Genomic DNA, 47,989 nt, shown 5'->3' with positions numbered 1-47,989 from the left:
GGGTGTGGGAGAGTAAGACGCCGCCGGCATTAAACTTTCATAGTGGTGGTGCGACGTGTTGTTGGTTGTTCCCGTTTTCTACGGGTGATGATCGACAACCCGTCGCACCACCACTTTTTTTATTTCCCTATAGCCCCCAAACCAACGGGGGCTTTTGGTGTCTCGACCCTAGATACCCGAACCGGAGTGAATTCGAAGAAGCTGGACGGCGCACAAAATGAACGAAATCGCCAAGGACCCACGCCGCTGGTTCCTCCTCGCCACCGTCGGCATGGGAGTGTTCCTCGTCTGCCTGGACAACACAGTCCTCTACACCGCCCTCCCAACCATCGTCGCGGAACTCGATGCCACCGCACCGCAAATGCTGTGGATCATCAACGCCTACCCGATCGTCATCTGTGGGCTTCTCCTGGGCACCGGCACCCTCGGCGACAAAGTCGGCCACCGGCGCCTGTTCATCATCGGCCTCAGCATCTTCGGTCTCGCGTCCGTGCTCGGCGGTTATAGCCCCAATGTCGCCACCCTTATCACCGCTCGGGGCCTGCTGGCCATCGGCGCTGCCACCATGATGCCCGCCACTCTCGCCCTCATCAGGCACACCTTCGAAGAACCAGCCGAGATGAACCTCGCGATCGGCATCTGGTCGGCCCTCGCCACCCTCGCCGCCGCGTTCGGCCCGGTGGTCGGTGGACTCCTCCTCGAATACTTCCGTTGGGGTTCCGTCTTCCTCATGAACGTCCCCATCGTCCTAGCTGCGCTCATCGCGTTGCCCTTCGTCTCCAAACGCGACGAACCCAACCCGGACCAGGCTTGGGACTTCCGTTCAGTCCTGCAGGCAATGATCCTGCTGGTCTCCTTTGTGCTCTTCATCAAGCAGCTCGCGCACCGACCCGTCGACTGGACGGTCGTCGCCATCGCCATTGCGGTGGCGCTGATCTTCGGCTTTCGGTTTACGAAGCGTCAGGGCAAATTGCAAGAGCCGCTCCTGGACTTCGGCATCTTCCGCTCCCCGCCATTCCTCTCCGGCGTCTTCGGCGCAGGACTAGCGATGTTCGCGGTCGCAGGCTTCGACTTCCTCACCACCCAGCGCCTCCAGCTGATTGACGGCTTCAGCCCACTGCACGCAGGCGTGTACGTCACCATCGTCGCTGTTGGATCCCTGATCAGTTCCCTCACTGCCGGCCGGCTGTACACCGTTCATGGCGCGAGGCCGTTCATCGCCGGGGGCATGGCAGTGGGAGCCCTTGGTGCGATCATCGTTGCCGTTGGCTCCAAGGTTAATTCCAACGCAGTGATCCTCACCGGGCTCGGGATTCTTGGGGTTGGGCTCGGTGCGTCCATGGCCGTGTCATCGATCGCGATGATTGGAGGGGCACCACCGAACCGTGCAGGTATGGCCTCCTCCATCGAGGAGGTCTCCTACGAGCTCGGTGCTCTGATGTCCGTCGCCATCCTCGGCAGTGCGATTACCCTCGTCTACTCCATCTTTTATGACGTCAACGCGCCCGCGCTCGCAGGCTCACACGGATCTGCGGGGCACGAGCCGAATGTCAGCCTCCAGGACGCCGTCCAATTCGCCGCCGGTCTTCCCGACGGTTCCGTGAAGGCAACGGTTCTCCAGCATGCGCACGACTCCTACCTCAGCGCATATACCCTGACAGCCCTCATTGTTGTCCTCGTGTTGGCCGCAGGCGCGCTGTACACCAACCGGTTGCTGCGCCACCGCGAGCCCGGCGAATCGGAAATTGTCTAAAACAGCGCCGCCAAGCTGTGCTGATGCCGTTAGCCGACCACGGGGGTCCTTGTCCCGAGACGTCCCGGGACGGCCTGAGACAGCGACCGCCTAGATCGTCGAGAACTCGCGTAGCTCACCCGTCAATGGATCCTCGAAACGCAAACGCTGAGCCGTGAGCTCCATTGGGCGGCCGAAATCCTCCTCGCCAGCAAATGGTGGGCTCGGCAGCGGCGCGCTCGGGTCGTGCAGCGCCGCATCCGAAAGCTCCTCGTAGAGAGGGTCGTTGAGGATCGGCAGCCCTAGGGTTCTCAGGGCGACGCGCAGCTGGTGAGTCTTGCCCGTCTCCGGCACCAGTTCCCAGACCAGCACCTCCCGCTCCCGAGGGGTGGGGTCCGTGGCGGTTGCGAGCATGCGGCGCTCAGCTCGCAACCCCACCACCTTGGTGAGCGCATTCGGTGGTGTGGGAAACATATCGTGACCAGGGGAGGCGTCCGCCGAGCCGGACTCTTGAGCGGCGCAAACCTCGATCACCGCAGCCTCTGTTTCGACAAGATAAGTGGCCAGCCGGCCCCGTTCCTTCACCATGTGGTGGCGCAGGAGCCACGGCTGTTCCGGCGTCGGCGCGGGCCACTCCCGCCATCCCCGGAATCGTGGGAGAGGAGAGAAGGGCGCCTGATCAGCCGGCAGAGTCACGGCCTCGTAGGTTTTCTCCGGAACCCGCTCGTCGAAGAGGCGCTGGTACGGGCCCCGAACCTCGGGCCGCACCGTGAACATCAATACGCCACGGGTCAGCCGGTCCAGCCGGTGGGCCGGGCTCAGCTCGGGGATTCCGAATTGTCGGCGTGCTCGGACCAGGGCGGTCTCCACGATGTGCTGACCCCGCGGCAAAGTGGCCATGAAAGGCGGCTTATCAACCACCAGCAGGTTGGCGTCCTGAAAAAGGAGGCGCAATTGACCAGGGACCGGGCGCTCGGGGGCGGGTCGGCGGTAGAAGTTGATGTAGCGACCGGGGCGGATGACGTCGCTGGGGGAGAGGGGGCGACCGGCGTCGTCGACGACCTCCCCGGCGGCAAAGCGTTCCAGCAGGGCGGCCTCGTCGTCCTCGGGGTGGCGGTGGCGCTGGGCAGAGATGAGCTCGCGGAGGAAGTCGAGGGCCGTGGTGGGCTCCGCCGTATGCGGCAAGGCCACCCGGGAGGGATTGAGGCCATCCTTAATTGCGAGGGGAACCATTAGGGTGCTAAAACTTTCTTCATGGATCTCAACGTGATTATGAACTCGCTCGCCAGCTTCTTCGCTACCGACTTCGGCCGTGTGGTCAAGGGCTTCCTCCAGGTGCTTTGGGAGCTGATCTCTCCATCCAACGCACCGGGCGCCCACGACGTCCCGCTGCCGGAGCCTAAGAAGCCTTAATTCACCACAAGACCCCTCCAAAAAAGGGGTCTTTTTCGTCTGATTCCTCCGGTTATTGGAAATCAATTCATTGCGGTAGCGAGCGCAATGAAAAGCCAGGATAATGGGGGTAGGACAAAAGTTCTATTGGGAAGGACACAGTCGCGATGAGCGATCAGCCACAGAATACCAACTCCGGACGCGAGATTATCGTCGCAGTGGACGGCTCCGAGGCCAGCAACACCGCTGTTCTCTGGGCAGCCAACGCCGCGCTGAAGCGCAACCAGCCGCTGAAGCTCGTCTCTGCGTACACCATGCCGCAGTTCATGTACGCCGACGGCATGGTTCCGCCGCAGGAGCTTTACGACGACCTCGAGGGTGAGGCTAACGATCGCATTGAGACCGCCCACGAGCTGGTTCGCAACTTCAACGCGGATATTAAGGTCTCCCACGCGGTGAAGGAGGGCTCCCCAGTGGACATCCTCCTGAACTTCTCCCGCGACGCCGAGATGATCGTCATGGGCTCCCGCGGCCTGGGTGGGCTTTCTGGCCTGGTGATGGGCTCCGTCTCCTCCGCGGTCGTCTCCCACGCCGACTGCCCGGTCGTGGTCGTGCGCAAGGATAGCGACGTCAGCGAGGAGTCCAAGTACGGCCCGGTCGTCGTCGGTGTCGACGGCTCCGAGGTGTCCCGCCAGGCGATGGAGCAGGCCTTCCGCGAGGCATCTGCCCGCGGCGCTAGCCTCACCGCCGTGCACGCCTGGAATGACTCCCAGTTCTACGCCTCCTACGCCGGCCTCAACGCCGGCGAGCAGGAGAAGGCCGAGCACATCGCTCTGCTGAAGCAGGAGATCGCTCCGTTCGCGGAGCGTTACCCGGACGTGAAGGTCACCGAGATCATTGCTCGTGATCGTCCGGTCGGCGCCCTGCAGGACGAGGCTGAGGGCGCGCAGCTGCTCGTCCTGGGTTCCCACGGTCGTGGTGGCTTCCGCGGCATGCTGCTGGGCTCCACCTCCCGCGCACTGCTGCAGTACGCGCCGTGCCCGATGATGGTCGTGCGTCCACGCAACAAGTAGGATGCTTGACTGAGTTCTTTTCCCCTGGCCTGACTACCCATGGCCGGGGGAGAACTTTATTGACTGAAAAGAAGAGGAAGTGACCGAGGGATGGGGCCCGCCAAAAAGGCCACGGCGAAGAAAGCTGCGGTGAAGAAAACCACCGCCAAGAAGGCCACGAAGAAGGCCACCTCCAGGCGGCGTAACCGCCCGGGACCTCGGCAGCGCCTGCTGGCCAGCGCCACGAACCTCTTCACCACCGAAGGCATCCGCGTGATCGGAATCGACCGCATCCTCCGGGACGCGGACGTCGCCAAGGCCAGCCTCTACTCCCTCTTCGGCTCCAAGGACAACCTCGTGGTCGCCTACCTCGAGGCGCTCGACCAGAAGTGGCGCGAGGACTGGGAGGAGCTCGCCAAGGATCGCGAGAAGCCGGAAGAGCGCATCATCGCCTTCTTCGACCTGTGCATCAAGACCGAGCCGGAGAATAACTACCGCGGCTCTCACTTCCAGAACGCCGCCAGCGAATACCCGCGCCCGGAGGTGGAATCCGAGGTGCGCATCCGTCAGGCCGCAATGGCTCACCGCACCTGGGTCCGCGAGACCATGGCCGACCTACTCACCGAACGCTTCGGCTACACCTCCCGCTCGCTGGCAGACCAGCTGATGATCTTCCTCGACGGTGGCCTCGTGGGCTCGAAGATGAGCCGTCACGTCGGCCCGCTGGAGACCGCCCGGGACATGGCCAAACAGCTGCTGCTCACCGTCCCGATGAGCTACCACATCTAGTCTGGCTAGGAGCCTGAGCCCGCCCGTGCGGTTGCGTCGACTCTAACTCTCCGCAGCGCGGGGGATTGGGCGCTCGCTGTGGCTAGCGGCGGTGCCGGCCGGTCCGCCGCTTCTGTCTCTTAGCGACTCTCTTCTCTTCTTTCTTCTCCATGCGGCGTTGTCGCTGCAGCTCATTGTGGGCGTGGAACTCCTCCGTATACGGGTGGGTCTTATCGCTCCACATGTGAATGCCCTGCGTGATCGTCAGGGTGCACAGGTTATTCGTCAGCCAATACACGAAGACCATCACCGGCAGCGGTCCGAGCAGCCCAAACAGGATCGGCATGAAGAAGACGATCGGCAGCATCACCTTCAGCAGACCCAGAGCGAAATAGCTGAAACCCTGGTCCGGGTCCATCGTCGCCTTCGTCCGCCGGATCGAGAAGAACAGGTTCGTCGCCGTGAAGGTGCTGGCCAGCAACACCATCGGCAATGCCACCCGAAACACGCTCGCTTGGTCTGTGCCCAGGTTTGCCAGGGACTGCGCCGGCATCTGGACGTAGGTGATCAGGGGAACGCCGAAGATGCGGGCATGCATGAAGGTGTAGACGTCCTGGTCGGAAAGAGGCCCGAAACCCTGCAAATTATCCGGATCCACCACGCCGTTCGGACGCGCCACCCGCAGCAGCATGCGGTACAGGCCGACGAACACGGGGATCTGGATCAGCGCCGGCAGGCAGCCGTCCCGCATCCGGTAGCCACCCTCGAGCTGCATCTTCTTACGCCGCTGGTTGAGCTCTTTTCGCGACTCCGCGTCCGTACGCCCGACATACTCCTGGCTCAGCTGGTACAACTGCGGCCGTAGATTGGAGAGGTTACGGGAGGACCGGATCTGGCGCAGCGTGAGCGGCGCGAGCAGGCTGCGCACCGTCAGCACGAGGAAAATCACCGCGACGATCCAGGCGACGCTGGGGGCAATGCCGAAGACCTTGGTGAAAAGCACGTGCCAGAGCTTGAGCACCAGCGCAACCGGGTATTCGACGATAATCATGAAAAGAACCTTAGCGTGTAACGTAATGCGCATGAGCGACGGTAAGCACCGCCGGAAGCTGGACCCGATCAGCGTCCTTGGCGAAATCTTCGTAACCTTCGGGGTGATCGCCCTGCTCTTCGCATTCTACGAGGTGTACTGGACTGATATCTCCTCGGGACGCGAGCAGGCCATCGTGGCAGGAGACCTCGATAGCCAGTGGGATTCCCGAAACCCGCGACCACTCACGGAGCTCACCGAAGGCGCGGCTTTTGCGCGACTGCACATCCCCGCCTTCGGCAGCGACTTTAACTTCGCGGTGGTCAAGGGCACGAACGATGGTGACCTGACGAAGGGGCCGGGCCACTACCTCGATAGCCAGGGGCCCGGTGAGCGGGGCAACTTCGCGATGGCCGGCCACCGCGTCGGCCGCGGTTCCCCGTTCAACGACCTGGGCCTGCTGAAGACCTGCGACGCCGTCGTCGTCGAGACCGCCGGATCGTGGAACATCTATCGGGTGCTGCCGATCGACGTCCCCGCCGATCAGCGCAAGGCCGCAGCGGCGAAGTGCCTGCCCGAGAAGGTTGCGGAACAGATGTCCAGCGGGCCGTATGCGGGCGTCCAGGGGCGCCACATCACCCTGCCCAGCGACATCAACGTTATCAACCCGATCCCCGGAGCCCCCGGGGTGGAGGTTGGGCCTGAGGACGCAGCCCTGCTGACGATGACCACCTGCCACCCGCAGTTCTCTGATGCGGAGCGCATGATCGTCCACGCTGTTCTCGAGAAGAAGGAACCCAAGTCCCCCGGCTTCGTGCCGGCAGAGCTCACGGAGGTCTAGACCATGTACGCCGCACTCTGGAGAATGCTGCCTGGCCCGTGGTGGGTGAAGCTAATCATCACGATCGTGGTGCTGGTCGCTATCTTCCTCCTGCTGATGGAGGTAGTTTTCCCGTATATCGGCCCGATGATGCCGTGGACGAGCGTGGCCGTGGACTAAGCCGGCCACTGGCCGAAAAGCGCATGGCCGCCCGCGGGCCCAGCCGGGGCCGGGGTTCGAGGATGGTGGGCGCGCCGGCTTAGAGCTTGAGGTTCTTGATCGTCTCCGTGGCGATCTGCTCCGCCTTGAGGGACTGTTCCTGGGCGGTGAAGACGACGACCGCGGTCTGGTCCTTCCACACAGCGTAGACGGCCCCCTCGCCGTCCTTGCCACCGCTGCGGCCACCGCTCCAGCCCTCGGGCTTCAGCGCTTTCAGGGTGGAGTCCACGGGGGCGGCGTGGTCCACGACGGCGACGGCATCCTTGTTGCTGGTCATGTGGCGCACCATCACCTGCGCCTGGGGGACGTCCTCGTAGGACCAGAAGACGCACGCTGGCGGATCGAAGCGCCCGTCGAGGCCCGTGGCGGTCCACCGCTGGCCCGTGGTTGTCTGCAGCCACTCCCCGTCGAGATACGGGCAGCGGGTTTCGGAGTCCGACTGGCCCACCGGTGCAGGCAGCGTATCGACCGGCAGCTCGGTGCCTTTCACACCCGGGACCGGTTCGCCGGGCAGGAGACCGTCCTTCGACTGCTGGGCTTCCGTGTTCTGCTCTGGCTTATCGTCGCCAATTACAGAACAGCCCGCCATCGCGAGGGAGCCGATGAGCACAATAGCTGCGCTGGCTCGCGCGACGGGGCGGGCAGGAGAAATGCGAAAGGTAGAAAGCGCCATGGTCGAAATACTAGTGCGCGCAGCGAGTTTTCACGAAGTGTGTTTTAGGAGTGTGCTGCGTCGTACTTATCGACAATATCCTGCGGAATGCGGCCTCGGTCGGAAACCTGAAGGCCATTAGCCTGTGCCCATTCGCGGATAGCGCGGCTGCGCTCTGGGCTATTGGTGCTCTGTGGCGCGCGGCGGGCGCTGGTGCGCTGAACGCGGCGAGCGACTGCGATATAGGGGGCGAGAGCTTCCTCGAACTTCTCCCGGTTAGCGGTCGAAACGTCCATAGAGTAGGTCACGCCATCGACGGCGAACTCCACGACGTTAACGTCCTCCGCGGCGAGCGGCGCGTTGTCGATATCGTCGAAATACTGGGTGATTTCTTTGCGTGCCATTGTGTGCAGCAACTCCTGAATCGATGATTTAGGGATTTGAGAGAAATGCTACCCAATATTCGATTAGAAAGAAATGGCCATAAAAGAATGCCAGAAGATATCGGCTAGAAAGTAGCCAAGATCACTTGATTATTAACCGCGCTTGGTGGCGATCTGTGCCTCGACGAGATCGAGCTCTTTAGATACAGATTCCAAAATCCGCTGACGCTGATCTTCACCCATCGATCCAGCATTATCGATCGCCTCAATCAGAACATCCATGCGATCATTGACGTCCTTAGCGAAGCCGGAAGGCACGCCCTTGTCCACGGACTTCTGGATCTGCTTAATGCGGGCACGCTGTGGGGCGCCGTCCGCCGGGAAGGAGCGCAGCGCAGACGCAGCAGCACCGCGATCCTGCGTGGTGACGGTGCCCTTGCTCTGCAGCTGGGTTAGCGCGCGATACACCAGCGGAACCACCACCGGGGCGGCGACCCGCGAGGCGCCAATGAAACGCAGCACGTTGCGGGAGTTGAATCGGCCAGCCTTGAGCTGCTCGATGGAGGCCTTTGCCATCTGCTCTTCGTGCTTGCGGCGGTTCTTCAGCTCCTTAGCGTCGAGCTTGCGGACCTGCTTGGCGGTCTTGCGGAGGTACTTCTCCTTAGCCTTCTCCAGCTTCGCAGCCTCCTTGGCATCCACCTTGGCCCGAGTCTTTGCAGCCTTAAACGCAGCCTTGCGTTCGATACGGCGCTTCCGCAGATTCTTGAATAGACCCATGATTCTCCTCATTAATGCGATTAGTCGCGGTACACACACGCCAAGCCTTCGGCAGGCTTGGAAAAAATGGCTAACTCCCCACCACTTTAGCGAACGCGGGGTGGCCCGCGGGGCAATACCGGGGTGGGGCGGCTGCTGCCGGATACTGGGGGCTTTCCACGCTTCGGCCGCCGGGGTGCTCCCCGGCTAAGCTAGGGCACTTGTGAGTTACTTCGTGTCCAATCAGGCGGGGCTCAGCCCCTCCGACGTGGTTGGTTGCCGCCACCGTGCGCTGCTGCGCCGGGCGTTGGGCGGCCAGACCGCCCGCCTGTACTTGGATAGCGATTGGGAGCACCTTGCCGAGCGCGTCGCGAGTCGGATTTCAGCGTGGCGCCGGCGCTCCTTCGTCTTTGCCCAGCTACCCACCGCGCCACGGATCGGCGATAAGCTTCGCCCCACCCGCAGCGAGATCGCCGACGGGGAGAACGCGGTCGAGGAGACCCTGGAGGCGCTAGCGCGCGGGGATCGTTTGATCCTCAACCCCGTCCTCGAACACGATGGGCTCGAAGCCCGGGTGGACCTGCTCGTGCGCATGGATCCCGGGGTGGCGCTCGAGACCGCGGCCTACGCGCCAGTCATCATCACCGGACATAACGCGACCCGCCCTGCGAAGAACCGCCACCGCGCGGATTGCCGCGTCGTCTCCGTCGATGCACTCGGGTTGGGGAAGCCCGCCGCAACGACGCTGCGCCACCGCACCGTGGCCAGCGATGCCCAGCGCCTAGGGATGGCGAATATGATCCTGCTGAGCTGGGGTTTCGCCAGCTCCGACGTGGGCATCATCGGCCGCAGTTCGGGCGCGGAGCCCGATGGTTCCCGCTGCTACTTCTTCGACGCCCAGCGCCTGTACCCCGGGTTATTCGCGGCTTTCTCCGAGCCCATCCCAACAGCGCCCTCCCGGGTCAAGGAGTGCCAGACCTGCGAGTTCCATAATCACTGCCGTGCTCAGTTGCTCCAGACGCAGGACATTTCGCTGCTGCTGCCGGGGGACCGCAACCGGCCGTGGCGGGATAAGGGCATCAACACGCTGCCTGCGCTCGCGGCTGCCGGGGCGGGGGAGGCCAGCGCTCTGGCTGCGGCCTGGATGCGAGCTGAGGTGGCCATCCGACGGCCGGTGCAGCAGTGGTACCGCGGGCCGCTGGTCCTCCCACAGGACCAGGATCCAGTGGAGATCGACGTGGACATGGAGGCCCACCCGAGCCGTGGAACCTTCCTCTGGGGCACCTTCGACGGCCACCAATACGTGGCCTTCTCCGATTTCAGCCGGACGGGGGATGAGGGCCGCCACGTCGCAGAGATGTGGGACTGGCTCATGTGGCGCCGGGAACGCGCACACGCCGAGGGCCGGGGATTCCTGATGTGGGTCTACGCCAAACAGGGCGAGCTCTACTGGCTGCGCCACTACGCCCGGCTCTACGGTGGCCAGGAGTACGGTAGCCCCAGCGCCGACGGCGGGCAGCGCCAGGTACGGATGCCGACCCTGGCAGAGGTCAACGAATTCATCCAGTCCCCGGAGTTCGGGGACGTCTTCGAGTACGTCTCCCGCGGGCTGCTGGGGACCGGTTCGCTGGGGCTGAAGACGATCGCCCCACTGGCGGGTTTCCACTTTAGCCAGGAGGGCGTGGACGGGAAGGCGGCGGTGGACCTCTTCGAGGTGGCCGTCGCTACCGGCGGGCGCACCGCCGACATCTCCCGGCGGACCCTGGAGCGCTATAACGCGGACGACTGCGTGGCCACCCGCACCGTGCGCGGCTGGTTGCGCCGTGGCGCGCCGGGCATCAGCCTGGTGGAATAGGCAGTAAACAAGCCCCATGAGCACGAGGAGCACGCTGAAGTGGATCTTTTCGAAAGAATGAAGGCCCTCAACACGGCCGGCGCGTACCGGGCGCCGCGGGTCACCGCGGAGACGGCGCTGGCAGGCGGAAGGCACCCGGTGCTACCGGATCCGAAGCCACACGTGGTGCTCGGCACGCCGCTCACCGGTCCCTGGCGGGAGGGGCAGGCGGAGATCGTGGTCGGTATGGGCTGCTACTGGGGAGCCGAGCGCCTGTTCTGGGCTACGGAGGGTGTGGAATCCACCGCCGTGGGCTTCGCCGGCGGATATACCTCGAATCCGACCTACCGCGAAACCTGCACCGGGCGTACTGGCCACACCGAGGCCGTGCGCATCGTCTACGACCCGCAGCGGGTGAGTGCCGCCGAGCTGCTGCGGATCATGTTCGAAAACCACGACCCCACCCAGGGCGACCGGCAGGGCAATGACGTCGGCTCGCAGTACCGCAGTGCGGTGTATGCCCTGGATGCGGAGCAGCTCGCCCAGGCGGAGCAGGCTATCGAGGCGTGGCAGCTGGCCTTCACCGAGCGCGGTTTTGGCCCCATCACCACGGAGGTCGCGCTGCTAGCGGATACCCCGGCTGGTGAGTTCTACCTCGCGGAGGATGAGCACCAGCAGTACCTGGCGAAGAACCCGGACGGCTACTGCAACCACGGGCCGAACGGCGTGAGCTGCCAGACGGGTGTGCTCGGCTAAGCGTTCCGGCCGCCGGGCCCAGCCCCGGCACGTAGCAAGTCCGTTGGCGAAAGCGCAGCTGGTGGCGGAACCACCAGCGCAAAGAAAAAACCGGGCGGGCCACGGTCTCCCGTGACCCACCCGGTCAAAGCCCGCAGGCTTTAAGGGCTAAGTCTGTGAGTCAGACTTAGTTCTTCGCTGCAGCGAAACGCTCGGCGACGTCCTCCCAGTTGAAGACGTTCCAGACTGCCTTCACGTAGTCAGCCTTGACGTTCTTGTACTGCAGGTAGAAGGCGTGCTCCCACATGTCCAGCATCAGCAGCGGGGTCAGGTTGATGGAGGTCTGGCCCTGCTGGTCGGTCAGCTGCTGGATGACCAGCTGCTCGCTGATGTGGTCGTAACCCAGGACAGCCCAGCCGGAGCCCTGCAGGCCCAGCGCTGCGGAGGAGAACTGGTCCTTGAACTTCTCGAAGGAGCCGAAGTCGCGGTTGATAGCCTCAGCCAGCTCGCCGGTCGGCTCGCCGCCACCGTTCGGGGAGAGGTTCTTCCAGAAGATGGAGTGGTTGGTGTGGCCACCAAGGTTGAACGCAAGGTTCTTGGACAGTGCGCGGATCTGATCCGGGTTGGTGCCCTCCTCGCGTGCCTTCTCCATAGCCTCAAGAGCAGCGTTAGCACCCTGCACGTAGGTGTTGTGGTGCTTGGAGTGGTGCAGCTCCATGATCTCGGCCGAGATGTGTGGCTCCAGTGCGTCGTATGCGTATGGGAGCTCAGGCAGCGTGTACTTAGCCATTGTTCAATCAGTCCTTCCGAATTCTTTTGAAAAGGTTCTAATTATTACGAACGGCCGAACCAGTACTTTTATTCCCGCCTGGCCGTTAGTAACCAATTGTGGCGAAAAACCCGGGGCCTCGCAAGGGTGAGACGTCATTAAAGAAAAGAGGCAAACAGCGGCGCCACGGGAAGGGCTCTAGGAAAGGCCGAGGAATTCCTTGATGGCCGGCATCTCGCGTCGTGCCTGCTCAAGGCCTTCTTGGTAGGCCAGGGAAAGCTTCACCGGATTGCGATCCTGATTGCTGATATTCATGATTTCAGGGATAAAAAGATACGCCTTACCCTGCTTCTCCAGCTCGAAAAGGTAATCCCGAGTCTCGTTATAACGCACGTGACGGTCGGCGATGGAGTCCAGCAGCGCCGGGTACTGCCCGTGCGTGCGACGCAGCAGCCACAGCGCGCGCCCCGCCGCGGACTTCCGGTACATCCGGGTGCGGGTCATGATCACGAGGAAGCGGTCGTAACCGTCCTGCATCGCGGCGTCGATGGGGATGCCACCGGTGGGGCCGAACGCACCGTCGAACCACGGCTGCCCGTCGACCTCGGTGGCTGGCATGAAGACCGGGAGGGAAGAAGACGCGCGGGCTCGGAGCAGGAAGTCCTCCGGGCTGTGAATCGACTCCCGGCCCCAGTGCTTCGTTTCGCCCGTCAGCGCGTTGAAGCCGGAGATGCGGTACTGCACCGGTGAGCTATCGAAGATCTCCCAGTCCATGCCCATCGGCTGGCCCGGCATGCCGGCCTCGCCGTAGATATAGCCCGCGTTGAAGAAGCCATCCCCGCGCAGCCAGGCCCGCCAACCGCCGAAATTCGGGTCGGAGGGGAAGGTGGTGAAGGTCTTGCGCATCCGGTCGGTGGTGCGGGAGACGTAATTAGCCACGTGAGAGGTCGCCGCGGAATTGCCCGTGACGTGGGCGAAGTTCACATTCGATTCCAGCAAGGCCTCCACGAGCGCGGCGGAAAAGACCACGCGCATGGCTCCGCCTTCGAACACCAGCGAGGTGTCCGTGACATTCGGGGTAGGGGCTGCTTCGTGCACGTACCCAAGATTACCCGGCGGCTTCGTGGGGTCGAGAGCGCGGGTGCGGTGCGCGCGGTGGGAGGTCGAGGGGACGACGCGGTTTCAGCGTGGGGCAGGGCGCGGAACACGCGTGGAGCAAGCGCGGAACAATCGCGAGACAAAACGCGGCGCACAATCCGGTAGAAAAGGAGGCGTGCAGCACGAGGTGAAAATCATTGCCCACCGTGGTGCGTCCAAGCACCGCCCGGAACACACGATCGGCGCTTACGAGCTCGCGGCCGCCCAGGGCGCGGATGGATACGAGTGCGATATTCGGCTCACCCGCGACGGCCACGCGGTCTGCATTCATGACCGCACCGTGGACCGCGTCTCTGACGGGACGGGGGCGGTGTCCCGCATGACGTTGGCGGAACTCAAGGCCCTTAATTTTGGGACGTCAACCCGGCCGGCCGGTGTGCTGGAGCTGCGAGAGTTGCTGGAATTTCTGCAGGATATGCGGCACAGCGCGGAGGCTGGCCAACCCGAACTATTCATCGAGACCAAGCACCCGCATGTCCGGAGCCTGCAGGTGGAGGCGGAGATGCACCGCCAGTTGGCGGCTGCGGGGCTGGCTGGTGGGGAGGGGATCTACCTGATCAGCTTCGACAGCTGGTCGCTGTGGCGCTCCCGGCAGATCAACCCGCAGGTAGAGCGCATCCAGCTGCGCCGGAAGTACCACCCGCCCGCGCGGCCGCTGCTGCGGGGATCGGGGATCGCGAGGCACGCGGGGTGGTCGATCGAGCAGGCGATGGCGAGCCTTCGGGGCGAGGGGGGTAGTGCTCCGGCGGATTACATCTGGACGGTCGACCAGGCGGAGCAGCTGCGGTGGATCGCCCAGCGAGGGGCCCGATGGGTGGCGACAAACTACCCCGGGGAGGCTGCGGGCTGGCTGCAAAACTCGGCCGGCGGAGGCGCGGGTCAGCCCTAGTTTTGCGGTGGGGTAGGGGCTTGTCCGCAGGGCAGGTTAGAATCAGCAGCGTGGCTAAGAAAAATAAGAAGAATCAAGACCTGCCCGAGGGCATGAGCCGCCGCCAGGCGAAGCTCGCTGCCCGTGCCGCGGAGCGCGCGAAGCTGCAGCGGGACGCCCGTCCGTACGCGGGCTTCACGATGGAGTCCGACCTCATCGCGCTGCAGGAGTTCGTACCTTCCGCCCGCGTGAAGATCGAGGTCGAGGGGATCGACTTCCCGGTGTCTCTCGTGACCGTCCTGCCGGGCGCGGTGGCGGCGATGCGCCGTGCTGCCGAAGACGGTGGCGAGGGCTTCGTCGCGCTGCAGACGCAGCGCCCGGGCGATAACCCGAACCGTGACCTCGCGTACGCGCTGAACTGGATGAAGACCGCCGAGCCGGGCGCGGCACTCGAGGTCGGCGTGGCCGATGGCAACGAGCCGGAGCTGACCGACCTGCTGGACCCGAAGGCCGACGAGGAGATCGTCGTCGAGCAGGACTTCAACTGGTGGCTGACCGAGGAGCACCAGGACAACCCGCAGGTCGCGGCGACGCTGCGCCGCGCCAACGATTCCGTCCTTCCTTCTGAGAAGGTGCGCGCGGACATCAAGGGCGCTGCCTGGTGGATTGATCCGGGCGAGCGCGCCCACATCCGTTGGGTTCGCCCGGAGGATGAGAACGAGCTGCTCAATGCGCTGGCTCGCGTCCACGCTGCTGGCGAGCTGAACCTCGGCGAGGGCTCCAAGTTCGCGGGCGTGTTCCGCACCCACGGCGTGATGGTTCCGGTGTGGGACCTCGATAACTCCTGGGAGCCGCAGGTCTGGCAGAAGGGCCTGGAGGCGCTCGATAAGAAGATCGCCGAGGCTCTGGCTAATGACTCGGGCCGCTTCACCCCGGAGGAGCAGAAGGCGAAGCAGACGATCGTGTCCCGCGAGGTCACGATTCGCTAAGCCCCTGCTGGGGCTGGGGTCGGGGAGTCCGCTGACGGGGCTCCCCGGCCCCGCTTTTTACCCATGCTGGCCCTCGCGGTGGATGCGCACCGCGGGTGCGGCGCGCTGCGGGCGCGGGGACTTAGCCTGGCTTAGCGCAGGCTGCTGAACAGCTGCTCGGCGGCGGCCTGGTCCCAGAGTAGGACGCTGCCCGCGTAGTTATCCGCGCTGCCCGAGGTCGGAACGACCTCCTGCTTCGCGCCGCGCATCTTCACCCCGAGGCGGGCGAGGTGCCACATGTGATCGCTCTTGTCCACGGTGAGGGATGAGGCGACGCCGCTGACCGTGGGGAAGAGGCGGAAGGGGTTGAAGAGCGTGCCGGGGGAGAGCATCTTCTTGCTCAGCGCGGAGAGCAGCTGACGCTGGCGGCCCGCGCGGTCCAGGTCGCCGCCCGCCGAGGCGTAGCGGGACCGCACATAGCCCAGGGCATTCGGCCCATCCAGCTCCTGGCAGCCGGCGGGCAGGTTGATGCCCGCCATCGGGTCATCGAGAGGCTCCTCGAGGCACATCTCGACCCCGCCCACGCCGTCCACGGCGTTGGCGAAGCCAGCGAAGCCGACCTCCGCGTAGTGGTCGATCCGCAGCCCCGTGGCCTCCTCGACCGTGCGCTGCAGGAGCGCGGGGCCGCCGAGGGCGAAGGCGGCATTGATCTTATTTTCCCCGTAGCCGGGGATGTTGACGAAGCTATCGCGCGGCAGGCTGATCATCGTGGCCTTCCCCACGAGCGGCAGGTGCACCAGGATGATCGAGTCCGTGCGGCCCTCCGATTCATCGAGCATGCCCGCGGAGAGCCGGTCGGCGGTCTCCTGGTCCAGTCCGGCGCGGGAGTCTGAGCCGACGAGCAGCCAGTTGGTGCCCGCGGTTCCGCCCACGCGGCCCTCGTAGTTTTGGAGCGCTTCTGTGCGCTGCAGCTGGGAATCTGCCCACAGCAGCGTGCCGCCGCCAATCACCAGGAAGAGCGCGAGCAGGAGCAGCAGGGCCCGGCGGATGCCGAGGCGGCGCCGTGGTCGGCGGGGGCTGCCCGCGCGACGGGGGCGACCGCGGCCCGGGTCCATGCGTTGCGGTTGGCGGCCGGGGCCACCCCAGTCTGCGCCCCGGCCCGCCCCGCCCGCGGGCTGCGGGTACTGGCGGTAACCCTCGGGTCGGGCTGTGGCCGGGCGTGGGGGCTGCTGATATGCACCACGCGGCTGTGCCTCTGGGCGCGCCGGACGGTACGCGCCTTGCTGGGGAGCTGCGGCCGGGCGCGGGGCGTAGCCCTCCCGGCGATGGCCTGGCTGCGGCGTTTCAGCCGATGGGGCCTGTCGATAGCGCGGTGGCTCGGGACGCTGGGTTCTCTCTGGACGATGGAGCCCCTCTGCGCGCTCGCTCCTCTCTGGGCGCTGGAGCCTTTCGTGGCGCCCGCGTTCGGGTCCCGGCGCCGGGGACGGGCGCTGGCCGGCGGCGTCCGGAATATTCGAGCGGACATAGCGCGGCGGGGCAGGTGTCGGCCCTGGTCCGGGAGTGCTGGACGTCGCGTTCGACGCGGGACCAGGCGCGGGGCGACGACGCACCGGGCGGCCGAAACGGTCGGTCAGGATCCTGCCATCCCGGTCGCGGGCGTATTCATCGCGTGAGTTCATGGGGACATCTTAGCGGGAGCGGTGCCACGCGGTCACGCGCACCGTCAGTAACACTGGTAACTACAGCCCCAGCCATTCCAGGTTGAGGTGGCCGTCGGCGAGGGCATAGCCCGCGAAGGCCACCGTGTCGATGAGCCCGTGGGCGACAACCAGCGGCCAGATCCGGCCAGATCCGGGCAGTGCGGCGAGTTACGCCGCAGTCTCCGACACCAGCTGCGCGAAGCGCTGCACGTAGCCTGCCACGAAATCACGGGTGGCTTCGTTATTGAAGCTTCCGTCTTCGTTGAGCAGGGTGGGGGACTGGCCAAGGAAGACTTCCGGTTGCCCCGGGGTCGGCATGTCGAAATAGGAGAGCGCGAGGCGTAAGTTCTTCTGAGAGCTATAGCCACCCATGCGTCCCACGGAGTGGCTGATGATGCCGGCAGGCTTGTTCTTCCATGCGACGTCCCCATTTGGCTTGGAGCCGATGTCTACCGCATTCTTCAGACAGGCGGGGATGGTGCGGTTGTTCTCCGGGGTGACGAAGAGGATGCCGTCGGAGTTCTTGATGATTTCTCGGAACTCGCGGTATGCCTCGGGAACGGGCAGGTCGGTGACGGCGGGGTCGTCGTAGTCGAAGTTATAGAGTGGCAGGTGGCCGATTTCTACGATCTTGACGTCCCAGCTTTTGGGGAAGAAGGTGATGGCTTGCTTCGCGATTTTTCGAGCGAAGGAGCCTGCGCGCAAGCTCCCGACCAGGACACTGACGGTGTGCTGAGAGGACATTTGTGTCTCCCTTTCTGTTCTTGGGGTGTTCTTCTTTTTCTTGGGGGCGTCGGGGGCGGGGCGCGTTCTCCGCTTGGGTGGCGGATGCCGCGCCTAGAACTGCCAGTCGGCATCCTCGGTCTCCTCGGCGATACCGATGATGTAGGAGGATCCGGAACCGGAGAAGAAATCGTGATTCTCATCCGCGCCCGGGGTTAGCGCCGAGAGGATTTCAGGGCTGACGTTCGTTTCCGAGCCGGGATAGATTGGGGCATAGCCCAGGTTCATCAGCGCTTTATTTGCGTTGTATTTCACGAAGCGTTCTACATCCGCCATGAGGCCGAAGGGTTCGTAGAGCTCCGTGGAGTACTCCAACTCCAGCTGGTAGAGCTCCTCAAGGAGCTCGTGCGTGAAATCGGAGAGTTCCGCCGCCCGCTCCGGGTGGCGTTCGATGCCGCGCTGGAATTTATAGCCGGAGTAGTAGCCGTGGACGGCCTTGTCTCGCAGGATGAGGCGGATCATATCCGCGGTATTGCTCAGCACCCCGCGGGTGGAGAAGTGCAGCGGCAGGTAAAAGCCGGCGTAGAGCAGCACGGAGGACAGCAGCGTGGCCGAGACTTTCCGCTTCAGCGGATCCTCGCCGAAGTAGTGCACCAGCACCTTGCGGCAGCGGGTCTGCAGAACCTCGTTCTTGACCGCCCAGTCGTAGGCGTCGTTAATTGCGGGCGTGCTGGACAGGGTGGAGAAAACGCTGGAGTAGGAGCGGGCGTGGACTGCCTGCATGAAGGCGATATTGGTGTAGACGGCCTCCTCGTGTTCGGTGAGGGCATCCTGAATCTGGCTGATTTCGCCGACCGTGGCCTGCATGGTGTCCAGTAGGGTCAATCCGGTGAAGACCCGCATAGTGAGGGTTCGTTCCAGGTCAGAGAGTCTGTTCCAATCCGGCAGATCATTGGAGAGGGGTACCTTTTCAGGCAGCCAAAAGTTCGCGGTGAGTCGGAGCCAGACTTCGAGGTCTTTTTCGTCCTGCACTCGGTTCCAGTTGATGGGGCGGATAGGGGTGTGCAGGTCGGTTTTACTCTTGGGCGGGGTGATTGAGCTTTCTAGGATTTTCTTCATTGAACTCCTTGTAGCTGGTCGGGGTGGGTTTAATCGTTTCTGTCGTTTCTGGGGGGTTGCATGTATTAGGCGTTTTCTTTGCCCTGCTGTGCCCAGAAGGCGTCCAGTCCATTGCGAACCTTCTCGACGTCCTCGTCGGTGCCGAGGAGCTCGAAACGGTAGAGCTCCGGTACTCCGCATTTGCGGGAAATTACAGGACCAGCGATGCAGTAATGCTCCCCAAAGTTCGTATTCCCACTGGTGATTACTCCCCTGATTAGGGCACGGTTTTCTGGGATGTTGAGGAACTGGATCACCTGCTTGGGTACGGCCCCATTGAGCGCTCCGCCGCCATAGGAGGGCAGCAGAAGAACGTAGGGGGCGTTGACTCGGATCATGCCTTCGAGCCTGGGTCTCAAGGGGATGCGCAGTGCGGGGCGTTCCAGGCGTTGAATGAAGCGGTGGGTGTTTTCGGAAGCGCTGGAAAAGTACAGAAGATCTGGGGTTTCTTCTTCTGCTCCAGGTGTGGACGTCGATGTCATGGCGCCATAATACATGACGACGTAACAAATAGATACCACGCGACCAAGTTGTAACTACGGTGCGTCGAACTTATGCTTGTGGCGTGGAGATACCCCGTCGAAGGGGAGCACTTCGTTCAATCCTCACCCGGGGATTGCGGCACTCTGGAGTGGGGTTTCTACCGCATTTTCAGTGCCAGCACCGCCGAAAAAGAAGGTGAAACTAATGAGAGAACATCCATCTGTACAACGCCACGGTTCCTGGATTGAGAGCATCGCCGTCACAGAACTTCTTCACGACGGCAATCACGCTGAGGCCAAGGAGTTGATTGATAGCTCTGCCTCTCCCGATGAGGTGGTGGGAGATGTTCTGCATTTGTTCTCTCTCTTTTTAAGGCTGCAGAGTGGGGCTCACCCCGAGGAAGTTTCCAGCTTCTTCGAGGCCAGCATGGCTGTTGGTCCGCCACCGATCTTCGGTACCCGCCCCCGCCTGACCTAAGATCCCCGCGCGGTCGTTAGTTCCTGGTTGGGCGCAACACCCAAATTGCCCCCAGAGCGTCTTCGCTGAGGGGAAAGCTTTTTTTACCCGTCACCTGGACCAACACTGAGCCGCTAAAGGGGGCGCCCTGATCCCAGCTGACCTGCATTCCCACCCCCAGGTCCTGGGACTCAAAGAACCGCAGCAGTTCCGAGTTATCGTCGGCAATCCGCACCACCTGGCCCAGCTCGCCCGGAGCTAAGGCGGTCAACGGGGTGGCGTCCGGCATCGCGACCTGACCATCGGCGGAAGGAATCGGATCCCCGTGCGGATCGGTAGCTGGATTGCCCAGCACGTCAGCGAGGCGTTCCACCAGGAAATCGGAGACCGCGTGCTCGAGGTTCTCCGCCTCCGCGTGGACCTGATCCCAGCGGTAACCGAGCGTGTTGAACAGGAAGGTTTCCAGCAGGCGGTGGCGTCGCACCATTGTGAGAGCGACCCGGCGCCCCACGTCGGTGAGGGTAACCTCCCCGTAGGGGGCATGATCCACGAATCCCTGCTCGCGGAGCTTCTTGATCGCATCCGAGGCCGTGGACAGGCGCACCCCGACTTGGGAGGACAGGGCTTTGGCGGTCACGGGGTTCGCACTCCACTCCCGGAGATTCCAAATAGCTTTCAGATAGTCCTGGCTGCTCGTGGAGAGTGAGGCGATGATGGAGGCAAGTGCCTCCGGGTTTAGCGACTGGTTCTGAGTGAAGGGGTCAGCCTGATCAGGAAGGGGATTTTCGGCCTTCTGGCCTGCAGTATTCTCCGGGTGCATGGCCCTTAAGCCTAGCAGCCCGGTTCCAACCTAGCCGACGCCCACGAGGCCACCGCCGCCCAGGGCATAGCCCGCGAAAGCCACCGTGTCGATGAGCCCATGGGCGATGACGAGAGGCCAGACCCGGCCGGTGCGGCGGAAGTACTCGATGAAGATGAGCCCCATCACCGCATTACCCAGGCCCGCGGATAGGCCCTGATAGAGGTGGTAGCTGGCCCGCAGCAGGGCCGAGGCCGCGAAGATGGCGGGCCAGCGCACGTTCAGCTGCCGCAGCCGGGTTGCCAGCCAGGCGACGACGATCAGCTCCTCGGCGACTCCGTTGGCCCAGGCGTTGAGCAGCAGGGAGGGCAGCGTCCACCAGTGCTCGCCCAACCCGGAGGGCACCACGACCTTTGAGGCGCCCAGGTGCACCGCCAGCGCATAGAACGCCAGGCCCGGCAGTCCGATGAGTGCGGCCAGCCCCGCGCCGTGGGGCCAATCTTTGGCGCGGATCCGCAGGCGCAGGGCAGGTCGGGACGTCAGGTGTTCAGCCGGTTGGGGCGGCAGGTGCCTCAGCAGGAGGAAAGCCGCCAGCCCGCCCCATGCCAGGAGCACACCGGAGGTGATCAGCTGAAAAGCCGGATCCAGCCACGCAAGGTGGGACTGGGACTGGTTGAGCAAAGCCTCTTGCTCATTGAGCGGGGTGGGGTCCGTGAGGGCCTCGACCAGCCGGAGTATCGCGCGCAGACCGGAGGCGCCGAAGGTGACCGCCAGCAGGAGGGCGAGCTCGACGCGCAGGGCTCGCCGGTCGCGGGGGAGGAGCTCGGCACTCATGGCTGCCGTTGCTCGCAGGGCTCGTGGCTGTGCTCCGCTGTGCAGTCGCACCCAGCGCTGTGGTTGCCCGCGCCGGGGCGGGGCTCGTAGTTCAGGGAACCCAGGTCACCGGGCTCGGCCAGTGAAAGGCCCTCCACCGGAAGCACCGCTGCGGCGGCCTGCACCTGCTCGCCCAAAGCCAAAAGGTCTGACGCGCTCACACGGTCGCCCACCGCGCCGAGTTGCAGCGCGATCGGCCACCGGCCCGGCACTCGAGACGGGTCAACCAGCGGTACCGTCACCGAGGCCCAACCGCAGAGATTCCACAGTGTGCCCCACGGCGTCCAGGCCGTCTGCGCCCAGAAGTTCAGTCGCGGGCTCAGCCGCGAGAACGCGCCCGGTGCCGGGGGAGCGCACGCCAGCATCGGGGTGGCGACCACGTCCAAACCCGCTGATGACCAGCGGTGAAGCGCTGTCTGACGCATCCGGTGGATGCTGCGCTCCATCTCCTCGCGGCGCCAGCGGGGCACACCCGCGCCCTGCCGCTTGAGCCAGCTCGTGAGCTCCGAGAGTGGCTCTGGCAGCTCCGCGCAGCGGGTGGAGAGCACGGTCGCGAAAAGCTCGAAATTCGCCGGGTCATAAGGCTGTGGTGCTTGGCGGACCTCTGCCACGGATTCCCCGTTGGTCAACAGCGCCGTGGCCCCTGCGGTGGCCGCGGCGATCGCCGGATCGACCCGGGAGTGGTGGTGGAAAGGCTGATTCGTATAGCCCACCCGCAGGCCCCACGGTCGGGTATCGGTCAGCCGATAGGCCCTGCGCGTGTTCGCGAAGGAGTCCGCAAGGTAGCCGTGGGCGGAAGGATTGAAGCCACCCACTGAGGTATCGTGCGCCGGCTTGAGCCCCACCAGCCCACAGCAGGCCGCGGGTACTCGGATGGAGCCACCGCCGTCTGTTGCGTGCGCGATCCGCGCCACCCCGTGGCCCATCGCCGCCGCAGCCCCGCCCGAGGAACCGCCAGTCATCATCGACGCGCTGATCGGGTTGACTGGCTGCTCCTGCCCGACGGGTTCGGTATAGGCGCTGGTCCCGTACTCTGCGCTCGCGCTCGCCCCAACCAGTTGCGCGCCCGTCGCGAGCAGCTTCTCCACCGCGGTATCGCTGTGGGTGGCGCGGAAGCCCTGACCCGCGTTGCCCATCGTTACCCACTCGCCCGCGACCTGCTGGGTGTCCTTCACCAGCAGCTCTTCCCCGGCGAGATGGGAGGTACGACGCGCGGGATCGACGTGCGGCCGGTCATAGACCCGCGCCACCCCCAGCTGCGCAGGTGAAAGTCCGGTCTTTCGGCTCACCGCTGCGAGCCGCTGGGCGAAAGTATCGGGGGCGGGGCTGAGCTGTGTCACACCGGCTAGGTTACCCGCCGGCCCTGCCCACTCCCGTGATGCAGCCCACTAGTATCGGGGCCATGAGCAACACTCCCACCATCGCTTTCCTGGGCCCGCGGGGCACGTTCACCGAGCAAGCTGCGCTCGAGTTCCTGCGCGCAGGCCAGGTGCCCGGCGTGCCCGCCAGCTCGGTCGGCACCGACCCCGAGAGCGCCGCCACACTGGAGCCTCGCACCAGCCCGGCCGAGGCGCTCGGTGCGCTACGTGAAGGCCAAGCCGACTACGCCGTCATCGCGTTGGAAAGCTCCGTGGATGGTCCCGTCGCCCAGGCCGAGGACGCGCTGGTCACCGGCGATCGCGTGCAGATCCTCGCTGAACTGTTGGTTCCCATCCGCTTCGCCATCGGGGTGCGCGCCGGGGAAGCTGAACGGCTCCAGGGCTCGGGCGCCGCTGCAGTCGGTGCGGAGGCCCCAGTGTTCAGCACCCACCCCGTCGCCGAGGCACAGGTGCGCGGTTGGGTGGCCGAGAACCTGCCCGAGGTGCAGTTCAGCCCAGCGCCCTCCAACGCCGCTGCGGCCCAGGCCGTCGCCGAGGGGCGCGCCGATATCTGCGCGGCCCCGCTGCGCGCCCTCGAGATCTACGGGCTGGAAGCGATAGCCACGGACGTCGCCGACGTCGCCGAGGCCTTCACACGATTCGCCCTGGTCTCCCGTCCCGTCCCACCTGCCCCGCGCACCGGCCACGACCGCACCGGTGTGGCCTTCACCGCCCAGCACGACCGCCCCGGCAGCCTGATCTACGCGCTGCAGCAGCTCTCCCTGCGCGGGGTGAACCTCACCCGAATCAGCTCCCGGCCCACCCGCGAACTGCTGGGAACCTACGTCTTCCACATCGAGATGATCGGCCATATCGAGGACTCTGCCGTCGCCGCTGCTCTGCAGGGGCTGCAGCGGGAGAGCTCCTGGATCCGCTACCTCGGCTCCTGGCCGCTAGCCACCGCCCCGCGCGGCGTGGACGAGGAACATCTGGTGAAGATCCTGGGCAACGTCACGTCCGAAACCCCGGATGAAGGCCCCTCCGAGCGGTGGCTGGCCGATATGATGAACCCCGCAGAAGACCACCGGGCTTGAGGGAAGGAAGCGAGAACATGACCCGCTTGTTTCTGGTCCGCCACGGCCAGACCACGTCCAACGAGATCCACGCGCTAGATACCGCGCTGCCAGGCGCGAGCCTGACGATGCTCGGCCGGGAGCAGGCCGGCGCCGCGGGCCGCTACCTGCGCAACGCCAGCGACCGCGTGCACGTCCTGTCCTCCCAGGCGGCACGTGCCCAGCAGACCGCCGCGGGCCTGGCCACCGCCTTCGCTGCCGAGGGGGGATCCATCGCTACGGCCGCGCCGGGCAGCAGCTTCGCAGATGGCTTCCAGCGCTTCCGGGGCCGCGAACTCGCCGGGCTGGTCGACACTGCCGCCGTCGAGCTGGCGGGCGAGCACGCAGGCTCCCTGGCTTCCATCTTCGGCGTGGCCGAGATTCCGGCCGGGGACATGGAGATGAAGAATGACGAGGACTCGCACGAGCTTTACCACCGACTGCTGGGGGACTGGCTGCATGGTCGGATCGACAAGATCGTCCCCGGTGGCTCTTCCGGCGCCCAGGTTCTGACCAGCTACCTGCCGCAGGCGCTCGCCGTGGTCGCGGCGGCACAGGCCGAAGGCGCGGACGCTGTGCTGGTCAGTCACGGCGCTGTGATCCGCCTCGTCGCGACCTGGCTGGGTGCGGTCGACCCGGAGTTCGCTTATCGCGCATACCTGCCGAACGGGCAGGTGGTCTCCATCGCCCTGCCAGAGGACTTCGGCGAGCTGCTGGACCAGGTCGCGGACTTCGCGGGCGAGCAGCTCCGGGATGGGGTGCGTGGCCGTTTCCGCGTCACTGAATGGGGCCCGTTCGGCGTCCCGGAGCTGGCTTAATGCCACCTGCCCCCTCAGCTAATTCCAGCTAGCCCCAGCCGAGCTCGTGGAGCCGGTCGTCGTCGATGCCGAAGTGGTGGCCGAGCTCGTGGATGACGGTGATAGCGACCTGCTCAACGAGCTCCTCACGGGTGTCGACGACGTCCTGCAGCGCCATCCGGTAGATCGTGATCTTATCCGGCAGCGCGCTGGTGTATTCGCTGGTCCGCTCGGTGAGCGCGACCCCCTCGTAAAGCCCCAGGATGCTGGGGGAATCGAGGTTATAGTCCTCGGTGACAATCGCGACGTTATCGACGTTGTCCAGTAGTTCCCGTGGAATTCGACGCAGCCCCTGGTCGACGAGTTCCTCGAACTCCTCTTCGCTGACCTCGATGCTCAATGCTCAATCACTTCCGCTCGTGGCGCCCGCTTAAGGAGTCGGGTTGCCCTCGGAGTTAGCGCCCTCCGGGGCCGGGGAGTCGCCGCGCTTCGGCAGTCGCTTCGGCGGGGTCTTCGGCGGCTTGCCGTTGACGGTGAACTGCTGCCGGGCATCGCCCTTCAGGGTGGCGAAACCGTCGCCCTCCGTCGCGATCAGCGCGCAGTTCGCCTGGCGGGAGCCGGTGGCCCAGGACTCCTCCGGCTGGGTGGTCCAGAACGGGGTCAGGGTGGACTGGTAGAGATTCTCCTCGCCACCCATGTAGTTCTCCGCCTGCTCGGTACAGATCTTGTTCAGAGCGTCGTTTTGGCGCTTGATATCGGGCCATTCATCGCCCTTGAATATCTTGCCCAGATCAACCTGGTGCGTGACTTGCCAGGTGTGGTCCTCGGTGCACGGCACCACGCGGGTGGAGCGGCCCTGCACTTGTACGCAGGTATCCGGTTCGTAGACGCGCGACTGGTCCTGCTCGGCGGCCAGGCCGGTGGTTTCGACGGACTTACCCTCGGCGTCCTGCACCATCACGCCGCACAGCATGGTGCGGTCGCCCTCTGCCCAGGAGGACTCCGGCGGCAGGATCGGGGAGATGGCGTAGCGCCCGTTCGGGTCCAGCTTGCCCTCCAGGTAGCGCATGGTGGGGCCGACGCAGAGCTCCTGGCTGAGCTCGGCCTGGCGCTTGACGTCCGGTAGGTCGCCCTTCACGCCGAACTCGCTGGAGGGGTAGGCACGCAGGTCCTCGCGGGCGGAGACTTCGAAGCGATGTGGCTTCTTGCAGTCCACGGTGAGGAAGTCGGTGTTTTGTCCGCTCGGGGTGCGGGTCCAGTTGACGCACTGGCCGGTGTCCGCGTTCGTGAACGCGGCGGCGTGAACCTCGGGGGCCTCGGCCTCGTTGGTTGGTTGCGCGATGGTCGGTCCGGCGTTGCTATCGGCGACGTAAGTGTAGGCGCCGGTGGCGACGCCACCGCACAGTGCTGCCAGGGTCATGACTGTCACGCTGCGCATCCGGCGAGTCCAGGTGGCGTGACTAATACTCATGTTTCACTTTCTTCGGCGACGGCGGTGCGGGAGGAAACTTTATCCCACCACTATAGCTAAGCTAGAAGCCATGATTGATCTCAAGCTCCTGCGCGAAAATCCAGACCTCGTTCGTGAATCCCAGCGTACCCGTGGGGAGGACCCAGCACTGGTTGACCAGCTGTTGGAGGCCGACCGCCAGCGCCGCGAGGCGATTTCCGCGGCCGATCAGGCCCGCGCAGAGCAGAAGGCTTTCTCCAAGGCGATGGGCCAGAAGATGGCCGCCGCCTCCGATGAGGAGAAGACCCAGCTGCGCGAGGAGGGCAAGCAGAAGGCTCAGGCTGTTAAGGATCTGGAGGCCACCCAGAGCGCTGCGGAGCAGGCGCTGCACGATCTGCAGATGCAGATTTCCAACGTCGTTGAGGGCGCGCCCGCTGGTGGCGAGGAGGACTTCGTGGTCCTCGAGCACGTTGGTGAGCCCACCACCTTCGACTTCGAGCCGAAGGATCACCTGGAGCTCGGCGAATCCCTCGGCTTGATCGATATGAAGCGCGGCACGAAGGTCTCCGGTTCCCGCTTCTACTTCCTCACCGGTGACGGTGCGCTGCTGCAGCTCGGCATGATGCAGCTGGCCGCCCGCAAGGCCACCGAGAAGGGCTTCCAGCTGATGATCCCGCCGGTGCTCGTGCGCCCCGAGGTCATGGGCGGCACTGGCTTCCTCGGTGCCCACGCGGATGAGGTCTACCGCCTGGAGGAGGACGACCTGTACCTCGTCGGTACCTCCGAGGTCGCCCTGGCCGGCTACCACTCCGATGAGATCATCGACCTGGACGAGCCGAAGCGCTACGCCGGCTGGTCCTCCTGCTTCCGTCGTGAGGCCGGCTCCTATGGCAAGGACACCCGCGGCATCATCCGCGTGCACCAGTTCGACAAGCTCGAGATGTTCGTTTACTGCCGCCCGGAGCAGGCCACCGAGATCCACCAGGAACTGCTGCAGCTGGAGAAGGACATGCTCGCGGCGATCGACGTCCCGTACCGCGTGATCGACACCGCTGGCGGCGACCTGGGCTCCTCGGCAGCCCGCAAGTTCGACACCGAGGCCTGGGTCCCGACGCAGAACACCTACCGCGAGCTGACCTCCACCTCGAACTGCACGACCTTCCAGGCCCGCCGCCTGCAGACCCGTTACCGGGACGCCGACGGCAAGACGCAGGTCGCCGCAACCCTGAACGGCACCCTGGCGACCACCCGCTGGCTCGTCGCCATCCTGGAGAACCACCAGCAGGCCGATGGCTCCGTCGTCGTCCCGGAGGCACTGCGTCCGTTCGTGGGCAAGGACGTCCTGACCCCGAAGAGCTAGGCCACCAGGCCCTGACCCTGTACTTCAAGGGTCCTGTAGCGACAGGGCCCTGAACCACGGCGCCCACCACTTGAGCCCCACCACTTCAGCCCCGTCCTCGTGCGGCGGGGCTCCTACACAGCAGAGGATCACGACCATGGCTAAGCTCCCGGCATTCCTATCCCGCGTGGGATCCATCTTCTCCATTGATAGGTGGACCGACTCGGCCTTCATTCTGACCAGCAAGGGGGTGGAGACGCCGAAGCACCCGGAATCCCAGGAGCTCGTGTACGGCCGGATCATCATTCGGGCGGCGAAGCTGCTGATGCGCTACCTCCAGCGCGCTGAGGTGGTGGTCATGCACCACGAGCGGATCCCGGCCGAGGGCGGGGCCCTGCTTGCGGTGAACCACACGGGCTACTGGGACTTTGTCTATGGCGGTATCCCCGCGCACTTCCGCGGTGGGCGCCTCGTGCGCTTCATGGCGAAGAAGGAGATCTGGGATAACAAGTTCGCCAAGGCACCGATGGAGGCATGCCGCCACATTCCGGTGGACCGTGCGGATGGCCAGGCCTCCGTCAATGAGTCCATCGAGCGGCTGAAGGCCGGCGAACTGGTGGGGATCTTCCCAGAGGCGACGATCTCCCGTTCCTTCGAGGTCAAGGAACTGCGCCAGGGGGCGGCGATCATTGCCCGCGACTCCGGCGCTCCGCTGATCCCGATCGCGATCTGGGGTTCCCAGCGAATCTGGACCAAGGGCAGCAAGAATAACCTCCGGCCCAAGGACGCGAAGCTGGTCATCAGCGTCGGCGAGCCCATCGAGGTCACCGAGGATTCCATCGAGACCACGGAGCGCCTCCACGAAGCTATGAAGGCTCAGCTGGACGAGGCTCAGCAGGAGTACGTGCGCCGCTACGGCCCCATGCCGAAGGGCGAGTCCTGGGTCCCGGCCCGTTTCGGCGGCACCGCCCCAACCCTGGAGGAGGCCACCGCCAAGGACCGTGCAGACCAGGCGGAACGCAAGCGCAAGCGCGAACAGCAGGCCCAGCAGGACCGGAAGAATTAATGAACCAGCCGCGGCTGATCGTCAGCGACATCGACGGCACCCTGCTCAATAGCAAGGAGCGCGTCTCCCCACGATTGCGAGACGCCGTCCGCCGGCTCACCGCCAGCGGGACGATCTTCACCCTGGCCTCCGGCCGACCCGCCCGCTGGATGCTGCCGGTGCTCGAGCAGCTGCCGATCCGCCCGCTGTGCATCTGCGCCAACGGTGCAGTGACCTACGATTCCGCCCGCGACGAGATCGTCCGCGCGAAAACCCTCTCGCCCGAGGACATGCGCAGCATCGTCGAGACTTCCCTGGAGCACACCCGGCACCTGCCGACCCACCTGCCGGAATACCTCTTCGGCCGCCAAGCCGGCCCACGGGTCCCGGCCGGCCCCGGCGTGGGCTTCGGCGTGGAGCGCGCGGGTGCCAGCGCCTTCGACCGCGCCGAGGAGCTTTACGTGGTGGAGCCGGACTTCACCCACGCCTGGGAGTCCGAGGAGCACCTCATCTGCCCCGTGGAGGAGGTCATCTCCCAGCCCGCGGTGAAGCTGCTGGGCCGCAACCCGAATGTCACTTCTCGCCAGATCTATGAAGCCCTCGTCGACCACATCGACCCCGCGCTGAGCCACATGTCCTACAGCTGGGGCGGTGGCCTGGTGGAGTTCTCCGCGCCGGGCGTGACCAAGCGCAGCGCCATCGTGGAGCTGATCGCGCACCTCAACGAGCAGGCGGCACCTGGGACGGAACCGATTCGCCGGGAGGACGTCGTCGTCTTCGGGGACATGCCCAATGACCTGGAGATGATCGAGTGGGCCGGGCTCGGGGTCGCGATGGGCAACGCGGAGGACCAGGTCAAGGTGGCTGCGGATGTGGTCACCACCAGCAATGACGACGACGGGGTCGCCGAGGTTCTGCAGCGCTGGCTCTAGGGCTTCGAGCTTTCTTTTCTCGCCGCCATGGCCGTGTGCCCGGTGTTATCACCGCCATTGCCCGGTGCCGCCACGGTCTTGTGTCAGCGCCGTCACCGCCGTGTGTGAGGTGCCGCCACGGCGCGGAAAAACCCGCGCGTGGTTATGGTGGGAGATATGACTGTCTTGGGTGCGCTGAAGAATATTGCCGTGGAGACCGTCGGGAAAACTACCGATGCGTTAAGTATCGGCAACGGCCTCGATGCGCGCGAACTGCAACCGGTTGGCTGGTTCGCGCACGGGCAAGCAGTGGAGAAACTGCGAGCCAGCTACGAGGCCATCCCGCCGGGGGAGAACGTGCGCCTGGCGAAGAAGACCTCCAACCTCTTCCGTGGCCGCAACCAGTCGACCACACCGGGCCTCGACGTCTCCGGCCTGGGTGGGGTGATCGCCGTCGACCCGGTGGCAGGAACCGCGGACGTGCAAGGGATGTGCACCTACGAGGATCTCGTGGATACCGTCCTGCCCTATGGCTACAGCCCGACCGTCGTCCCGCAGCTGAAGACGATCACGCTGGGCGGGGCCGTCACTGGCCTGGGCGTGGAGTCCGCGTGCTTCCGCAATGGGCTGCCGCACGAGGCCCTCATCGAGATGGACGTCCTCACCGGCACCGGCGAGGTGGTGACCTGCTCGCCGACGAAGAACGTCGATCTATTCCGGGGTTTCCCGAATTCCTACGGCTCCCTCGGGTACGCGGTGCGCTTGAAGATCGAGCTGGAGAAGGTCAAGGACTACGTGGAGCTGCGCCACGTCCGCTTCCACGACGTCCACGCGCTCACCGAGACGATGGAGCAGATCATCGAGACCGGCGAGTACGACGGCGAGGCGGTGGACTACCTCGACGGCGCCGTGTTCAGCCTGGAGGAGTGCTACCTCATGCTCGGCCGACAGACCGACGAACCCGGCCCCACCAGCGATTACACCCGCGACCGGATCTACTACCGCTCGATTCAGCACCCCGAAGGCGTACTCCGCGACCGGCTGAGCATTCGCGACTACCTGTGGCGCTGGGACGTGGACTGGTTCTGGGCTAGCCGCGCCTTCGGTACCCAGAACCCGACGATCCGCCGCATGTGGCCCCGCGACCTGCTGCGCTCCAGCTTCTACTGGAAGATCATCGGCTGGGACCGCAAATACGACCTCGCCGACCGCATCGAGGCCGCCAACAATCGGCCCGCCCGCGAGCGCGTGGTCCAGGACATCGAGGTCACCCCGGAGCACCTGCCCGAGTTCCTCGAGTGGTTCTTCCATTCCTGCGAGATCGAGCCCGTGTGGCTCTGCCCAATCCGCATTCGGGGCACCGGAGCTGACGGCACCGAGCTGGTCGGTGAGGGCGAGACCCTGGGTGCAGACAAGGAGCACCCGTGGCCGCTCTACCCGCTGACGGTGGGGCAGACCTGGGTCAACGTCGGCTTCTGGTCCTCCGTCCCCGTCGACCTGCTGGGCAAGGACGCCCCCGCCGGCGCATTCAACAAGCTCGTCGAGGAGAAGGTCAGCGCCCTTGGCGGGCACAAGTCCCTCTACTCCGAGGCCTTCTACGACCGGGAGACCTTTGAGCAGCTCTACGGCGGCAGCTTCCCGGCCCAGCTCAAGGAAGTCTACGACCCGCAGGGGCGCTTCCCCGGGCTGTACGAAAAGACCGTGGACTGGGCCTAGCAGGGCGCCTGACATAGCGCTCGGCCAGGGCAAATGCGGGCGCGTTGACGTCAAAAATTAAAGGGACAACAGAAAAACAGCGAAGAAGGAAAGGCAAGAGAGAACATGAATTCGGGTTTCACTCCAATGACGGTGGCGGAGATCGTGGAGGCAATCACCACCCCGCCGCTGCCTTTCCACGTCACCGGCTTCGACGGCTCCGAGACCGGGCCGGCGGATGCGCGGCTCCGGTTGGATATCACCAGCTCCGATGCGCTGGCATATATCGTCACCGCGCCCGGCGATCTGGGGCTCGCGCGGGCCTATATCACCGGAGCGCTGCAGGTCAGTGGTGAGAACCCCGGCCACCCTTATGGCATGTTCGACGCCCTGCAGACCTTCTACTACGAGTCCTTCCGCAAGCCATCGGCTGCCACCGGGGCGCGCATCGCCCGGTCCCTGAAGCACCTGAATGCGATCCGGCCAATGCCGATCCCGCCGCAGGAGGACCAGCCGGGGTGGAAGAAGGCCCTGTTCGAGGGGCTCTCCCGGCACTCCCGCCAGCGGGATAAGGAGGTCGTGCAGCGCCACTACGACGTGGGCAATGACCTCTACGAACTCTTCCTCGGCGACTCCATGACCTATACCTGCGCCTACTACCCGGCTGATGAGTCGGATACCCCGGAGGGCTGGGATAAGAGCGTGTGGCCGAAGGGCACGGCCGCGAAGGCACCACTCGACCGGGCGCAGGAGAATAAGTACCGCCTGGTCTTCGACAAGCTGCGGCTTTCCGAGGGCGACCGACTGTTGGACGTCGGCTGTGGCTGGGGCGGGATGGTGCGCTACGCCGCCGCCCGTGGGGTGAAGGCCATCGGCGTGACGCTGTCGGAAGAACAGGTCGCGTGGGGGAATGAGAAGATCCGCGAGCAAGGCTTGGAGGAGTTCGCGGAGATCCGGCTGATGGACTACCGCGACGTCCCCGAGACCGACTTCGACGCCATCTCCGCGATCGGCGTGCTCGAGCACGTGGGGCGTCGCCAGTACGAGGAGTTCTTCCAGCTGATGTACGGTCGGCTGCGCGAGGGGGGTCGGATGCTGAACCACTGCATCACCCGACCCACCAACGAGCGCATCAACGCCGGGAAGTTCATCGGCCGCTATATCTTCCCTGACGGCGAGCTCACCGGTTCCGGCACGATCGTGACCCGCATGCAGGATGTGGGCTTCGACGTGCACCACGAGGAGAACCTGCGCTTCCACTACCAGCGCACCCTGCACGATTGGTGCGAGCTGCTCGCGGAGAACTGGGACGAGGCGGTGGCCGTCGTGGGTGAGGCCACCGCCCGGCTGTTCGGCCTGTACATGGCCGGTTCCGAGTGGGGTTTCGAGCACAATATCGTGCAGCTGCACCAGGTGCTGGCCGTGAAGCCCTACGCGGATGGTTCCACCGGCATGCCGGTTCGCCAGTGGTGGGAAAGCTAACGGGTTTTGCTCGGCTATGCGCCGTCGACCGCCAGCACGTACTCGGCGAAGCCGGGCGCGGTGAACTCGAGGAAGCCGTGTTCAGGAGAAGACACCAACCCCTTGTCGATGAGATTCGCCCGTGGCTGACTGAGGGTTTGGGTGGATACACCTAGTTCGTGTGCGATATCCGATCGGGAGACCCGGCCGCCACCGAGACGCGCCATGGCTCGAAGTACCTCTTGCTCCTTAGGTGTTGCTTTGGCCCACCGGGCTCTGAAGAAACTCTGCCTGATCTCATTGAATTCCAAAAGGCCATTCGAGACGTTTTCTTCGGTGATCTGGTATCCGGCGGAAGGATAGTTGGCGTCGGCCCAGGTTTCATCGCCAATCACTTGCAGGAAATAAGGGTAGCCCTGGACGCTAGATAGAGCGAGGGAAAGTGCGGTCTCTGACCATGTGACCTGCTGTGCCTTGGCAGGCTGCGTCAGCGCATTTTGGGCCGCAGGGCCGTCGAGATTGCTGAGATAGACGTAACGGAAGCGCTCAGCGAAACTCACCGCATCGGTGATGGCATCCTGGGCGTGGCTCAGCCCTGCTGCGATGGTCATTGCTGGCAGATCGGGGTTTTCAGCTTGCATGTGCTGCCAGGCATAGGCGAAAGCGCGCATTCCCTCGGGGTCAGCTGCCTGAATTTCATCGATGAGGATTAGGAGCCCTTTACCCTTCTTCGAAGAGTTGTCCCCGGCGTTAGAGAGCAGCTCCTGGAGCTGGCGACCTAAATTCCTTGAGGTTCCGTCATTGATTTGGGGCGCTTCGATCGAAAAGCCTCCCAGGGTGATCCGAAGGTTTTTTATCAGCCCTCGAAAATAGTCCTTGGCCTCGGTGTGCCACGTTTCAGATAGCTCTTCGAGAGCGAGCATGAGTTCTTGGACGAAGGGGCCGTCACCTGCGGTGACGAAAATGGTATTGATACCGATATTTTCGGCCTCGCGTTGTGCGGCGCGGAGTAAGGAGGTTTTTCCGACGCCACGAGGTCCAACGAAAACGCTCACCCGCCCCACAAGCTCCTGAAACTGCGCAAGAAAAGCGAGTTCCCGTCGCAGGTTTTTCATATGCTTCTCGCGACCGTAGGTCTCTTTGGCCACTGAACCTGGCGTGTAGGGAGATGGCTGCATTTTGATACCTCTTGATATATCGCCGATATATCAAAGAGTATCAAATGGCGCTGATAACGGGTTTTGCTGAACTAGTTTTCCCGGCCCACCCAGTACCCTGGGGCACATGAGCACAAACGGGAAATATGACCTCATTGTTGTCGGCTCCGGCTTCTTCGGCCTGACCGTCGCCGAGCGCGCCGCCTCGCAGCACGACGCGCGCGTCCTGATCGTCGAACGCCGCGACCACCTGGGTGGCAACGCCTACTCGGAGGCCGAGCCCACCACGGGCATCGAAGTCCACAAGTACGGCGCCCACCTCTTCCACACCTCCAACAAGCGGGTGTGGGACTACGTCAACCAGTTCACGGACTTCACCGACTACCAGCACCGCGTCTTCGCGATGCACAAGGGCACCGCCTACCAGTTCCCGATGGGCCTGGGCCTGATCAACCAGTTCTTCGGCAAGTACTACAGCCCGGACGAGGCCCGCCAGCTGATCAAGGACCAGACCGACGGCCTGGACCCACGGGATGCCAAGAACCTCGAGGAGAAGGGCATCGCGCTGATCGGGCGCCCGCTCTACGAGGCCTTCGTCCGCGACTACACCGCCAAGCAGTGGCAGACCGACCCGAAGGAACTGCCGGCGTCCAACATTTCCCGCCTGCCGGTGCGCTACACCTTCAACAACCGCTACTTCAACGACACCTACGAGGGCCTGCCGGTCGAGGGCTACGCCAAGTGGCTGGAGAACATGGCAGACCACGAGAACATCGAGGTACGCCTCAACACCGACTGGTTCGAGGTCCGCGACGAGCTGCGCGCCGAGTCCCCGGACGCACCGGTGGTCTACACCGGCCCGCTGGACCGCTACTTCGACTACGCGGAAGGCCACCTGGGCTGGCGCACCCTCGACTTCGAGCAGGAGGTGCTGGACACCGGCGACTTCCAGGGCACCCCGGTGATGAACTACAACGACGCGGACGTCCCGTACACCCGCATCCACGAGTTCCGTCACTTCCACCCTGAGCGCGAGGACAAGTACCCGAAGGACAAGACGGTCATCGTCAAGGAGTACTCCCGCTTCGCGGAGGACAACGACGAGCCGTACTACCCGATCAACACCCCGGAGGACCGCGAGAAGCTGGAGGCCTACCGCAAGCTCGCGGCCGCGGAGTCCGAGAACAACAAGGTGCTTTTCGGCGGCCGCCTGGGCACCTACCAGTACCTGGACATGCACATGGCGATCGGTTCCGCGCTGTCCATGTACGACAACCAGCTGCAGCCCTTCTTCGAGTCGGGCACGCCGCTGAGCCAGCCGCGCGGGCACTAAGCCACGGATTTCGGGGGGTCGGGCTGTGGTACGCCACAGCCCAAAAGGGGGCCAGGGGTGTGCCGAGATGATGTCGCGGTGCTAAACCAGCGCCTCCGCCATCGCGTACAACGTCTGACGTGTGTGGTCGAAGGCCTCGGGCTTGTCGACCATTTCGGCCGCCCGCCCGATCGCCGCATTCAGCAGGGCGATGTCCACCGGGGCCACACCAGGGCAGAAGTCCGCGACGATGGTCTGGAAACCGGCGTGCGAGCGCTGCACCTCCTCGTCGGCGAAGGCCTCCGGGAAGTTCTGCGCCGCAGCGACCAGCGGGCCGTGAGCACCGTGGGCGAAGAGCTCCAGCGTGGCGTCCACATAAGCACGAATCCGCTGGTGCGGCTCCGGTGGGGCATCCGCGATCTTGGCCTCCAGCTCCGCGTTCCACTCCTGAGTAGAGAGAATGAGCAGCTGCACCAGAAGATCGTGCTGGGAGGAGACGTAGCGGTACACGCTCGGCCGGGCCAGCCCGACCGCTGTGGCGACCTCCGCGAGAGTGGGCACCTTGCCGCGGTGCTCCACGATCAGCCTTTCCGCGGCCTGGAGCACCGCGCGGTGCTGGACTGCGCGGTGCTCAGCGACCGTCTCCTCCGTAATCTTCGGCATACCCCCGAGTCTACGTCGGACCTAGTCGGCCACAGTCAGGCGACCGTCCACCATCTCGTAGACCTTGTCGCAGTGGCCAAGGACCTCGTGATCATGGGTGACCATCACGCCGGCCACGTTGAACTCGTGGCACTCGCGGGCGAGCAGCTCCACGATCTCCTGGGAGCGGCTGCGGTCCAGGGCAGCGGTCGGCTCGTCGACCAGCAGCACCTGCGGGTTGCCGACCAGCGCCCGGGCGATGCCCACGCGTTGGCGCTCACCACCGGAGAGGCTTCCCGGACGATGCTGGGCGCGCCGGGTCATGCCGACCTTCTCCAGCAGTTCGGCATTGGAGTACCGGCCCCGCTTGCCGATCACGCGCGCGGCCAGCTCCAGCTGCTCCTCCGCGGTCAGGGCGGAGGGCAGGCTGCCGGAGGACTGGAAGACGAAACCGATATTTTCGCGGCGGACCTTCGCCAGGCCTGCATCGTCGAGGCCGGTGATGTCCTGGCCCGCGACCTCCACGCGGCCGGAATCCGGGCTGGTCAGCGCACCTGCCACGGCGAGAAGTGTGGACTTACCGGACCCGGAAGGCCCGACGATGGCCACGAACTCGCCCGGTGCCACGGCGAGGTTCACGTGGTCGAGTGCGGTGACCTGGGAATCACCGTCGCTGTACTGGATGGTGACATCGCTGAGGTTCAGTGCGTGGCTCATCGGTTCTCTCCTAGGGCTGCGAGCGGATTGGTGCGGGTGACGCGGTAGACGGCGACGACCGCGCCGATCAGGCCCGCGAAAAACAGGATCAGGCTGCCGCCGATGACGGAGCCGAACTCGGTGGCATAAGGCATGGCGGTGCGCTCCAGCAGGCTGCCCAGCCCGACGGCGATCAGCGCGCCGGCAATGATGGACAGCGCGAGGATGCTCACGGCCTGGCCCAGGCTGTCGCGCAGCAGGAAGCCCTTGGTCGCACCCATGGCGCGCAGCGTGGCGATATTGCCCGCCCGCTGGATCGTCCAGACCAGGAAGAACGCGCCGGTGACCAGTGCCGCGATGACGAAGAGGAACCACTTGATCATCGTCAACGTCATCATCTCCGCCGTGTAGCCGGGGGAGGAGTCGAAGCTCTCCTTCAGGGTGTGGACGTCCAGTCCGGCGGCCTGCGACAGCGCTGCGGTGTCTGCCTTGTCCGCGGTCTTCGCGACGACGACGGAGGCCTCCTCGTAGGCTTCCGGTTTCACTGTCTCGCCGTGTCGAGCGCCCGCGTGGATCTCTTGCCACACGTCCAGCGGCAGGTAGGCGACGTCCACGTGGCCGAAGGTGCGCTGCCCGTCGGCGAAGCCGGTGACCTTGAGCGGGGTGTCCAGTCGGTCGATGGTGATCGTGTCCCCGACCTCGATGCCCTCCTCCGCCAGGGTGGCGGAGAGGATGACCTCGTGCGGGGTGCTGGTCTGGTCACCGCGGTCGGTGGCCGGGCTCATGGCGGGCAGGCCGGGTGGGGCGATGAAGGAGTCGGGCTGCACGCCGAGGAGGGTCAGGTCCACGGCGGTGCCGTCCTGGTTGTGGGCGTTGGCGATGGTCAGCCCGAGTGGGGCGGTGTCGGTGACGCCGTCGATCTCGGCCATCTTTTCGGCGTCGTCGACGTCGACGATGGAGCGGGTGAACGCGGAGTCCGTTTGGGTGCCGCGTTCGAAGGCGATGACGTCCGCGTCCAAGGCCTTGAGGCCGGAGACGCCGTCGTTGACGAGGCCGGCGGTGAGGCCGGAGATGATGACGACGAGCAGGGACATCAGCCCGAGGACGACGCCCATCAGTAGGAATCGGGTCCGAGCGAACAGCATTTCGCGCCAGGCTAGGAACATGGGAAAACCTTCTGCGTATTTGGGAACTAGTGCGCGGCGGTAAACCGCGAAGAAATTAAGCGGAAAAGCCGCTGGAAGCTAACTTAGCAACACCGTGTTGCCAACATGAAAACAAGGCGTTGCCAAGATGGGGAAAGGGGCAGGTCAGTGGCGATTTTGAAGGGACGGGGGCGTCGGCGAGGATGGTGCCAAAGTGACGGCAGTGACCCGCCGTGCCGTTGCTGTGTCTCAGCTAGGAGTTGGCTGGCAATTGGATCTGCGCGCCAGATGTACGACAATGAAAAATCGCGAAGTGGCACGAAGCTGCGCGACGTGCAGAACAATAGAGTTTCCAACGCAAAACCAAGGGATGGGTAGATGCTGAAGAAGAAGATGTCGAAAATGCTCGCCGGGCTCGCCGCCGTCGTGATGGCCGGCAGTGCAGTCACCGCAACGGCCCCAGCCGCCGACGCCGCGCCGCGCAACGTCGTCCTCTTCGGCGACTCCATGTGGTCCAACGGCACCGGCACCTTCCCATCCCAGATGGCGGAGTTCTGGCAGGGGCCGGGTAAGGTCACCGGCAACGCCCCGGCGGAGGGGCGCTGCAAGCGCGGCCAGGTCCGCGTCGCCGCGAGCCTGCAGCGCCAGACCGGCGTGAAGGTCGAGGACTACGCCTGCAACGGCGCGGTCGCCTACGCCCCATCCAACGGGGATAACAACCTCAAGCGCCAGGTGGACCAGGCCATCGGTCAGGGCAAGCTCAACGGCTCCACCCGCGCGGTCTTCATGAACATCGGCATCCTGGACAACATCAAGGCCCCGGGCCCCATCAACATCCAGACCCGCAATTTCGTCGATGGTGTGCGCCCGCAGGTCCAGCGCATCAAGCGCGCAGCCCCGAACGCCAAGGTCGCCTTCGTGGGCTACCCGCACATCGTCGATAAGTACGGCACCGGCTGCTGGATCCAGACCCACGCCCTGCAGCGCGTCGCGCTGACCATCCCGCCGGTGCGCATGGCCCAGGACGCCGCCCAGCACTGGCAGCGTGAAGCCGCGAAGGCCACCGGCGTGGGCTGGATCGACATGGAAGGCCCGACCCGCGCCAACGGCACCTGCGCGCCAGCGAACCAGCGCTACGTCTCCGGCCTGGTCGACAACACCTCGACGCCCTACAACATGACCACCCACCTCACGCAGGTTGGTAACGAGGGCGTGGCGCGCATCCTCTCCCGCCACATCTAAGGCATCACCGATAGCTCGCTGGGGCTCGCCCGCAAGGCACGGCCCCAAGCGGCTCACACAACGCGCGAGCCCGCGCACACACGCCACGGCCCGCACCGGAACTCCACAGCGAGAAAGCCGGTGCGGGCCGTGGCGTACTGTCATCGGGGGCGGGTCGTGGGGGATAATAGTGTCGATTACATATCACTATTGTCTGATCTGAAGGTTTGACCCACTCATATGACTGGACACTCCAGCAAAAACTTTGACGATACTCGCCTCGCCCGCATCATCCTGCCGAAGCGGGGCGAGCCGCGCGACGTCCGCAGCCTCTACATCGTGGAGAACGAGTCCACGACCACCGGCCGCGTCACCGCGCTGTCCCGCACCGAGTGCCGCATCCCGGCCGGCGCGGAGATCTCCTTCGAGACATACTTCAACGCCTTCCCCGCCTCCTACTGGCGCCGTTGGTCCCAGCTGGACGAGGTTCAGCTGCGCATCGAGCTGACCGGCGAGGCCCGCGTGGACATCTACCGCTCCAAGATCGACGGCTCCCGCATCGCCGTCACCGGCGCGGACGTCGACGTCGACGAGAAGGGTTACGGTACCGCGGAGTTCACCGTCTCCCTGGCCCCCTTCGAGGACGGCGGCTGGATCTGGTTCGACCTGACCTGCGAGTCCGAGACCACCGTCCACTCCGCCGGCTGGTACGCCACCAAGCCCGCCGAAGGCCAGGTCCTGCAGTCCCCGGCCGTCGTTCGCGACGCCGACACCGCGGCCGAAACCCACCTGAACCCGGGCGACAAGCTGCCTGCCGCCGAGCCGCGCGTCACCGTCGGCATCCCGACCTTCAACCGTCCGGCCGACGCCGTCGCCGCCCTCGAGGCCCTGGCCTCCGACCCGGAGGTCGGCAAGGTCATCGACGCGGTCATCATGCCCGATCAGGGCGATAAGCATCCGGCCGACGAGCCCGGCTTCCCGGCCGTCAGCGAGCACTTCGGTGAGAAGCTGCGCATCGTGCAGCAGGGCAACCTCGGTGGCTCCGGCGGCTACTCCCGCATCATGTACGAGGCCCGCCACGCCGAGCGCGGCACCACCAGCCCGTTCATCCTCTACATGGACGACGACATCCAGATCGAGCCGGACTCCGTCCTGCGCTCCCTGGCGGCCGCCCGCTACGCGCGGTCCCCGATGCTGATCGGTGGCCAGATGCTGAACCTGCAGGAGCGCAGCCACCTGCACACCATGGGTGAGGTCATCGACCGCGGCTCCTTCATGTGGACCGCAGCACCCCACACCCACTACGACCACGACTTCTACAAGCACCCGCTGCGCGACCGCGGCTCCTATGGCAAGAACGCCTCCGGCGAGGAGATCGACTCCCGGGACCTGCACCGCCGCATCGACGTCGACTACAACGGTTGGTGGATGTGCATGATCCCGCGCGTCGTCGCGGACACGATCGGCCAGCCGCTACCGCTGTTCATCAAGTGGGACGACGGCGAGTTCGGCCTGCGCGCCAAGGACGCCGGCTTCCCGACCGCCTCCTGGCCGGGCATCGCGATCTGGCACATGGCCTGGTCCGATAAGGACGACGCCATCGATTGGCAGGCTTATTTCCACCTGCGCAACCGCCTCATCGTCGCCGCCATCCAGCACGAGGGCAGCCCGCGCGGCATCATTACCTCGATGGCGAAGGCGACCGCCAAGCACCTGCTGTGCCTGGAGTACTCCACCGTCGCCATCCAGAATGAGGCGATGAAGGACTTCCTGGCAGGCCCGGAGCAGCTGTTCAGCATCCTGGACACCTCCCTGCCGCGCATCAACGCGCTGCGCAAGAGCTACCCGGATGCCGTGGTGATTCCGTCGGCTTCCGAGCTGCCTCACCCATCCGGCGGGCCGCGCAACCTCACCCGCATCCCGCTGAGCATCCCGGCGAAGGTCAAGACGCTGACTCAGGCTGTGATCAACAACGCTAAGCCGGCGGACGAGCGCCACCACGAGGTGCCGCAGGTCAGCCTGCCGCCGATCGAGGCCCGGTGGTTCAGCCTCTCCCGCGTGGACGGGGCGACCGTGACCACCGCCGATGGTCGGGGAGTGGTCTACCGCAAGCGCGACCGCGCCAAGATGCTGGAGCTGGCACGCGAGTCCATGCGCCTGCAGAAGCAGGTCGCGGAGCGCTTCGATGAGCTGCGCACCCGCTACCGCCAGGCCCACCCGTACCTGACGAGCCTCGAGGGCTGGGCTCAGATCTTCGAACCGGAATCCGAGCTGGCTAAGTCCGGGCGGGATTCCGACCTGGCGCCGAAGAAGGAGCGTGCCTAATGGTCGCGCAGGACTCCCAGGCGGCGGACCGCGTCGCAGGCGACCCGCTCGGCGAGACCCGCGTGCTGGTCGCGATCCAGAACGCGATCGGCGAGCCGGGGAGTGGTTCCAGCCTGGCCTCGGTGCAGCGCATCTCGCGTGGTATGAGCCACTTTGGGGAGCACGCTCTCGGCTGGTTCGCGGTCTCCGCCACGGGGGCTGTGGTGGATAAGCCGCGCCGGGCTGAGTGGCTGGGCGTGGGTGTCTCTGCCTTCATTGCGCACGCCGCGAGCGTGATCATCAAGCGCATCGTGCGCCGACCCCGCCCGCACGACCCTGCGATCCGCATCGGCGTGGGCACCCCGTCCAAGCTGAGCTTCCCCTCCTCGCACGCCACCAGCTCCACCGCAGCACTGGTGAGCATGGCGGACCTTAGCGGAAAGAAGGTGCCTTTGGCGGGCGTTCCCGCCATGGGCTTTTCCCGCCTAGTCTTGGGCGTGCACTACCCGAGCGACGTGATCGTCGGTACGCTTATCGGGTTGACGAGCAGCAAGGCGGTTCAGAAGACGATCGTCCCCCGCTTGAAGCGGCGGCTAAGCGGCCGCGATGCCTAGCGGGTTGAAAAGACACTTGTTTTCCACAGGGAGTGACGCGTAACAGTGAGCAATCGGGATCCAGAATCCTTCTTCGGCGGCGAGCCCCACACCTCCGGCATTGAGTCGGCAGATGCGATGGCGCGCCGCTACGAGGGCACGGAATATGACGCGTCGAAGACGAGCACCTCGGTGGAGGCGGAGAAGCTGCAGCCACCGAAGAACCTGCTCGACGGGATGATCAAGGCGCTGCGCCCGAAGCAGTGGGTGAAGAACGTCCTGGTCGTCGCAGCGCCCGTCGCGGCCGGTGGGGACGTCATCTTCCAGGGCCGCGTGCTGCTGGACATCCTCATCGCCTTCGTGGCCTTCTGCCTCGCCGCGTCCTCCATCTACCTCATCAACGACGCCCGCGACGTCGACGCCGACCGGCAGCACCCGACGAAGCGCTTCCGGCCGATCGCTGCTGGTGTGCTGCCGGTCTCGCTGGCCTACATCATGTCGGTGGTGCTCATCGCCCTGGCGGTGGGCGGGTCCTTCCTGGCCAGCTCCGGGCCTGGGCTGGCCATCGTTGTGGCCGTGTACATCGCCCTGCAGTTGGGCTATTGCTTCGGCTGGAAGCACCAGCCGGTGATCGATATCGCGCTGGTCAGCTCCGGCTTCATGCTGCGCGCGATGGCCGGTGGCGTGGCGGCTGGAGTGATCCTGTCCCAGTGGTTCCTGCTGGTCGCGGCCTTCGGTTCCCTGTTCATGGCGGCCGGTAAGCGCTACGCGGAGCTGAAACTCTCCCTGCGTTCAGGTGCGAAGATCCGCAAGTCCCTGGAAAGCTACACCCCGACCTACCTGCGCTTCGTATGGACGCTGGCCGCAACGGCCGTGGTGCTGAGCTACGCGCTCTGGGGCTTCGATCTCTCCCAGCAGGTCAGCGGTGCAGCCGCGGTGTGGTACCAGATCTCGATGGTTCCATTCACGGTGGCGATCCTGCGCTACGCTGCCGATGTGGACCGTGGCGACGGCGGAGCGCCGGATGAAATCGCGCTCAACGACCGCGCCCTGCAGGTGTTGGCGCTGGCCTGGCTGGTGACGATCGGCATCGCGGTCTACGTGGTCCCGGCCCTCTAATACCCAAGAGAGTTTTCAAAACAAAAGTTTTCATGCGAACGGCATGGCGTGTCAGATAAAGATTTGATAACGTCATGCCGTTAACTATTCGTCGTTGAGGGATTTTTCATGAACCTTAAAATGAGCTCCATGGTTATGGGTAAGCGCCTCACAGCGGTGCTGGTGGCCATTGCTACTGCGCTCGGCATGGCAACCGTTGCTGCTCCGCAGGCGTCCGCAGATACCCGTGGCGTGCTGCGCCCGGGCTGCACCTGGTCCCCGTACAAGTACTACGTGCAGGACTGCTGGGTCAGTTCGCCGTCGATGGGCCAGAAGATCAAGGTCCAGATCCAGGCTGCCTCCCGTGGCGGCAGCGCCGGCGTCTACTTCCTGGACGGTCTGCGCGCCCCAGAGCACTACAGCGACTGGGTGGAGCTGGGACACGCTCCGCGCAAGTTCGTCAACGATAATGTCACCCTGGCTATGCCGGTCGGCGGCAAGGGTCAGTTCTACACCGACTGGCAGGGTCACTGGGGCGGCACTAATGGCCCGCGTACGCCGCGCTGGGAAACCTTCCTGACCCGCGAGCTGCCGAACTACCTGGCCCGCGAGTTCGGCGTCTCTCGCACCAATAACTCCGTGGTCGGCCTGTCCATGGGCGCGATGGCCGCGATGAACCTCGCCGCGTGGCACCGCAGCCAGTTCAAGCAGGTGACCTCCATGTCTGGTTACCTGAACCCGACCTTCCCGGGCATGTACTTCGCGATGAACTACTCGATGCAGGATTCTTCCGGCCCGGGTGCTCGCGTTGAGAACATGTGGGGCCCGCCGGCCAGCCCGGCTCGCTTCCGTAATGACCCGACCCTGAATGTCGGCCGTCTGCAGGGGATGCCGATGTACCTCTCGGCTGCTCTTGGTGGCCCGACGCCGGACATTAACTTCGTGAACAACCCTGTGGTCGGGGTTAGCGCGGTCATGCTGGAGTTCTTCTCCCGCACCTCGACCCGCAAGTTCGAGATCGCTGCGCGCGGCGCTGGAATCAACCCGGTCGTCAGCTACAGCCCCGTTGGTGTTCACAACTGGAACAACTGGGGTGCTGAGCTACACAAGGCTCGCCCGCACATCCTGCGCGCACTGGGCGCTTAGTCCGGTGTGAGCCTGATGGGATTGTGTCGGCCCGCGGGTGGCTGACCGCCCAGGCTCTGTAAAAGAGGGGCGCTTCCTCGAAAGTGAGGAGGCGCCCCTTTCTTTGTGCCCGAGAAACTTTTCTGCGAGTTGCCGTCGAGTGTGCTTTACAAGCCCTAACGAAACAGTAAGCTTAAGCCTTAAGTGAAGCTTGAGGCTTTGTGGCTACTGAGGCTGGCGAGAAACCCAGGCCGAAGCGGGAGGGGAACCCGCTTCGACCGGGAGCTACCAGTCCGGATCTCGGCCTTTTTGACGTTTACAAGGACACAAGGAAGAAAAACACATGCGCATTGCTGCGAAACTCCCCCGCCCGTCCCGTATGGGGAAGGCGACGCTTGCCCTGCCGCTGGCCGCGGCCCTCGCTCTGCCGCTGATGCCAGCTGCCAACGCGCAGGATGCCGGCAGCCTGGCCGGCTCCAGTGGCCCTGGCTCCGGCACTGGCTACCTTGAGCCCCACAATGTCCCGGACCGCAAGCCGGTGCGCGTGACGGAGCAGAACCTCCCTGGCCTGCCGGCGGGCGTGTCCGTCGACAAGGTCGAGTGGATCACCGACCGCTGGGCGAACGTCTACATCAACTCCGCCGCCATGCCGGACAAGCCGGTCAAGGTCCAGATCCTGCTGGCCCGCGACTGGTACTCCAAGCCGGACCAGAAGTTCCCGACCGTCTGGGCGCTCGACGGCCTACGCGCCCGCGAGGACGAGTCCGGTTGGACCCTCTCCACGAATATCGCGAACTTCTACGCGGATAAGAACGTCAACGTCGTCCTTCCGGTCGGCGGCGAGTCCTCCTTCTACACCGACTGGCAGCAGCCGGATAAGGGCAAGCACTACAAGTGGGAGAGCTTCCTCGTCAACGAGCTCCCGGCTGTCCTGCGCGAGGGCTGGCGCAGCACCGAGGACCGCGCGATCGTCGGCCTGTCCATGGGTGGCACCGCGGCGATGAACCTCGCGCAGCGCTTCCCGAAGATGTGGAAGTTCGTCGGCTCCTTCTCCGGCTACCTGGACACCACCTCCCCGGGCATGCCGCAGGGCATCGCCTACGCCGCGCAGGACGGCGGCGGCTACGACGCGCAGAAGATGTGGGGTCCCTTCGGCTCCAAGGACTGGTACGAGCACGACCCGAAGCTGGGCGTTGGCCTGCTGAAGGACATGTCCGTGTACGTCTCCGCCGGTAACGGCACCCCGGGCAACCCGGAGGAGAACAGCCCGGCCGGCATCGGCCTGGAGGTCATGTCCCGCCTGACCACCCAGACCTTCCTCAAGGAAGCCAAGAAGAAGGGCGTGAATGTCACCGCCCACTTCCGCAACTCCGGCATTCACAACTGGCCGTACTGGCAGTTCGAGATGACCCAGGCATGGCCACAGATCGCCGACGCGCTCTCCCTCTCCAAGGATGACCGTGGCGCGCAGTGTGCTGCCGGCGGTGCGATCGGCGATGCACTGAAGGCTGCCCCGCAGATCGGCGCCCAGGTCGGCGCCTGCGTCTCCGGTGAGTACGACGCCGCCCGCGGCGGGAAGGTCCAGGACTACCGCTCCGGTCGCGCCTACTGGCACCCGGACACCGGCGCCCACTTCCTATGGGGCCGCATCGGTGCACGCTACGTGGAGATGGGCGCAACCCACTCCTGGCTCGGCTACCCGAAGAGCGAGGAGATCACGATCTCCAACGGCCGCGGCCGCTTCGTCCAGTTCGAGCACGGCAACATCTACTGGACCCACGAGACCGGTGCCTACGCGGTGAAGAAGGACATCATGCGCACTTGGGGCGAGAAGGGCTACGAGAACGGCCCACTCGGCTACCCAGTGGCGAACGCCGAGAAGGTCGGCGACGGCTGGGTGCAGCGCTTCCAGAACGGTGTCATCACCCGCGACAAGGACGGCAAGACCCAGTACGTCCAGGGCGAGATCGCCAAGAAGTACATGGCTGCCAAGGGGCCGGAGTCCAAGCTGGGCTTCCCGGTCACCGGAGAGATGGACCTGCCGAACGGCAAGGGTAAGTTCTCCGAGTTCACCGGCGGCTTCATCTACTGGTCCCCGAAGACTGGCGCTCACATCATCTACAAGGGCGCGATCTTCGACGCCTGGGGTAAGGAGGGGTACGAGCAGGGCAAGTACGGCCTGCCGATCGCTGACCAGACCGCGATCCCAGCTGGCGGCGAGGTTGTGAAGTTCCAGGGTGGCGAGATCCAGCAGGTCAACGGCAAGATCGTCAAGAAGTAACACTCGCCCATAGGGCGGGGCCGGGAAGGCAAAACCCCGGCAGACCGGGCACCGGGAGGGGCGGCGCGTACGCCAGTACTCTCCCCGGTGCCCGGTATCGTTTTAACTAGCAATCCGTTCACCGCGCCTGGCTACTAGCCCCAGCCCCCGGCGGGGTCGTAATATGGCTGACCCGCCGAATTCCGGCGCCAATGGAAAGGAAGCGCACTGTGCGAAAGACCAGCCTCCCAACGATGCGGCGGCCGCTGGCCATCCTGGCGAGCCTGACCCTCCTCGGCGCGGCCAGCGCATGCGGCACGGGCAGCACCGTCGACAACTCGGAGCAGGCCGATAACACCGCCGTGCCGAGCGTCTCCGCATCCGCGAAGCCGGATAAGGGCGACGATAAGGGCAAGAACAAGGACGACTCCAAGGACGAGGGCGCGTCCTCCGGCGACCACGGTGCAACCGGCAAGGGCGCGCAGGACGGCGCCGTTGAGGAAGTCGAGGACGTCCCCGAGGGAGACGACCGCAGCGAGGAGGAGGAGCACTTCCTGGCGGCCCTGGAGAAGTCCGGCGTGCATTTCGACAAGGTGGACGATGCGGACCGCAACGCTGTCGAGTCGCAGATCATCGCCGCCGGCTACCACCACTGCCGCGAATCGGATACCCCGCTGATCGGGGTCGCGGCCGGCCAGATGCTCGCCCAGGGGCTCGTCGACCCACCAAAGGGGGACGACGCCCTCACCCAGAAGTTCGAATCCATGATGAAGGATCTGCGCACCGCCGCGGATGAAAACCTCTGCCGCTAAGCGCGGCCGGGAGGAAAGAAGAATAATGCGTAAGCCAATCGGCAAAACCGTGACGATCATCGGCCTGGTGGTGCTCCTGGTGCTCATCATCGCCGGGATCGGCTCCTGGCTGGGCACCGATGGGAAGGGTGGCTTCGGCGGCCCCGGCTCCCACGAGGGCTCCGGGAAGCCGGGCCGCGAGGCGAGCCCGAACCCGCCGGGCTGCGTGGACTACGAAGTCATCGCCCTGCCCGGTACCTGGGAATCCAAGGCGGACGACGACCCGGTGAATCCGACGGCCAACCCCCGATCCCTGCTGCTGCACGTCACCCGACCGCTGCAGGAGCAGACTGACCCGGAGCGCGTGAAGATCCACACGGTGCCCTACACCGCGCAGTTTAGGAACTTCAACGCGCAGCACGAGATGAGCTACGACGACTCCCGCAAGCAGGGCCTGGGGCGTGCTGTCGGGGAGATTCAGGCGACGCACGAGAAGTGCCCGGCCACGAAGTTCGTCCTCGTCGGGTTCAGCCAGGGTGCGGTCATCGCCGGCGACCTGGCGTCGAATATCGGTAATTACCGCGGCCCGGTGGACCCGTCCCTGATCGCCGGCGTCGCGCTGATTGCGGATGGTCGACAGGAGCCGCAGCACGGCGAGCTCGTGGGAAATAAGAAGAACACCGGCATCGGCGCGGAGGTTGCGCTCCATGCTGTCAACGCCCTCGTGCAGCCCATCGTGCCAGGGGCGACGATGCGCGGCGGGCGCCCGGATGGCTTCGGCGAGCTCAACGACCGCGTGAAGAACTTCTGCGCTGCAGGCGACACTGTCTGCGACGCGCCGCCGACGATCGGCAACGCGGTGTCCCGGGCGAAGGAGCTGGTGGGATCCAACGGCATCCACGCGCACTACGACACGAACCGCGACGTCGTTGACGGGATGACTGCGCCGGAGTGGATCACCAATTGGGTGCGCGACCTCGTTCAACAGCCCATCTAAAACTTCAGACACGAACCCTGAAGTAGTGCATTCAGCACCTAAATAGTTTAGGGTACAAAACAGCAATTTCTGAGCTTTAGGAAGGGACTAGGTGGTCCACCGATGGATATCAACGCAGCCATGGGGCAGTTTTTCGATGAGAACGGCAATAT

Annotated in this window: 46 protein-coding genes and 1 pseudogene (1 of these 47 running past the window's edge); 27 read left to right on the top strand and 20 right to left on the bottom strand. The window is 64.9% G+C overall.

All coding sequences use genetic code 11. The features are described 5' to 3' along the window. Nucleotides 1–217: 217 nt before the first annotated feature. Entirely contained in the window at nt 218–1,753 is a 1,536-nt protein-coding gene (locus QP413_RS04930) for an MFS transporter (RefSeq protein WP_284780896.1), read from the top strand. A 90-nt stretch (nt 1,754–1,843) separates the two neighbouring features. On the opposite strand, the gene QP413_RS04925 is transcribed toward QP413_RS04930, so the two are convergent. Next, nucleotides 1,844–2,965, bottom strand: coding sequence for a pseudouridine synthase (locus tag QP413_RS04925; RefSeq protein ID WP_284780893.1), 1,122 nt, complete (start codon nt 2,963–2,965; stop codon nt 1,844–1,846). A 21-nt stretch (nt 2,966–2,986) separates the two neighbouring features. On the opposite strand from QP413_RS04925, the gene QP413_RS04920 reads away from it, so the two are divergent. The 3 genes from QP413_RS04920 to QP413_RS04910 all read left to right on the top strand — a co-directional run bounded on the left by QP413_RS04920 (nt 2,987) and on the right by QP413_RS04910 (nt 4,965). Further along, nucleotides 2,987–3,145 (top strand): hypothetical protein, encoded by a 159-nt coding sequence (locus tag QP413_RS04920; RefSeq protein ID WP_246818008.1) that lies wholly within the window; start codon nt 2,987–2,989, stop codon nt 3,143–3,145. Between the two features lie 146 nt (nt 3,146–3,291). Further along, nucleotides 3,292–4,197 carry a universal stress protein gene (locus tag QP413_RS04915; RefSeq protein ID WP_070758241.1) on the top strand — a complete coding sequence of 302 codons (906 nt, stop codon included), beginning with the start codon at nt 3,292–3,294 and terminating at the stop codon, nt 4,195–4,197. Nucleotides 4,198–4,287: 90 nt separating this feature from the next. Further along, nucleotides 4,288–4,965: a TetR/AcrR family transcriptional regulator gene (locus tag QP413_RS04910; RefSeq protein WP_284780892.1), complete on the top strand. Its 678-nt coding sequence runs from the start codon at nt 4,288–4,290 to the stop codon at nt 4,963–4,965. An 82-nt stretch (nt 4,966–5,047) separates the two neighbouring features. Here the strand turns inward: QP413_RS04910 and yidC are convergent, their stop codons facing one another. Further along, a complete protein-coding gene (yidC, locus tag QP413_RS04905) occupies nt 5,048–5,995 on the bottom strand; it encodes a membrane protein insertase YidC (protein ID WP_284780890.1) in 948 nt (315 codons plus the stop codon). Here yidC and QP413_RS04900 point away from each other — a divergent pair. Further along, complete coding sequence (locus tag QP413_RS04900) at nt 5,994–6,815, top strand: class E sortase (protein WP_015381112.1); 822 nt, start codon at nt 5,994–5,996, stop codon at nt 6,813–6,815. The two genes, yidC and QP413_RS04900, sit on opposite strands and share 2 nt — an antisense overlap. Nucleotides 6,816–7,053: 238 nt before the next feature. Here the strand turns inward: QP413_RS04900 and QP413_RS04895 are convergent, their stop codons facing one another. From QP413_RS04895 to QP413_RS04885, 3 genes are all read right to left on the bottom strand, one after another. Continuing rightward, nucleotides 7,054–7,686 carry a DUF2020 domain-containing protein gene (locus QP413_RS04895; protein WP_284780888.1) on the bottom strand — a complete coding sequence of 211 codons (633 nt, stop codon included), beginning with the start codon at nt 7,684–7,686 and terminating at the stop codon, nt 7,054–7,056. A gap of 44 nt (nt 7,687–7,730) precedes the next feature. Continuing rightward, nucleotides 7,731–8,069, bottom strand: a complete 339-nt coding sequence (locus QP413_RS04890) for an Lsr2 family protein (RefSeq protein WP_148811497.1) — start codon at nt 8,067–8,069, stop codon at nt 7,731–7,733. Nucleotides 8,070–8,201: 132 nt separating this feature from the next. After that, entirely contained in the window at nt 8,202–8,825 is a 624-nt protein-coding gene (locus tag QP413_RS04885; RefSeq protein WP_015381115.1) for a DUF6474 family protein, read from the bottom strand. 202 nt (nt 8,826–9,027) lie between these two features. On the opposite strand from QP413_RS04885, the gene QP413_RS04880 reads away from it, so the two are divergent. Together QP413_RS04880 and msrA are read left to right on the top strand one after the other, a co-directional pair. Then, a complete protein-coding gene (locus tag QP413_RS04880; protein WP_284780887.1) occupies nt 9,028–10,659 on the top strand; it encodes a TM0106 family RecB-like putative nuclease in 1,632 nt (543 codons plus the stop codon). Between the two features lie 39 nt (nt 10,660–10,698). Then, entirely contained in the window at nt 10,699–11,394 is a 696-nt protein-coding gene (msrA, locus tag QP413_RS04875; RefSeq protein WP_284780886.1) for a peptide-methionine (S)-S-oxide reductase MsrA, read from the top strand. Nucleotides 11,395–11,560: 166 nt separating this feature from the next. Here the strand turns inward: msrA and QP413_RS04870 are convergent, their stop codons facing one another. Together QP413_RS04870 and QP413_RS04865 are read right to left on the bottom strand one after the other, a co-directional pair. After that, nucleotides 11,561–12,163 carry a superoxide dismutase gene (locus QP413_RS04870; protein ID WP_070758722.1) on the bottom strand — a complete coding sequence of 201 codons (603 nt, stop codon included), beginning with the start codon at nt 12,161–12,163 and terminating at the stop codon, nt 11,561–11,563. 177 nt (nt 12,164–12,340) lie between these two features. Then, nucleotides 12,341–13,240, bottom strand: a complete 900-nt coding sequence (locus tag QP413_RS04865) for a patatin family protein (RefSeq protein ID WP_070758721.1) — start codon at nt 13,238–13,240, stop codon at nt 12,341–12,343. A 175-nt stretch (nt 13,241–13,415) separates the two neighbouring features. On the opposite strand from QP413_RS04865, the gene QP413_RS04860 reads away from it, so the two are divergent. Both QP413_RS04860 and QP413_RS04855 read left to right on the top strand, forming a co-directional pair. After that, a complete protein-coding gene (locus QP413_RS04860) occupies nt 13,416–14,189 on the top strand; it encodes a glycerophosphodiester phosphodiesterase family protein (protein WP_284780884.1) in 774 nt (257 codons plus the stop codon). Between the two features lie 50 nt (nt 14,190–14,239). Continuing rightward, nucleotides 14,240–15,157 carry a DUF5926 family protein gene (locus QP413_RS04855; RefSeq protein WP_284758430.1) on the top strand — a complete coding sequence of 306 codons (918 nt, stop codon included), beginning with the start codon at nt 14,240–14,242 and terminating at the stop codon, nt 15,155–15,157. Nucleotides 15,158–15,288: 131 nt separating this feature from the next. Here the strand turns inward: QP413_RS04855 and QP413_RS04850 are convergent, their stop codons facing one another. From QP413_RS04850 to nrdI, 4 genes and pseudogenes are all read right to left on the bottom strand, one after another. Beyond that, nucleotides 15,289–16,815: an LCP family protein gene (locus QP413_RS04850; RefSeq protein ID WP_284780882.1), complete on the bottom strand. Its 1,527-nt coding sequence runs from the start codon at nt 16,813–16,815 to the stop codon at nt 15,289–15,291. 60 nt (nt 16,816–16,875) lie between these two features. Beyond that, a pseudogene (locus tag QP413_RS04845) lies at nt 16,876–17,562 on the bottom strand (NADPH-dependent FMN reductase); the annotation flags it as partial. 111 nt (nt 17,563–17,673) lie between these two features. Further along, nucleotides 17,674–18,678 carry a class 1b ribonucleoside-diphosphate reductase subunit beta gene (gene nrdF / locus QP413_RS04840; RefSeq protein WP_284780879.1) on the bottom strand — a complete coding sequence of 335 codons (1,005 nt, stop codon included), beginning with the start codon at nt 18,676–18,678 and terminating at the stop codon, nt 17,674–17,676. 65 nt (nt 18,679–18,743) lie between these two features. Beyond that, nucleotides 18,744–19,214 carry a class Ib ribonucleoside-diphosphate reductase assembly flavoprotein NrdI gene (gene nrdI / locus QP413_RS04835; protein ID WP_012359395.1) on the bottom strand — a complete coding sequence of 157 codons (471 nt, stop codon included), beginning with the start codon at nt 19,212–19,214 and terminating at the stop codon, nt 18,744–18,746. A gap of 190 nt (nt 19,215–19,404) precedes the next feature. Here nrdI and QP413_RS04830 point away from each other — a divergent pair, with 190 nt between their 5' ends. Continuing rightward, nucleotides 19,405–19,677 (top strand): hypothetical protein, encoded by a 273-nt coding sequence (locus QP413_RS04830; protein ID WP_012359396.1) that lies wholly within the window; start codon nt 19,405–19,407, stop codon nt 19,675–19,677. A gap of 16 nt (nt 19,678–19,693) precedes the next feature. Here the strand turns inward: QP413_RS04830 and QP413_RS04825 are convergent, their stop codons facing one another. Genes QP413_RS04825 through QP413_RS04815 form a run of 3 tightly spaced genes read right to left on the bottom strand, consistent with a single transcriptional unit; the run spans nt 19,694 to nt 22,668 of the window. After that, the gene (locus QP413_RS04825) at nt 19,694–20,476 is read right to left on the bottom strand and encodes a metal-dependent transcriptional regulator (RefSeq protein ID WP_012359397.1); all 783 of its coding nucleotides are present in this window, start codon (nt 20,474–20,476) and stop codon (nt 19,694–19,696) included. Between the two features lie 30 nt (nt 20,477–20,506). Beyond that, a complete protein-coding gene (locus QP413_RS04820; RefSeq protein ID WP_284780876.1) occupies nt 20,507–21,289 on the bottom strand; it encodes a CPBP family intramembrane metalloprotease in 783 nt (260 codons plus the stop codon). Continuing rightward, nucleotides 21,286–22,668, bottom strand: coding sequence for an amidase family protein (locus tag QP413_RS04815; protein WP_284780874.1), 1,383 nt, complete (start codon nt 22,666–22,668; stop codon nt 21,286–21,288). The genes QP413_RS04820 and QP413_RS04815 overlap by 4 nt, the downstream gene beginning before the upstream one ends. 62 nt (nt 22,669–22,730) lie before the next feature. Between QP413_RS04815 and pheA the strand changes: the two genes are divergently transcribed. Beyond that, nucleotides 22,731–23,780: a prephenate dehydratase gene (gene pheA, locus QP413_RS04810; protein ID WP_231837701.1), complete on the top strand. Its 1,050-nt coding sequence runs from the start codon at nt 22,731–22,733 to the stop codon at nt 23,778–23,780. Between the two features lie 17 nt (nt 23,781–23,797). Beyond that, on the top strand, nt 23,798–24,616 hold the full coding sequence (locus QP413_RS04805) for a histidine phosphatase family protein (protein WP_284780872.1): 819 nt from the start codon (nt 23,798–23,800) through the stop codon (nt 24,614–24,616). 28 nt (nt 24,617–24,644) lie between these two features. Here the strand turns inward: QP413_RS04805 and QP413_RS04800 are convergent, their stop codons facing one another. Both QP413_RS04800 and QP413_RS04795 read right to left on the bottom strand, forming a co-directional pair. Beyond that, entirely contained in the window at nt 24,645–24,995 is a 351-nt protein-coding gene (locus QP413_RS04800; RefSeq protein WP_012359402.1) for a metallopeptidase family protein, read from the bottom strand. 30 nt (nt 24,996–25,025) lie between these two features. After that, nucleotides 25,026–26,066, bottom strand: a complete 1,041-nt coding sequence (locus QP413_RS04795; RefSeq protein ID WP_284780870.1) for a septum formation family protein — start codon at nt 26,064–26,066, stop codon at nt 25,026–25,028. 70 nt (nt 26,067–26,136) lie between these two features. Between QP413_RS04795 and serS the strand changes: the two genes are divergently transcribed. The 5 genes from serS to QP413_RS04770 all read left to right on the top strand — a co-directional run bounded on the left by serS (nt 26,137) and on the right by QP413_RS04770 (nt 32,517). Beyond that, on the top strand, nt 26,137–27,405 hold the full coding sequence (gene serS, locus QP413_RS04790) for a serine--tRNA ligase (RefSeq protein ID WP_015381125.1): 1,269 nt from the start codon (nt 26,137–26,139) through the stop codon (nt 27,403–27,405). Between the two features lie 136 nt (nt 27,406–27,541). Beyond that, nucleotides 27,542–28,450, top strand: a complete 909-nt coding sequence (locus tag QP413_RS04785) for a 1-acyl-sn-glycerol-3-phosphate acyltransferase (RefSeq protein ID WP_012359405.1) — start codon at nt 27,542–27,544, stop codon at nt 28,448–28,450. Beyond that, nucleotides 28,450–29,361, top strand: coding sequence for an HAD family hydrolase (locus QP413_RS04780; protein ID WP_012359406.1), 912 nt, complete (start codon nt 28,450–28,452; stop codon nt 29,359–29,361). The genes QP413_RS04785 and QP413_RS04780 overlap by 1 nt, the downstream gene beginning before the upstream one ends. 144 nt (nt 29,362–29,505) lie before the next feature. Continuing rightward, a complete protein-coding gene (locus tag QP413_RS04775; RefSeq protein WP_284780899.1) occupies nt 29,506–31,056 on the top strand; it encodes an FAD-binding oxidoreductase in 1,551 nt (516 codons plus the stop codon). Between the two features lie 126 nt (nt 31,057–31,182). Next, entirely contained in the window at nt 31,183–32,517 is a 1,335-nt protein-coding gene (locus QP413_RS04770) for a cyclopropane-fatty-acyl-phospholipid synthase family protein (RefSeq protein WP_284780897.1), read from the top strand. 14 nt (nt 32,518–32,531) lie between these two features. Here the strand turns inward: QP413_RS04770 and QP413_RS04765 are convergent, their stop codons facing one another. Beyond that, nucleotides 32,532–33,644, bottom strand: a complete 1,113-nt coding sequence (locus QP413_RS04765; protein ID WP_168167019.1) for an AAA family ATPase — start codon at nt 33,642–33,644, stop codon at nt 32,532–32,534. A 136-nt stretch (nt 33,645–33,780) separates the two neighbouring features. Here QP413_RS04765 and glf point away from each other — a divergent pair, with 136 nt between their 5' ends. Next, nucleotides 33,781–34,986, top strand: coding sequence for a UDP-galactopyranose mutase (glf, locus tag QP413_RS04760; protein WP_070761752.1), 1,206 nt, complete (start codon nt 33,781–33,783; stop codon nt 34,984–34,986). A gap of 81 nt (nt 34,987–35,067) precedes the next feature. On the opposite strand, the gene QP413_RS04755 is transcribed toward glf, so the two are convergent. Genes QP413_RS04755 through QP413_RS04745 form a run of 3 tightly spaced genes read right to left on the bottom strand, consistent with a single transcriptional unit; the run spans nt 35,068 to nt 37,469 of the window. Then, entirely contained in the window at nt 35,068–35,628 is a 561-nt protein-coding gene (locus QP413_RS04755; protein ID WP_284780863.1) for a TetR/AcrR family transcriptional regulator, read from the bottom strand. A 21-nt stretch (nt 35,629–35,649) separates the two neighbouring features. Further along, entirely contained in the window at nt 35,650–36,324 is a 675-nt protein-coding gene (locus tag QP413_RS04750; RefSeq protein WP_284780862.1) for an ABC transporter ATP-binding protein, read from the bottom strand. Continuing rightward, on the bottom strand, nt 36,321–37,469 hold the full coding sequence (locus tag QP413_RS04745) for an FtsX-like permease family protein (protein WP_284780860.1): 1,149 nt from the start codon (nt 37,467–37,469) through the stop codon (nt 36,321–36,323). Before QP413_RS04745 ends, QP413_RS04750 begins: the two co-directional genes overlap by 4 nt. A 357-nt stretch (nt 37,470–37,826) precedes the next feature. On the opposite strand from QP413_RS04745, the gene QP413_RS04740 reads away from it, so the two are divergent. The 9 genes from QP413_RS04740 to QP413_RS04700 all read left to right on the top strand — a co-directional run. After that, nucleotides 37,827–38,690, top strand: coding sequence for a GDSL-type esterase/lipase family protein (locus QP413_RS04740; protein WP_284780859.1), 864 nt, complete (start codon nt 37,827–37,829; stop codon nt 38,688–38,690). A 219-nt stretch (nt 38,691–38,909) separates the two neighbouring features. After that, the gene (locus tag QP413_RS04735; protein ID WP_284780857.1) at nt 38,910–40,994 is read left to right on the top strand and encodes a glycosyltransferase; all 2,085 of its coding nucleotides are present in this window, start codon (nt 38,910–38,912) and stop codon (nt 40,992–40,994) included. Then, nucleotides 40,994–41,587 carry a phosphatase PAP2 family protein gene (locus QP413_RS04730; RefSeq protein ID WP_148811518.1) on the top strand — a complete coding sequence of 198 codons (594 nt, stop codon included), beginning with the start codon at nt 40,994–40,996 and terminating at the stop codon, nt 41,585–41,587. The genes QP413_RS04735 and QP413_RS04730 overlap by 1 nt, the downstream gene beginning before the upstream one ends. A 45-nt stretch (nt 41,588–41,632) precedes the next feature. Further along, a complete protein-coding gene (locus QP413_RS04725) occupies nt 41,633–42,685 on the top strand; it encodes a decaprenyl-phosphate phosphoribosyltransferase (protein ID WP_148811519.1) in 1,053 nt (350 codons plus the stop codon). 129 nt (nt 42,686–42,814) lie between these two features. Beyond that, nucleotides 42,815–43,810, top strand: a complete 996-nt coding sequence (locus QP413_RS04720; protein ID WP_284780855.1) for an alpha/beta hydrolase family protein — start codon at nt 42,815–42,817, stop codon at nt 43,808–43,810. A gap of 322 nt (nt 43,811–44,132) precedes the next feature. Then, the gene (locus QP413_RS04715; RefSeq protein ID WP_284780854.1) at nt 44,133–46,070 is read left to right on the top strand and encodes an alpha/beta hydrolase-fold protein; all 1,938 of its coding nucleotides are present in this window, start codon (nt 44,133–44,135) and stop codon (nt 46,068–46,070) included. Nucleotides 46,071–46,279: 209 nt separating this feature from the next. Continuing rightward, on the top strand, nt 46,280–46,861 hold the full coding sequence (locus tag QP413_RS04710) for a hypothetical protein (RefSeq protein WP_284780852.1): 582 nt from the start codon (nt 46,280–46,282) through the stop codon (nt 46,859–46,861). Nucleotides 46,862–46,886: 25 nt separating this feature from the next. Then, nucleotides 46,887–47,837, top strand: coding sequence for a cutinase family protein (locus tag QP413_RS04705; RefSeq protein WP_284780851.1), 951 nt, complete (start codon nt 46,887–46,889; stop codon nt 47,835–47,837). Between the two features lie 102 nt (nt 47,838–47,939). Continuing rightward, nucleotides 47,940–47,989 carry the 5' end (the start) of a FadD32-like long-chain-fatty-acid--AMP ligase gene (locus tag QP413_RS04700; protein ID WP_284780850.1) on the top strand. Its footprint extends 1,828 nt past the window's final position, so only the first 50 of its 1,878 coding nucleotides appear in the window; its start codon is at nt 47,940–47,942; its stop codon lies beyond the right edge, outside the window.

It is taken from the genome of Corynebacterium sp. UMB4614 (assembly GCF_030217065.1).
In the GTDB taxonomy this organism is placed as follows: domain Bacteria; phylum Actinomycetota; class Actinomycetes; order Mycobacteriales; family Mycobacteriaceae; genus Corynebacterium.
The sequence above is the reverse complement of the archived record's forward strand: the minus strand, read 5'-3'. Positions and strand labels throughout refer to the sequence as shown.

Bases quoted from the DNA above. Each gene is read 5' to 3' on its own strand.
- QP413_RS04930 (WP_284780896.1), top strand. From the start codon at position 218: ATGAACGAAATCGCCAAGGACCCACGCCGCTGGTTCCTCCTCGCCACC.
- QP413_RS04925 (WP_284780893.1), bottom strand. From the start codon at position 2,965: ATGGTTCCCCTCGCAATTAAGGATGGCCTCAATCCCTCCCGGGTGGCC.
- QP413_RS04920 (WP_246818008.1), top strand. From the start codon at position 2,987: ATGGATCTCAACGTGATTATGAACTCGCTCGCCAGCTTCTTCGCTACC.
- QP413_RS04915 (WP_070758241.1), top strand. From the start codon at position 3,292: ATGAGCGATCAGCCACAGAATACCAACTCCGGACGCGAGATTATCGTC.
- QP413_RS04910 (WP_284780892.1), top strand. From the start codon at position 4,288: ATGGGGCCCGCCAAAAAGGCCACGGCGAAGAAAGCTGCGGTGAAGAAA.
- QP413_RS04900 (WP_015381112.1), top strand. From the start codon at position 5,994: ATGAAAAGAACCTTAGCGTGTAACGTAATGCGCATGAGCGACGGTAAG.
- yidC (WP_284780890.1), bottom strand. From the start codon at position 5,995: ATGATTATCGTCGAATACCCGGTTGCGCTGGTGCTCAAGCTCTGGCAC.
- QP413_RS04895 (WP_284780888.1), bottom strand. From the start codon at position 7,686: ATGGCGCTTTCTACCTTTCGCATTTCTCCTGCCCGCCCCGTCGCGCGA.
- QP413_RS04890 (WP_148811497.1), bottom strand. From the start codon at position 8,069: ATGGCACGCAAAGAAATCACCCAGTATTTCGACGATATCGACAACGCG.
- QP413_RS04885 (WP_015381115.1), bottom strand. From the start codon at position 8,825: ATGGGTCTATTCAAGAATCTGCGGAAGCGCCGTATCGAACGCAAGGCT.
- QP413_RS04870 (WP_070758722.1), bottom strand. From the start codon at position 12,163: ATGGCTAAGTACACGCTGCCTGAGCTCCCATACGCATACGACGCACTG.
- QP413_RS04850 (WP_284780882.1), bottom strand. From the start codon at position 16,815: ATGAACTCACGCGATGAATACGCCCGCGACCGGGATGGCAGGATCCTG.
- nrdF (WP_284780879.1), bottom strand. From the start codon at position 18,678: ATGAAGAAAATCCTAGAAAGCTCAATCACCCCGCCCAAGAGTAAAACC.
- nrdI (WP_012359395.1), bottom strand. From the start codon at position 19,214: ATGTATTATGGCGCCATGACATCGACGTCCACACCTGGAGCAGAAGAA.
- QP413_RS04830 (WP_012359396.1), top strand. From the start codon at position 19,405: ATGAGAGAACATCCATCTGTACAACGCCACGGTTCCTGGATTGAGAGC.
- QP413_RS04825 (WP_012359397.1), bottom strand. From the start codon at position 20,476: ATGCACCCGGAGAATACTGCAGGCCAGAAGGCCGAAAATCCCCTTCCT.
- QP413_RS04820 (WP_284780876.1), bottom strand. From the start codon at position 21,289: ATGAGTGCCGAGCTCCTCCCCCGCGACCGGCGAGCCCTGCGCGTCGAG.
- pheA (WP_231837701.1), top strand. From the start codon at position 22,731: ATGAGCAACACTCCCACCATCGCTTTCCTGGGCCCGCGGGGCACGTTC.
- QP413_RS04805 (WP_284780872.1), top strand. From the start codon at position 23,798: ATGACCCGCTTGTTTCTGGTCCGCCACGGCCAGACCACGTCCAACGAG.
- QP413_RS04795 (WP_284780870.1), bottom strand. From the start codon at position 26,066: ATGAGTATTAGTCACGCCACCTGGACTCGCCGGATGCGCAGCGTGACA.
- serS (WP_015381125.1), top strand. From the start codon at position 26,137: ATGATTGATCTCAAGCTCCTGCGCGAAAATCCAGACCTCGTTCGTGAA.
- QP413_RS04785 (WP_012359405.1), top strand. From the start codon at position 27,542: ATGGCTAAGCTCCCGGCATTCCTATCCCGCGTGGGATCCATCTTCTCC.
- QP413_RS04780 (WP_012359406.1), top strand. From the start codon at position 28,450: ATGAACCAGCCGCGGCTGATCGTCAGCGACATCGACGGCACCCTGCTC.
- QP413_RS04775 (WP_284780899.1), top strand. From the start codon at position 29,506: ATGGTGGGAGATATGACTGTCTTGGGTGCGCTGAAGAATATTGCCGTG.
- QP413_RS04770 (WP_284780897.1), top strand. From the start codon at position 31,183: ATGACGGTGGCGGAGATCGTGGAGGCAATCACCACCCCGCCGCTGCCT.
- glf (WP_070761752.1), top strand. From the start codon at position 33,781: ATGAGCACAAACGGGAAATATGACCTCATTGTTGTCGGCTCCGGCTTC.
- QP413_RS04755 (WP_284780863.1), bottom strand. From the start codon at position 35,628: ATGCCGAAGATTACGGAGGAGACGGTCGCTGAGCACCGCGCAGTCCAG.
- QP413_RS04750 (WP_284780862.1), bottom strand. From the start codon at position 36,324: ATGAGCCACGCACTGAACCTCAGCGATGTCACCATCCAGTACAGCGAC.
- QP413_RS04745 (WP_284780860.1), bottom strand. From the start codon at position 37,469: ATGTTCCTAGCCTGGCGCGAAATGCTGTTCGCTCGGACCCGATTCCTA.
- QP413_RS04740 (WP_284780859.1), top strand. From the start codon at position 37,827: ATGCTGAAGAAGAAGATGTCGAAAATGCTCGCCGGGCTCGCCGCCGTC.
- QP413_RS04735 (WP_284780857.1), top strand. From the start codon at position 38,910: ATGACTGGACACTCCAGCAAAAACTTTGACGATACTCGCCTCGCCCGC.
- QP413_RS04730 (WP_148811518.1), top strand. From the start codon at position 40,994: ATGGTCGCGCAGGACTCCCAGGCGGCGGACCGCGTCGCAGGCGACCCG.
- QP413_RS04720 (WP_284780855.1), top strand. From the start codon at position 42,815: ATGGTTATGGGTAAGCGCCTCACAGCGGTGCTGGTGGCCATTGCTACT.
- QP413_RS04715 (WP_284780854.1), top strand. From the start codon at position 44,133: ATGCGCATTGCTGCGAAACTCCCCCGCCCGTCCCGTATGGGGAAGGCG.
- QP413_RS04705 (WP_284780851.1), top strand. From the start codon at position 46,887: ATGCGTAAGCCAATCGGCAAAACCGTGACGATCATCGGCCTGGTGGTG.